Annotated in this window: 50 protein-coding genes and 2 pseudogenes (2 of these 52 running past the window's edge); 35 read left to right on the forward strand and 17 right to left on the reverse strand. The window is 66.7% G+C overall.

Translation table 11 applies throughout. From position 1 onward, the window contains the following. The 3 genes from QX121_RS24600 to QX121_RS24610 form a co-directional block, all read left to right on the forward strand. Positions 1 to 2,268, forward strand: partial view of a xanthine dehydrogenase family protein molybdopterin-binding subunit gene (locus QX121_RS24600; RefSeq protein ID WP_315813257.1) — the 3' portion only. It extends 42 nt beyond the left edge of the window; only the last 2,268 of its 2,310 coding nucleotides appear in the window; the start codon falls outside the window, past its left edge; it ends in the stop codon at positions 2,266 to 2,268. A 130-nt stretch (positions 2,269 to 2,398) separates the two neighbouring features. Then, positions 2,399 to 2,848, forward strand: coding sequence for a cytochrome c (locus QX121_RS24605; RefSeq protein WP_315738876.1), 450 nt, complete (start codon positions 2,399 to 2,401; stop codon positions 2,846 to 2,848). Between the two features lie 167 nt (positions 2,849 to 3,015). Beyond that, positions 3,016 to 3,936 (forward strand): cytochrome c, encoded by a 921-nt coding sequence (locus QX121_RS24610; protein WP_315813258.1) that lies wholly within the window; start codon positions 3,016 to 3,018, stop codon positions 3,934 to 3,936. A gap of 26 nt (positions 3,937 to 3,962) precedes the next feature. On the opposite strand, the gene QX121_RS24615 is transcribed toward QX121_RS24610, so the two are convergent. After that, a complete protein-coding gene (locus QX121_RS24615; RefSeq protein ID WP_315738874.1) occupies positions 3,963 to 5,123 on the reverse strand; it encodes an ABC transporter substrate-binding protein in 1,161 nt (386 codons plus the stop codon). 237 nt (positions 5,124 to 5,360) lie between these two features. Between QX121_RS24615 and QX121_RS24620 the strand changes: the two genes are divergently transcribed. Continuing rightward, positions 5,361 to 7,883, forward strand: a complete 2,523-nt coding sequence (locus QX121_RS24620) for an EAL domain-containing protein (protein ID WP_315813259.1) — start codon at positions 5,361 to 5,363, stop codon at positions 7,881 to 7,883. On the opposite strand, the gene QX121_RS24625 is transcribed toward QX121_RS24620, so the two are convergent. Both QX121_RS24625 and QX121_RS24630 read right to left on the reverse strand, forming a co-directional pair. Continuing rightward, on the reverse strand, positions 7,837 to 8,901 hold the full coding sequence (locus QX121_RS24625; RefSeq protein WP_315813288.1) for a helix-turn-helix domain-containing protein: 1,065 nt from the start codon (positions 8,899 to 8,901) through the stop codon (positions 7,837 to 7,839). The genes QX121_RS24620 and QX121_RS24625 overlap by 47 nt on opposite strands. 372 nt (positions 8,902 to 9,273) lie before the next feature. After that, entirely contained in the window at positions 9,274 to 9,519 is a 246-nt protein-coding gene (locus tag QX121_RS24630; protein ID WP_172112765.1) for an Lrp/AsnC ligand binding domain-containing protein, read from the reverse strand. 121 nt (positions 9,520 to 9,640) lie between these two features. Here QX121_RS24630 and thiD point away from each other — a divergent pair, with 121 nt between their 5' ends. Beyond that, the gene (gene thiD, locus QX121_RS24635; protein WP_315777143.1) at positions 9,641 to 10,441 is read left to right on the forward strand and encodes a bifunctional hydroxymethylpyrimidine kinase/phosphomethylpyrimidine kinase; all 801 of its coding nucleotides are present in this window, start codon (positions 9,641 to 9,643) and stop codon (positions 10,439 to 10,441) included. A gap of 6 nt (positions 10,442 to 10,447) precedes the next feature. On the opposite strand, the gene QX121_RS24640 is transcribed toward thiD, so the two are convergent. After that, a complete protein-coding gene (locus QX121_RS24640; protein ID WP_315813260.1) occupies positions 10,448 to 11,521 on the reverse strand; it encodes an AraC family transcriptional regulator in 1,074 nt (357 codons plus the stop codon). 139 nt (positions 11,522 to 11,660) lie between these two features. Here QX121_RS24640 and QX121_RS24645 point away from each other — a divergent pair, with 139 nt between their 5' ends. The 8 genes and pseudogenes from QX121_RS24645 (at position 11,661) to QX121_RS24680 (ending at position 18,843) form a co-directional block, all read left to right on the forward strand. After that, positions 11,661 to 12,485, forward strand: a complete 825-nt coding sequence (locus QX121_RS24645) for an alpha/beta hydrolase (RefSeq protein ID WP_315813261.1) — start codon at positions 11,661 to 11,663, stop codon at positions 12,483 to 12,485. 47 nt (positions 12,486 to 12,532) lie between these two features. Then, positions 12,533 to 13,177 (forward strand): hydrolase, encoded by a 645-nt coding sequence (locus QX121_RS24650; protein WP_315712755.1) that lies wholly within the window; start codon positions 12,533 to 12,535, stop codon positions 13,175 to 13,177. 14 nt (positions 13,178 to 13,191) lie between these two features. Beyond that, entirely contained in the window at positions 13,192 to 13,479 is a 288-nt protein-coding gene (locus QX121_RS24655) for a XapX domain-containing protein (protein ID WP_315813262.1), read from the forward strand. Further along, positions 13,476 to 15,353, forward strand: a complete 1,878-nt coding sequence (locus tag QX121_RS24660; RefSeq protein WP_315813263.1) for an amidohydrolase — start codon at positions 13,476 to 13,478, stop codon at positions 15,351 to 15,353. Before QX121_RS24655 ends, QX121_RS24660 begins: the two co-directional genes overlap by 4 nt. A 1-nt stretch (position 15,354) precedes the next feature. Further along, positions 15,355 to 15,780, forward strand: coding sequence for a DoxX family protein (locus tag QX121_RS24665; RefSeq protein ID WP_315738866.1), 426 nt, complete (start codon positions 15,355 to 15,357; stop codon positions 15,778 to 15,780). Positions 15,781 to 15,806: 26 nt separating this feature from the next. Continuing rightward, a pseudogene (locus QX121_RS24670) lies at positions 15,807 to 16,697 on the forward strand (glyoxalase). Positions 16,698 to 16,727: 30 nt separating this feature from the next. After that, positions 16,728 to 18,131 (forward strand): alginate export family protein, encoded by a 1,404-nt coding sequence (locus tag QX121_RS24675; protein ID WP_315813264.1) that lies wholly within the window; start codon positions 16,728 to 16,730, stop codon positions 18,129 to 18,131. A gap of 19 nt (positions 18,132 to 18,150) precedes the next feature. Continuing rightward, positions 18,151 to 18,843 carry a YoaK family protein gene (locus tag QX121_RS24680; protein WP_315738863.1) on the forward strand — a complete coding sequence of 231 codons (693 nt, stop codon included), beginning with the start codon at positions 18,151 to 18,153 and terminating at the stop codon, positions 18,841 to 18,843. Between the two features lie 8 nt (positions 18,844 to 18,851). Here the strand turns inward: QX121_RS24680 and QX121_RS24685 are convergent, their stop codons facing one another. Then, positions 18,852 to 22,190, reverse strand: coding sequence for a CHAT domain-containing protein (locus tag QX121_RS24685; protein ID WP_315813265.1), 3,339 nt, complete (start codon positions 22,188 to 22,190; stop codon positions 18,852 to 18,854). A 314-nt stretch (positions 22,191 to 22,504) separates the two neighbouring features. Between QX121_RS24685 and QX121_RS24690 the strand changes: the two genes are divergently transcribed. Both QX121_RS24690 and QX121_RS24695 read left to right on the forward strand, forming a co-directional pair. Continuing rightward, positions 22,505 to 23,770, forward strand: a complete 1,266-nt coding sequence (locus QX121_RS24690) for an HlyD family secretion protein (protein ID WP_315813266.1) — start codon at positions 22,505 to 22,507, stop codon at positions 23,768 to 23,770. A 13-nt stretch (positions 23,771 to 23,783) separates the two neighbouring features. After that, positions 23,784 to 25,364, forward strand: a complete 1,581-nt coding sequence (locus tag QX121_RS24695; RefSeq protein ID WP_315813267.1) for a DHA2 family efflux MFS transporter permease subunit — start codon at positions 23,784 to 23,786, stop codon at positions 25,362 to 25,364. 123 nt (positions 25,365 to 25,487) lie between these two features. Here QX121_RS24695 and QX121_RS24700 read toward each other — a convergent pair whose 3' ends face one another. From QX121_RS24700 to QX121_RS24715, 4 genes are read right to left on the reverse strand one after another with little or no spacing between them, the layout of a single operon-like run. Then, the gene (locus QX121_RS24700; protein WP_315813268.1) at positions 25,488 to 26,339 is read right to left on the reverse strand and encodes a fumarylacetoacetate hydrolase family protein; all 852 of its coding nucleotides are present in this window, start codon (positions 26,337 to 26,339) and stop codon (positions 25,488 to 25,490) included. Between the two features lie 9 nt (positions 26,340 to 26,348). After that, the gene (locus QX121_RS24705) at positions 26,349 to 27,671 is read right to left on the reverse strand and encodes an MFS transporter (RefSeq protein ID WP_315813269.1); all 1,323 of its coding nucleotides are present in this window, start codon (positions 27,669 to 27,671) and stop codon (positions 26,349 to 26,351) included. 33 nt (positions 27,672 to 27,704) lie between these two features. Then, on the reverse strand, positions 27,705 to 29,255 hold the full coding sequence (locus QX121_RS24710) for a bifunctional 3-(3-hydroxy-phenyl)propionate/3-hydroxycinnamic acid hydroxylase (RefSeq protein WP_315813270.1): 1,551 nt from the start codon (positions 29,253 to 29,255) through the stop codon (positions 27,705 to 27,707). A gap of 24 nt (positions 29,256 to 29,279) precedes the next feature. Next, the gene (locus tag QX121_RS24715) at positions 29,280 to 30,173 is read right to left on the reverse strand and encodes a VOC family protein (RefSeq protein WP_315813271.1); all 894 of its coding nucleotides are present in this window, start codon (positions 30,171 to 30,173) and stop codon (positions 29,280 to 29,282) included. Positions 30,174 to 30,347: 174 nt separating this feature from the next. Here QX121_RS24715 and QX121_RS24720 point away from each other — a divergent pair, with 174 nt between their 5' ends. Then, positions 30,348 to 31,064: a GntR family transcriptional regulator gene (locus QX121_RS24720; RefSeq protein ID WP_315813272.1), complete on the forward strand. Its 717-nt coding sequence runs from the start codon at positions 30,348 to 30,350 to the stop codon at positions 31,062 to 31,064. 2 nt (positions 31,065 to 31,066) lie between these two features. Here the strand turns inward: QX121_RS24720 and QX121_RS24725 are convergent, their stop codons facing one another. After that, positions 31,067 to 31,723 (reverse strand): TetR/AcrR family transcriptional regulator, encoded by a 657-nt coding sequence (locus QX121_RS24725; protein ID WP_315777158.1) that lies wholly within the window; start codon positions 31,721 to 31,723, stop codon positions 31,067 to 31,069. 189 nt (positions 31,724 to 31,912) lie between these two features. Between QX121_RS24725 and QX121_RS24730 the strand changes: the two genes are divergently transcribed. Beyond that, positions 31,913 to 32,341 carry a CHRD domain-containing protein gene (locus QX121_RS24730; protein WP_315738854.1) on the forward strand — a complete coding sequence of 143 codons (429 nt, stop codon included), beginning with the start codon at positions 31,913 to 31,915 and terminating at the stop codon, positions 32,339 to 32,341. Between the two features lie 30 nt (positions 32,342 to 32,371). Here the strand turns inward: QX121_RS24730 and QX121_RS24735 are convergent, their stop codons facing one another. From QX121_RS24735 to QX121_RS24755, 5 genes and pseudogenes are all read right to left on the reverse strand, one after another. Continuing rightward, positions 32,372 to 33,946 carry an EAL domain-containing protein gene (locus tag QX121_RS24735; protein ID WP_315813273.1) on the reverse strand — a complete coding sequence of 525 codons (1,575 nt, stop codon included), beginning with the start codon at positions 33,944 to 33,946 and terminating at the stop codon, positions 32,372 to 32,374. 161 nt (positions 33,947 to 34,107) lie between these two features. Continuing rightward, entirely contained in the window at positions 34,108 to 35,295 is a 1,188-nt protein-coding gene (locus QX121_RS24740) for an MFS transporter (protein WP_315773336.1), read from the reverse strand. Positions 35,296 to 35,322: 27 nt separating this feature from the next. Next, positions 35,323 to 36,663, reverse strand: coding sequence for an NAD(P)-binding domain-containing protein (locus QX121_RS24745; protein WP_315813289.1), 1,341 nt, complete (start codon positions 36,661 to 36,663; stop codon positions 35,323 to 35,325). Positions 36,664 to 36,734: 71 nt separating this feature from the next. Next, a pseudogene (locus tag QX121_RS24750) lies at positions 36,735 to 37,042 on the reverse strand (ArsR/SmtB family transcription factor). Between the two features lie 102 nt (positions 37,043 to 37,144). Further along, the gene (locus tag QX121_RS24755) at positions 37,145 to 37,624 is read right to left on the reverse strand and encodes a hypothetical protein (RefSeq protein WP_315813274.1); all 480 of its coding nucleotides are present in this window, start codon (positions 37,622 to 37,624) and stop codon (positions 37,145 to 37,147) included. 76 nt (positions 37,625 to 37,700) lie between these two features. Between QX121_RS24755 and QX121_RS24760 the strand changes: the two genes are divergently transcribed. From QX121_RS24760 to arsB, 4 genes are all read left to right on the forward strand, one after another. Next, positions 37,701 to 38,351, forward strand: a complete 651-nt coding sequence (locus QX121_RS24760; RefSeq protein WP_315813275.1) for a Crp/Fnr family transcriptional regulator — start codon at positions 37,701 to 37,703, stop codon at positions 38,349 to 38,351. Positions 38,352 to 38,442: 91 nt separating this feature from the next. Further along, positions 38,443 to 38,805, forward strand: a complete 363-nt coding sequence (locus QX121_RS24765; protein WP_315813276.1) for a metalloregulator ArsR/SmtB family transcription factor — start codon at positions 38,443 to 38,445, stop codon at positions 38,803 to 38,805. Then, on the forward strand, positions 38,798 to 39,325 hold the full coding sequence (locus QX121_RS24770; protein ID WP_315813277.1) for an arsenate reductase ArsC: 528 nt from the start codon (positions 38,798 to 38,800) through the stop codon (positions 39,323 to 39,325). The genes QX121_RS24765 and QX121_RS24770 overlap by 8 nt, the downstream gene beginning before the upstream one ends. A 4-nt stretch (positions 39,326 to 39,329) precedes the next feature. Then, the gene (arsB, locus tag QX121_RS24775) at positions 39,330 to 40,358 is read left to right on the forward strand and encodes an ACR3 family arsenite efflux transporter (RefSeq protein ID WP_315813278.1); all 1,029 of its coding nucleotides are present in this window, start codon (positions 39,330 to 39,332) and stop codon (positions 40,356 to 40,358) included. Positions 40,359 to 40,392: 34 nt separating this feature from the next. Here the strand turns inward: arsB and QX121_RS24780 are convergent, their stop codons facing one another. Then, positions 40,393 to 40,674 carry a hypothetical protein gene (locus tag QX121_RS24780; protein ID WP_315777164.1) on the reverse strand — a complete coding sequence of 94 codons (282 nt, stop codon included), beginning with the start codon at positions 40,672 to 40,674 and terminating at the stop codon, positions 40,393 to 40,395. Between the two features lie 344 nt (positions 40,675 to 41,018). Here QX121_RS24780 and QX121_RS24785 point away from each other — a divergent pair, with 344 nt between their 5' ends. The 9 genes from QX121_RS24785 (at position 41,019) to glgX (ending at position 50,466) form a co-directional block, all read left to right on the forward strand. Next, entirely contained in the window at positions 41,019 to 41,324 is a 306-nt protein-coding gene (locus QX121_RS24785) for a PepSY domain-containing protein (protein ID WP_315738841.1), read from the forward strand. Next, positions 41,325 to 41,990, forward strand: coding sequence for a response regulator transcription factor (locus QX121_RS24790; protein WP_315773329.1), 666 nt, complete (start codon positions 41,325 to 41,327; stop codon positions 41,988 to 41,990). Next, entirely contained in the window at positions 41,987 to 43,405 is a 1,419-nt protein-coding gene (locus QX121_RS24795; RefSeq protein WP_315798864.1) for an ATP-binding protein, read from the forward strand. The genes QX121_RS24790 and QX121_RS24795 overlap by 4 nt, the downstream gene beginning before the upstream one ends. Positions 43,406 to 43,513: 108 nt before the next feature. Then, positions 43,514 to 44,062 (forward strand): cytochrome b, encoded by a 549-nt coding sequence (locus tag QX121_RS24800; RefSeq protein WP_315798865.1) that lies wholly within the window; start codon positions 43,514 to 43,516, stop codon positions 44,060 to 44,062. A gap of 60 nt (positions 44,063 to 44,122) precedes the next feature. Then, positions 44,123 to 44,818: a VIT1/CCC1 transporter family protein gene (locus QX121_RS24805; protein WP_315758349.1), complete on the forward strand. Its 696-nt coding sequence runs from the start codon at positions 44,123 to 44,125 to the stop codon at positions 44,816 to 44,818. Positions 44,819 to 45,118: 300 nt separating this feature from the next. Next, positions 45,119 to 45,367: a DUF3551 domain-containing protein gene (locus tag QX121_RS24810; RefSeq protein WP_409999371.1), complete on the forward strand. Its 249-nt coding sequence runs from the start codon at positions 45,119 to 45,121 to the stop codon at positions 45,365 to 45,367. Positions 45,368 to 46,253: 886 nt separating this feature from the next. Further along, positions 46,254 to 47,630 carry a group II intron reverse transcriptase/maturase gene (ltrA, locus tag QX121_RS24815; RefSeq protein ID WP_409997696.1) on the forward strand — a complete coding sequence of 459 codons (1,377 nt, stop codon included), beginning with the start codon at positions 46,254 to 46,256 and terminating at the stop codon, positions 47,628 to 47,630. Between the two features lie 263 nt (positions 47,631 to 47,893). Further along, positions 47,894 to 48,166 carry a DUF3606 domain-containing protein gene (locus QX121_RS24820; RefSeq protein WP_315738834.1) on the forward strand — a complete coding sequence of 91 codons (273 nt, stop codon included), beginning with the start codon at positions 47,894 to 47,896 and terminating at the stop codon, positions 48,164 to 48,166. Between the two features lie 65 nt (positions 48,167 to 48,231). Beyond that, positions 48,232 to 50,466 (forward strand): glycogen debranching protein GlgX, encoded by a 2,235-nt coding sequence (glgX, locus tag QX121_RS24825; protein ID WP_315813279.1) that lies wholly within the window; start codon positions 48,232 to 48,234, stop codon positions 50,464 to 50,466. Positions 50,467 to 50,487: 21 nt separating this feature from the next. Here the strand turns inward: glgX and QX121_RS24830 are convergent, their stop codons facing one another. After that, positions 50,488 to 51,405, reverse strand: a complete 918-nt coding sequence (locus QX121_RS24830) for a LysR family transcriptional regulator (protein WP_315813280.1) — start codon at positions 51,403 to 51,405, stop codon at positions 50,488 to 50,490. A 129-nt stretch (positions 51,406 to 51,534) separates the two neighbouring features. Between QX121_RS24830 and QX121_RS24835 the strand changes: the two genes are divergently transcribed. The 5 genes from QX121_RS24835 to QX121_RS24855 form a co-directional block, all read left to right on the forward strand. Continuing rightward, positions 51,535 to 53,004, forward strand: a complete 1,470-nt coding sequence (locus tag QX121_RS24835; protein WP_315813281.1) for an MFS transporter — start codon at positions 51,535 to 51,537, stop codon at positions 53,002 to 53,004. Beyond that, positions 52,893 to 53,912 carry a tartrate dehydrogenase gene (locus tag QX121_RS24840; protein ID WP_315813291.1) on the forward strand — a complete coding sequence of 340 codons (1,020 nt, stop codon included), beginning with the start codon at positions 52,893 to 52,895 and terminating at the stop codon, positions 53,910 to 53,912. The genes QX121_RS24835 and QX121_RS24840 overlap by 112 nt, the downstream gene beginning before the upstream one ends. A gap of 155 nt (positions 53,913 to 54,067) precedes the next feature. After that, positions 54,068 to 55,486, forward strand: a complete 1,419-nt coding sequence (gene pyk, locus QX121_RS24845) for a pyruvate kinase (RefSeq protein ID WP_315738829.1) — start codon at positions 54,068 to 54,070, stop codon at positions 55,484 to 55,486. A 192-nt stretch (positions 55,487 to 55,678) separates the two neighbouring features. Further along, positions 55,679 to 56,491, forward strand: coding sequence for a UDP-2,3-diacylglucosamine diphosphatase (locus tag QX121_RS24850; protein WP_315738828.1), 813 nt, complete (start codon positions 55,679 to 55,681; stop codon positions 56,489 to 56,491). Positions 56,492 to 56,538: 47 nt separating this feature from the next. After that, positions 56,539 to 56,685, forward strand: the 5' portion of a protein-coding gene (locus QX121_RS24855) for a threonine/serine dehydratase (RefSeq protein WP_315813282.1). Its footprint extends 843 nt past the window's final position; only the first 147 of its 990 coding nucleotides appear in the window; it begins with the start codon at positions 56,539 to 56,541; its stop codon lies beyond the right edge, outside the window.

Raw genomic sequence — 56,685 nt, forward strand, 5'->3', positions numbered from 1 at the left:
CGCAAAGAGGATGACGCGCTGATTCGCGGCAAGGGCCGCTACACCGACGATCTCGCGCCATCGTCCGCCCTGCATGCCCTGGTGCTGCGCTCGCCGCATGCCCATGCCGGGTTCACCATCGACGTCACCCAGGCGCGGCTCTTGCCGGGCGTGGCGCTGATTCTGACCGCCGCCGACACCGCGGAGCTCGGTGGGCTGCCCTGCCTGTTCAATCTCGAGACCGATCCGTTCACCGCGCCGCCTTATCCGATCCTCGCCAAGGACGAGGTGCGCCACGTCGGCGATGCCATCGCCTTCGTCGTTGCCGACACGCTCGATCACGCGCGCGACGCGCTGGAGGCGATCAAGGTCGAATGGACGACCTTGCCGGCAGTCACCGGCGTCGTGAATGCGATCAAGCCGGATGCGCCGCAGGTGTGGGCCGAGCACAAGGGCAACGTCCTGTTCGACGTTGCGATCGGCGACAAGGCCGCGGTCGAGGCCGCCTTTGCGAAAGCGCATGCGGTCGCCGAGATCCGCATCGTCAATCCGCGCGTGGTGGCGAGCTTCATGGAGACGCGCGCCGCGGTCTGCGAATACGACACCAAGCGCGACCATCTGACGCTGACGGCGGGCAGCCAGGGCAGCCACCGCCTGCGCGACATCCTCTGCCAGAACGTGCTGAAGATCCCGACCGAGAAGATGCGGGTGATCTGCCCCGATGTCGGCGGCGGCTTCGGCACCAAGCTGTTTCCCTACCGGGAATATGCGCTGCTCGCGGTCGCCGCGCAGCGGCTGCGCAAGTCGGTGCGCTGGGCCGCCGATCGCTCGGAGCATTTCATGGGCGACGCGCAGGGCCGCGACAATGTCACCACCGCGAAGATGGCGCTGGCCGAGGACGGCAAGTTCCTCGCGATGGACGTCGACCTGATGGGCGACATGGGCGCCTATCTCTCGACCTTCGCGCCCTATATCCCGCATGGCGGCGCCGGCATGCTGCCGGGGCTCTACGACATCCAGGCCTTCCACTGCCGGGTGCGCACGATCTTCACCCATACCGTGCCGGTCGACGCCTATCGCGGCGCGGGCCGCCCCGAGGCGGCTTATGTCATCGAGCGCCTGGTCGATGCCTGCGCACGCAAGCTCGACATGAGCGTCGATGCGATCAGGCGCAAGAACTTCATTCCGCCGCGCGCGCTGCCCTACAAGACCGCGACCGGCAAGGTCTACGATTCCGGCGACTTCAACGCGCATCTGAAGCGCGCGATGGAGATCGCGCAGTGGAAGGAGTTTCCGAAGCGCGCCAAGGCCGCCAAGAAGCACGGGCTGATCCGCGGCATCGGGCTCGCGAGCTATGTCGAGGTCTGCGGCACCATGGGCGAGGAGACCGCCAATGTGCGGCTCGATCCCAATGGTGACGTCACCATCCTGATCGGCACGCAGTCGAGCGGGCAGGGCCACCAGACCGCCTATGCCCAGATCGTCGCCGAGCAGTTCGGCCTGCCGCCGGAGCGCGTCCACATCCACCAGGGCGACACGGCCGAAATCGCGACCGGCCTCGGCACCGGCGGCTCGGCCTCGATCCCGTCGGGCGGCGTCAGCGTGCAGCGCGCCACCCATGAGCTCGGCGACAAGCTCAAGCAGATCGCCGCCGAAGCGCTCGAGGCTGGCCTCGGCGATCTCGAGATTGCCGACGGCGTGATCCGCGTCGCCGGCACCGACCGTGCGATCTCCTTCGCCGATCTCGCCAAGCGTCCGGGCACAGATCCCGCCAAGCTCAACGGCAGTGCCACCTTCGCCAGCGCCGACGGCACCTATCCGAACGGCACGCATGTGGCCGAGGTCGAGATCGATCCGGCGACCGGGATCATCAAAATCGTCAACTACGTCATCGTCGACGATTTCGGCGTGACGCTGAATCCGCTGCTGCTGGCCGGCCAGGTGCATGGCGGTGCGGTGCAGGGCATCGGTCAGGCGCTGATGGAGCAGGTGGTCTACAGCAACTCCGACGCTCAGCTCGTCACCGGCAGCTTCATGGACTACGCGCTGCCGCGTGCCGCCGACGCGCCGTCCTTTACCTTCGAGACCCACAACGTGCCCTGCAAGACCAATCCGATGGGTGTCAAGGGCGCGGGCGAGGCGGGCGCGATCGGCTCCTGCCCGGCTGTGGTCAATGCGATCGTCGAAGCGCTCTGGCGCGAGTACAAGATCGATCACATCGACATGCCGGCGACCCCGGAGCGCGTCTGGATTGCGATCCGGGAGCAGCATCGCCGTCATAGTCTCTGAGTACTCTCCCTCCGTAGCCTCTCCGATATCCGCCTCAATTCCGGAATAATCCGCGGGCTGAGGGGTTGATCTAACCGAGCGACCCGTTCAGGTGGGCTGGACGGGATTGTGACAACAAAGGAGCGAATTGATGAAGCGGACTGTCGTGGCTGTCGCAGCTTTGCTGCTAGGGGCGGGCGCCGTGATGGCACAGCAGGATCTGGTCAAGCATAGCCAGGACACGATGAAGGCCAACGCCAAGAACCTCGGCGGTGTTCTCATCGCCATGGTGAAGGGCGAGAAGCCGTACGACCAGGCCGCGGTCAATGCCGCTCTGGCGCAGCTCGACGAGACGGCCAAGAAGCTGCCGACGATGTATCCCGCCAGCGTCAAGGGCGCGAAGTTCGAGGGCGACTACAGCCCGTCGCCGAAGATCTGGGAAGACCATGCCGGCTTCAAGACCAAGATCGACAGCTTCGCCAAGGTGGTCACCGAGGCCAAGGCCAAGATCAAGGATCTCGACAGCCTGAAGGCGACCGCGCCGGCGATCGGCAAGGAGTGCGGCGGTTGCCACGAAACCTTCCGGCTCAAGGCCAGCTGACCTGATGTGATCTCATGCGAGGGGCGAACGCGTGCTGCGCGTTCGCCCCGTTTGTTTGTGCGCCTGTTCTGTTTGTACGCCCGTGCGTCCTGTCGTATCGATCGCCGACGACGCCTTGGAGCTTGCGACGAAAACCACGCCATCCTCCCCGCCGTGACGGAGCGACCATGTTGCGACGCCTTCTGCTTGCTGTCTGTGTGCTCGGTGCCGCGGGCCTTGCGGTATTCTGGTGGCTGACGAGCCCGTCGACCGTGGTGCTCGCGGCGGCGACACGGGCGCCTGATCTCGCCAATGGCCAGGAGATGTTCAACATTGGCGGCTGCGCGTCATGCCATGCCGTCCCGAACCAGCCGGATCGACTGAAGCTCGGCGGCGGGCTGCCGCTGACCTCGCCGTTCGGCACGTTCTACGCGCCCAACATCTCGCCCGATCCCACTGACGGCATTGGGCGCTGGAGCGAGGCCGAGTTCGTCAATGCGGTGGTGAGGGGTGTGTCGCCGGGCGGCAGCCACTACTACCCGGCGTTTCCCTATGCTTCCTACGCGGCCGCGAAGATCGACGACGTCCGCGATCTCTTCGCCTACATGAAGACGCTGCCGCCGGTCGCCGGGGCCTCGCGCGCGCACGACATGCCATTCCCGTTCAACATCCGCCGCACCGTCGGGGTCTGGAAGCTCTTGTTCTTCGACGACAAGCCCTTTGCCGCCAACGCTTCGCGCCCGGCGGAGTGGAATCGCGGCGCCTATCTGGTCAATACGCTCGGCCATTGCGCCGAATGCCACAGCCCGCGCAATGCGCTCGGCGGCATCGTCTCGGCGCAGCGTCTGGCGGGTGGGCCCGATCCGGAAGGTCAGGGCTTCGTGCCGAACATCACCCAGAAGGGCCTGTCGGACTGGAGCGAGAGCGACATCAGCTATTTCCTCGAGACCGGACAGCTGCCGGACGGCGACAGCGCCGGCGGCTCGATGGCGCGGGTGATCCGCAACACCTCGCAGCTCACGCCCGAGGATCGCAAGGCGATGGCGGTCTATCTGAAATCGCTGCCGCCGGTCGAAGGCCCGCCGAAGCCGAAGAAGCCCGCGGGCTGATCAGTTCGGCCGGCGCGCAACGCGGATCAGATCGGCTTGAAGCTGCCGTCGCTCTGGATCACCGTCAGCGACACCGGCGGTGGATTCTCCTTGCGCGCGTTGCCGAAGCTGACCACCAGCCCGCCGATGTCGAACTGGCCGACCTCGTTGATGATGCGCAGCAGCTCGGCGCGGGTCGGGTTAGGCCCGGTCATCGCCAGGGCGCGGGCCACCAGGCGGCCGGTGATGTAGCCCTCGAGCCCGATGAAGTCCGGCGTCTGGCTCGGATCGAGCGTCTTCATCGCGGCCTGATAGTCGGCGACGATGCGGAGGTCGGTGTCCCACGGAAACGGCACCACCTCGGAGACGATGACGCCGCGGCCTTCCGGGCCGAGCTCCTTGGCGAGCGCGTTGCCGCCGACGAAGGAGACCGCCGTGAAGGTCGGGTTGAAGCCGCTGCGATGCGCCATCTTGATGAACTCGGCGCACGGGCCGTAGGTGCCGACCAGGATCACCGCTTCCGGCTCCGCGCGCCGGATGACCTTGAGCGCCGCGCCGACCGCGCGCGTGTTGCGCTCGAACGTGCCTTCGGCCGCGAGCTCGAGGCCGCGGCGATCGAGATGTGTCTTCACGCCGGCCAGCACGTCGCGGCCGAACGCGTCATCCTGATAGAAGATCGCGATCCGGGTCAGGTGAAGCTCTTCGGTGAGGTACTTGATCGAGGCTTCCGCCTCGGCCGCGTAGCTCGCGCGGATGTTCACGATGTTCTGGAATTCGGGCGCCCGCAGGAATTCGGCGCCCGAGATCGGCCCGATGAAGGGGACGTCGTTCGACGCCGCGATCGGAGCGGTGGCCATCGCGGTCGGCGTGCCGACGGCGCCGATCAGCGCGAACACCTTATCCTCGTAGATCAGCTTGATGGTCTCGACCACCGAACGATCGGGATCGTAGCCGTCGTTGCGGCTCGCCAGCTTGAGCCTGCGTCCGTAGACGCCGCCCTTGGCGTTGAGCTCGTTGAAGGCTGCCAGCAGTCCCTGGCGCGCCGCCTGGCCCAGCGCGGCCGACGGGCCTTCCAGCGCCGCCACCTGGCCGAACATGATGGAGTCGTTGGTGACGCCGAGCTCGTCGGCGCGCGCAGGCCCGGGCGGGAGCACGCCGGCGATCAGGATGAGAACGATGGAGATCCGAAGGCTTGAAAACCAGTTCATTGCGATCTTCGATGCACGGGTACGCTGGATGACAACTCAGTCTAGGCGTGTTGAATGAAGACCTCGCTAAGGACGTAGCCCGCGCTTGATCGCGTTTTGGGCGGCCCTCAACAGTCAGCCGTTAACCAAGCCCCGGTTTCTGGTACTCCACAACGGATCATCTTTGACCGTCCTTAACTTACCGCGGCCAGCATCGGCCCCATCGTGGTGAGGGGCAGCCGTTTGGCGGGGGCCATATTGCAGGTTGAAGAGTACAGCGCACCGACGCTGCCGGAAAAGGATGATGCTCGCAGCGGTAGCGGGCGGGAGAGGCTGCGCGCGTCGTTATCGCGATACCGCCTTTATCGCCCTGCGATCATCGCGGCATGCGTCGGCGTCGTGCTGTCGGTCGTCGGGACGGTTGCCGTGGGACGCTGGGAAAACCGGCTGGCGCGCACCGATTTCGAAGGCGTGGCCGAAGCCCAGGCGATCCTGGTCCAGAACGGCGTCAACGAATATGTCAGCCGGCTGACCGCGCTGCGCACCCGCTTCGAATCCGCCAACGACGACATCACCCGCAGCGAGTACCAGACCTTCAGCGCGCGCCTGTTCGAGGCGCATCGCGGCATGCTCCGCCTGGCGTGGCTGCCGCGGATCAAGCGCAAGGAGCGCGGCGAATACGAGGCGGCGGCGATCACCGATGGCGTTCCCGCCTTTCGCATCAAGTCGTATCCCGACGGCACGGTGGCGCCGGAGAGCGACGAATATTATCCGGTCTACTTCTCCACCGAGGCGAAGACGTCGCCGGTCTACGGCCTCGATTACTGGAGCATTCCCGACCATCGCGCCGTGCTGGAGCAGTCGCGCGACTACGACGTGATCGGCGCGTTGCGCACGCGTCAGAACCTGATCAATCAGAACGAGCGCAACAACGCCGTGATGATCGGCATCCCCGTCTACGCCAAGGGGACGTCGCGCACGACGGTCGCCGACCGCCGGCGCAATCTCAGCGGCTTCATCATCGGCGTGTTCGACCTGCCGACGCTGCTGCAGTCGGTGCGCGCGAACAATCCCAACAGTCCGGCGCTTGCGATCAACCTTCTGCCGCCCGAACGCGTGATCAACGCCTCCGGCGTGGACCCGCAGCGCTGGCCCGCGGACCCCAGCATCTGGTCGACGACCTTGCGCATCGGCGATGCCGACTGGGTGTTCCAGGCGGCGCCCGCCGGCGGCAGCCTGATGGCGAGCCACAATCGCGCGCTGGCGCTGTATGCGGCCGGCATGGCGACGACGATCTTCCTCGCCGTGTATCTCGCGCTGTCGAGCCGCAACGCCCTGCAGCTCGCGCTCGCCAATCGCCGCGTGCTCGAGCTGGCGCAGACCGACGCGCTGACGGGCCTCGCGAACCGCGCCTTCTTCCTCGAGGAGATGGAGCGCATCAACGACGAGAAGAGCGGCCGCTTCACCGTTTTCCTGCTCGACCTCGACCGCTTCAAGAACGTCAACGATTCACTCGGTCATGGCGCCGGCGACGAGCTGCTGGTGCAGGTCGCGCAGCGGCTGAGATCGCAACTGCGCGACGAGGACGTGCTGGCCCGGCTCGGCGGCGACGAGTTCGCCCTGATCCAGGCCGGATCCGCCGACCAGCGCGCCGCCGCGATCGAGCTTGCTCAGCGCATCACCAAGCTGATCGCCGAGCCGTTCCAGCTCGCCGGGCAACGGGTCGAGATCGGCACCAGCATCGGCATCTCGCTCGCGCCCCAGCACGGCCGCGACCAGGAGCACCTGCTCAAGAAGGCCGATCTCGCGCTCTACCGCTCGAAATCCGCCGGCCGCAGCTGCTACACGCTCTACGACGATGCGATGTCGGCCGAGCTCGAGGCGCGCAACACGCTCGAGGGCGATCTGCGCGACGCCATCGCGCAGTGCCAGTTCGAGGTGCACTATCAGCCGTTCTACGACGCCGAGACGCGCGAGCGCCGCGGTGTCGAGGCGCTGGTGCGCTGGCGTCATCCGGTCAAGGGCCTGGTGCCGCCCGACAAGTTCATCCCGCTTGCGGAATCGACCGGCCTGATCGTGCCGCTCGGCGAATGGATCATCGGGCGCGCCTGCGACGACGCCACCGCATGGCCCGACGACGTCAAGATCGCCGTCAATCTGTCGCCCGTCCAGTTCAAGCAGGCGGAACTGTTCGACGTCATCCAGTCGGCGCTCGCGAGGTCCGGCCTCGATCCGAAGCGTCTCGAGATCGAGATCACGGAGTCGGTGCTGCTGGAGCGCGCGGCCGAGAACGAGAGCTTCATCGACAGGCTGAAGGGCCTCGGCATCTCGCTGGCACTCGACGATTTCGGCACCGGCTATTCGTCGCTGCGCTCGCTGACGGCGTTCCCCTTCAACAAGATCAAGATCGACAAGTCCTTCGTCGCCAATCTGAGCGTGCGCGACGAAAGTGCCGCCGTCATCTCGTCGGTCGTGACGCTGGCGCGGGGGCTTGGCATCCAGATCACCGCCGAAGGCGTCGAGACCGAAGAGCAGCTGGTGCAACTGCGCTCGCTCGGCGTCAACTTCGCGCAAGGTTATCTGCTGGGCCGGCCGATGCCGGTCGAGCAGCTCGAGCAGCATCTGGAGATCGCGCGCGCTGCGTCCGAGGCCGACGAGCCGCAGCCGGCCGAAGACGCATCTGAGGACGGCGCATTCGAGGACGACGATCCGCATTCGGCGGCCGTCGTCGCGCTCATTCCCCGGTCCGGGGCGCTGCTATCCCTCGCATCCAACGGCTGAGCGGCGAGGCGGTTTCGGTGTCCGCGTCGACCGGCAGGCGTGGCGAGCCCAGCATGGCGGCCTCGCGCGCGGCGCTCGGCGTGATGCCGTAGGCGGACTTGAACAGCCGCGTGAAATGCGCATCGGTACCGAGCTGCCAGCGCCGCGCGACCTCGCTGATGCGCAACGCCCGCGATCCGGTTCCCGCGAGATCGAAGAACGCACGGTGCAGTCGGCGGCGGCGGATGTAGTCGGCGATGCCGCCGATCGGCGCGAACAGGCGGTAGAGCGAAGCGCGCGACAGACCGAAATGCAGCGCCACCGCGTCTGCGCTGAGTTCGGGGCTCGACAGCCGCGCTTCGATATATTGGCGGACGCGGAGCAGCGAGGCGTCCGGCGTCACGCTGCGGTCGGCATCGCGGCGTTCGAGCTCGCCGCGCAGGCAGGCCGAGATCAGCGCGATCGTGCCCTCGACCACGGCCTGGCACTCGTCGAAACTCATGCGCGGCGCATAGTCGAGCAGTGCGCCGAAATGCCGCGCCAACAGCGGCGCCAGCGCGCCGCTGCGCGGCAGCACCAGGCCGTGCAGGTCGTCGACCTGCAGCAGGCGCGCATCGAACATCGGACGCGGCACCACCAACGTGACGTTCTCGAACGGCGTCGCGCGCGTTTCGAGTGTCTGGGCGAGATCGAGCACGCAGAGGTCGCCGGCCTCGACCCGGATCGGCGAGGCGCCAGCGACGCCCTCATAGCTGCCGTCCACGTAGAGCTGCAGGATGATGTGATCCACGCCGCTGCGGGCGACGGTCTCGGCCGATCGCCGGAACCGCTGGCCGCTCGCACGGGCCGATCCGAGCAGGACGGAGCCAAGCGCGTAGGACAGGACGTCCGCCCGGAACGGAGCGGCCTCGCCGGCCGCGAGCTCGTCGACCTCGAAGAACGTCGACGTGGCCTCACGCCACGCGGCAATGTTGGTCTCGGTGTCCATCTGCTCGGCGGAAAAGCCATAGCTCGGCAGCAGGGACGAAACGGCTTTGATCTCACTCTTCACACGGCGCCGCAGTCATTCTTGAGTTTTCGTCTCAACTTCTTGATCGACCGTATCGGATCGGTCGCCCGCCTTGACCCGATGCTCCGCGCACCGGTTATAGACGCCTATCGCCAAGTTGCCCGAAAGGAAAGCCGGGCCGTTCGACGGTCCCCCCATGACCCCTCGCGATCGAAAGGTCCGGCTTTTCAGCCTGCTGACACGCACTGGCGGACACGGGCCTCCGGCCGCCCCCCGTCTTTCATGACGAAACCATGCTTGACCCATTTTCAGGACCTCGGCGCCCGTCGGTCACGACGGGCGCCTTTGTCGTGAGGCAGGCGGCCGACGGGCAGGTCGTCCCGGGCTTGGACGAGCTCGTCGCTAGGTGGCGCCGAAGGCCTTGAACGTGATGATGGTGTGGGTGTCCTGAATGCCCGGCAGCACCTGGACCTTCTCGTTCACGAAGTGGCCGATGTCGGTGGCATTGTCGACGTAGAACTTCACCAGCAGGTCATAATTTCCCGCCGTCGAGTAGATCTCGGAGGCGATCTCGGCTTCCGCCAGCGCATTGGCGACCGTGTAGGACTGGCCAAGCTTGCACTTGATCTGGACGAAGAAGGGAACCATTGCGGGCTGTCTCCGGAAGGCATCTTTCGCCTCAATATAGCGTTTTCCGGCGAAGTCGATACGCTTTCTCCGGTGGCCGGGCCTGCTTGCCGGGCGCGGCCGGCCCGCGCTAGGAAGGGGCATGAGCACCCCCGTCGCACTCACCATCGCCGGTTCGGATTCCTCCGGGGGAGCCGGTATCCAGGCCGACCTCAAGACCTTCGCGGCGCTCGGCGTCTATGGCGCCTCGGTGCTGACGGCGCTGACCGCCCAGAACACCAAGGGCGTGACCGGGGTGCACCTGGTGCCCCCCGATTTCGTCACCGCGCAGATCGATGCGGTGTTCGACGACCTCGCCGTCGGCGCGGTCAAGATCGGCATGGTGGCGCAGGCGCCGATTGCCGACGCCATTGCCGCAAGCCTTGCGCGCTGGACGCCGTCACACGTGGTGCTCGATCCGGTGATGGTGGCGACGTCGGGTGCCCGGCTGTTGCCGGAGGATGCGATCGACGCGCTGCGCCGCGGGCTGATCCCGCGGGCGTCGCTGATCACGCCGAACCTGCCCGAGGCGGCCGCGCTGCTGGACGAGCCGGTCGCGACCTCGGACGAGGCGATCGCGGCGCAAGGCCGCCGGCTGCTCGCGCTCGGCTGTCCGGCCGTGCTGATCAAGGGCGGCCACGGGCAGGGCACGGACAGCACCGACTATCTGATCACCGCGGATGGCTGCATCGCATTGGCGTCACCGCGCGTTGCGACGAAGAATACCCACGGCACGGGGTGTTCGCTGTCGTCGGCCGTGGCCGCAGGGCTGGCGAAGGGCGAGAGCCTCGAGGCGGCCGTGCGCAATGCCAAGGCCTTCATCTCCGGTGCCATCGCGGCGGCCGATCGCTTCACCGTCGGGCATGGCCACGGCCCGGTGCATCATCTGTACCGGTTCTACTGATTGAGATCACCCGATGCTGGTTCGAGCCGTGCGCATCAGCCGCGCGGCGGCGATCTCCTGCTGATGTCCCCCCATCACGCGGGAGCGATATTCGCCTGGTGATTCGCCGAACCAGCGATTGGATGCGCGGAAGAAGGTGCTCTGGTCGGCATAGCCGAGCAGATAGCCGATGTCGGTGAGCGTCATGCGGAAATCGGCGAGATGGCGCTGGGCGAGCTCGCGCCTGACATCGTCGACGAGATCACTGAAGGAGAGGCCTTCATCGGCGAGCCGGCGCTGGAAGGTGCGATCGCTCAAGCCGAGCTCGGCGGCAATGGCCGAGCGCAACGGGCTGCCGTCGGGCAGCAGCTTGGCAATCGCGGTGCGGGCGCGATGCGCGGTGTCGGTCTTGACCAGGCGCTCCAGCGCCTCGTCGGCGATCCGATCGTGGATTGCCGAAAGCTCGGGCGCCGAGGTCGTCAGCTTGCAGGCGAGATCCTGATCCGACACCAGAAAGCCGTTGAAGGGCGCATCGAATTCGAGCGGGGACTGGAACGCCCTGTTGTAGGACGCAATCGACAACGGCACAGCGTGCGAGAAGCGGGTGGCGAGCGGCGTCAAGCGACGATCTAGCATCCACCGGCATAGATTGAGCAGATTGACGACGCCGTAGTCGTAGCGCTGCCGCGGAATCGGGCATTCACCACCGAACACGTCGGTCCGCACCCAGCGGCCGCCATTGCCCTGCTCGAGCGTGATGGTCACCGCGTCACTTACCAGGCACATGTAGCGGATCAGGCGCGTCAGCCCGGCGAGAAGCGTGGGGCTCGACATCATGGCGTAGCCGGCGACGCCATAGTTGTCAGGCCGCGGCGCATCGAGCTTTGCCAGCCCGATGTCCGGATTGCCCGAACGCTCCGCCGCCAGCACCCACAACCGGCTCAGTGCCTCGGTCGGCCAGCGGCGATCGCAATCGTCGAGATCGTCGATCGAGAGGCCGACGTCGGCGAACAGCGCGGCCGCATCCAGACCTTGCTCGTTCAGTGTCGTCGCGACGCCGCGCATCCAGGACGACGATGTGGTTCGAATCTGCTGAGCCATCCCTTGGCCTTCTGGAGCCAGTGCTTTGGCCTCCTCGGGTCATTGTGCAGATGCACATGAGATTGCATAGCACCGGGCATTGGCGATCGCGACACGAAATTCGTTGTGCGACCGCATGGCTGGCGCGCAGGAGAAAATCATGCCCGTTCTGAAAACCAATGACGGCACAGAGATTTACTACAAGGATTGGGGCTCCGGCCAGCCGATCGTGTTCAGCCATGGTTGGCCGCTGTCAGCGGATGATTGGGATGCGCAGATGCTGTTTTTCCTCAATCACGGCTTTCGCGTCGTCGCCCATGACCGCCGCGGCCATGGCCGCTCGGCCCAGGTCGCCGACGGCCACGACATGGACCATTATGCCGACGATCTCGCGGCATTGACCGCGCATCTCGATCTCAAGAGCGCGATCCATGTCGGCCATTCCACGGGCGGTGGTGAGGTGGTGCATTACCTCGCGCGCCATGGCGAGAGCCGCGCGGCCAAGGCTGCCATCATCGCCGCGGTGCCGCCGCTGATGGTGCAGACCGCGGCCAATCCGGGCGGGCTGCCGAAGTCGGTGTTCGACGACTTCCAGACCCAGGTCGCCACGCGCCGCGCGGAGTTCTATCGCGACGTCGCCGCTGGGCCGTTCTACGGCTACAACAAGCCCGGCGCCAAGCCGTCCGAGGCCGTGATCCAGAACTGGTGGCGCCAGGGCATGATGGGCAGCGCCAAGGCGCATTACGACGGCGTCGTCGCGTTCTCGCAGACCGACTTCACCGAGGATCTCAAGAAGATCACGCTGCCCGTGCTGGTCATGCACAGCGAGGACGACCAAATCGTGCCTTACGCGGATTCCGCGCCGCTGTCGGCCAAGCTCCTGAAGAACGGCACTCTGAAGACCTACAAGGGCTTTCCGCACGGCATGCCGACCACGGAGGCCGCGACCATCAATGCTGACCTCTTGGCCTTCATCAAGGGCTGACGCCCTCGCGCGTCCTTCCGCATCACAAATCTGTCACGGAGATTCTCATGTCGAAGCTCGAAATGCTGACCCCGCAGAACTGCGCGGTGGCGCTGATCGACTATCAGCCCGCGATGTATCAAGGTGTGCAGTCGCACGATCGCCTCGGCGTCTTCAACAACATCCAGATCGTCGCCAAGGCGGCCAAGCTGTTCAAGATCCCGACCGTGCTCACCACGGTCGCCAAGGACTCGTTCTCCGGTCCCTTCATGCCGGAGGTGACCGAGCTGTTTCCAGAGCACGACATCGTCGACCGCACGGCGATGAACTCCTGGCTCGATGCCGGCTTCCGCAAGCAGGTCGCCGCCACCGGTCGCAAGAAGTTCATCATCGCGGGACTCTGGACCGAGGCCTGTGTGCTGTTCCCGACGCTCGACATGCTGCGCGAAGGCTACGAGATCTACATCCCGGCCGATGCCTGCGGCGACCTGTCGCTCGAAGCGCACAACCGGGCGATGGACCGTGCGGTGCAGGCCGGCGCGGTGCCGATCACCTCGTGCCAGTTCGCCTTCGAGCTGCAGCAGGACTGGGCGCGTGCCGAGACCTATGACGGCATGATGGAGATCCTGAAGGCGCATTCGCCCTACGGCATCCAGATCCGCTTCTCCAAATGGGCGCTTGGAGAGCACGCCTCGGAGGGCGGGGCCAAGTAGTCCCGGGACGAACGATGAAGATCTATCTGTTTTCGCTCGGGGCAGGGCTGCTGGTCGGCGTGATCTACAGCCTGCTTCAGGTCCGCTCGCCGGCGCCGCCATTGGTGGCGCTGGTCGGCCTGCTCGGCATCCTCGTCGGAGAGCAGGTGATCCCCGTGGGCAAGCAGCTCCTGAACGGCACCACGCTTGCTGCCGCGTGGCAGAAGGCGGCCTGCGCCACGCACATCTTCGGCATGCTGCCCGGCCATCACGGCCGGGCAGACACAACCATCACTTCGGCGCGAGACGAGAAGACCTCATGACCGATCATCCCGACCTCATCCTGCATCGCGGCCTGTTCACGACGCTGGATCGCTCCAACCCGCAGGCGAGTGCTGTCGCGATCAAGGACGGCGTGTTCACCGCGGTCGGCCGTGAGCAGGACGTCATGAAGCTCGCTGGCTCGGCGACGAAGATCATCGACCTGAAGGGCCGGCGCGCGCTGCCGGGCCTGATCGACAATCACCTGCACATCATCCGCGGCGGTCTCAACTTCAACATGGAGCTGCGCTGGGACGGCGTGCGGTCGCTCGCTGACGCAATGGCGATGCTGAAGGCGCAGGTCGCGATCACGCCGCCGCCGCAATGGGTGCGCGTGGTCGGTGGCTTCACCGAGCACCAGTTCGCCGAGAAGCGGCTGCCGACCATCGATGAGCTCAACGCGGTCGCGCCGGACACGCCGGTGTTCCTGCTGCATCTGTATGATCGCGCCATTCTCAACGGCGCCGCGCTACGCGCCGTCGGCTACGACAAGGACACGCCAGAGCCGCCCGGCGGCGAGATCGCGCGCGATGTCGAGGGCAAGCCGACCGGATTGCTGCTCGCGAAGCCGAACGCCGCTATCCTCTATGCGACGCTCGCAAAGGGCCCGAAGCTGCCGTTCGACTATCAGCTCAACTCGACGCGGCACTTCATGCGCGAGCTGAACCGGCTCGGCGTCACCGGCGCCATCGACGCCGGCGGCGGCTTTCAGAACTATCCGGACGACTATGCCGTGATCCAGAAGCTCGCCGATGACGGCCAGCTCACGATCCGGCTTGCCTACAATCTGTTCACGCAGAAGCCGAAAGGCGAGAAGGACGACTTCCTGCGTTGGACGCAAAGCTCGTCCTACAAGCAGGGCAGCGACTACTTCCGCCACAACGGCGCCGGCGAGATGCTGGTGTTCTCGGCCGCCGATTTCGAGGACTTTCGCGTACCGCGACCGGACATGCCGGCCGAGATGGAAGGCGAGCTCGAGGAGGTCGTGCGCATCCTGGTCCAGAACAGGTGGCCGTGGCGGCTGCACGCGACCTATGACGAGACCATCTCGCGCGCGCTCGACGTGTTCGAGAAGGTGAATCAGGATACCCCGCTCGACGGGCTGCACTGGTTCTTCGATCATGCCGAGACCATCTCGGACCAGTCGATCGACCGTATCGCCGCGCTCGGCGGTGGCATCGCCGTGCAGCACCGCATGGCCTATCAGGGCGAGTATTTCGTCGAGCGCTACGGCTTTGGCGCGGCGGAGGCGACGCCACCGGTGAAGACGATGCTCGACAAGGGCGTCAAGGTCTCCGCCGGCACCGATGCGACGCGCGTCGCCTCCTACAATCCGTGGGTCTCGCTGTCCTGGCTGGTGACCGGCCGCACCGTCGGCGGCCTGCGACTGTATCCGCAGCGCAACTGCCTCGATCGCGAGACGGCGCTTCGGATGTGGACCGAGAACGTCACCTGGTTCTCCAACGAAGAAGGCAGGAAGGGCCGCATTGCGGTCGGGCAGTTCGCCGATTTGATCGTGCCGGATCGCGACTTCTTCTCCTGTGCGGAGGCCGAGATCGCCGACATCACCAGCGACCTCACCATGGTCGGTGGCCGCATCGTCTACGCAGCCGCCGCGTTCAAGCCGCTGGATGACGCCGCTCCGCCGCCGGCGATGCCCGAATGGTCGCCGGTGCGCCGCTTCGGCGGCTATGGCGCCTGGCTGGAAAAGGGCGACGATGGCACCGTCCGAGCCCAGGCGATGCAGATGTGCGGCTGCACCAGCGCGTGCGGCATGCATGGCCACGACCACGCGCGGGCATGGTCCTCCAGCCTGCCGGTCTCCGATCTCAAGAGCTTCTGGGGCGCGCTCGGCTGCGCCTGCTGGGCGGTCTGAGATGGCGGGGATGTCCGACACGCCGCGGCCGATCGCCGCGGTGCTCGACTGGCGCTGGCTGTGGCCCGCGGCGCGGGTCGCGCTGGTTTCAGCCTATCTGATCGGCGGCGTCCAGAAGTTCATGGACTTCCCAAGCGCCATCGCTGAGCAGGCGCATTTCGGCCTGCAGCCGGCGGCGCTGTGGGCGTCGGCCGCGATCGCCGTCGAGCTGATCGGCTCGGTGCTCGTCATCGCGAACAGGTTCGTCTGGCTCGGCTCCGGCGCGCTCGGTGTGCTCACGCTCGTTGCGATGCTCACCGCCAATGATTTCTGGCACATGGCCGGCCATGAGCGCTTCATGGCGCTGAACGCCTTCTTCGAGCATCTCGGCCTGATCGCCGGCCTCGTGCTCGTCTCGATCATCTCCTGGCGCGCGCGCCGCGCTTGATCCACATCTGCTCATTCGAGGTCGTCATGGTCCGTTCCCGTCATCTGCTCGGTGCCGTCATTGCCACCACGCTGCTCGCCGCGCCCGCTCTCGCCAAGGACGCGGCGCCGCTGATCGGCGTGGGCGCGCAATACGACACCACGCATGTCTATGTCGCGCCCGACGACGTCGAGAAGTTCGCTACCTCTTTCCTCGCCACCTTCGGCGGCCTGAGCACCAAGCAGGTGGTTGCGACGGTGACGCCTGCTCCGAGCAGCACGACCTCGCAGCTGCTGCAGACGCCGGTCGGGACCGTCTCGCTGTTCGGCTTCAAGACACCAATCCCGTACCCATTCGGCGCCGAGCGCACCGGTTATCTCGTCACCGATCTGGACGCGGCGATCAAGGCGGCCAGGACCGCCGGCGCCGACGTGGTGGTTGCGCCGTTTCCCGATCCGATCGGCCGTGATGCGGTGATCTAGTGGCCGGGCGGCGTCAACATGCAATTGTATTGGCACACGACGAAGCCGTCCTACGCGGCGTTCCAGACCGTTCCCGACAACCGCGTCTATGTTTCGCCCGATCGCGTCGAGGCCTTCACGCGCGCCTTCCTGCGCTTCTCCAAGGGCAAGGTCGTCTCTGAGGACCCCAAGGCGCCTGGGGTCGAGATCGGTCGTCCCAACGATCACTATCGGCGCCTCCGCATCGAGTCGGTGTTCGGGCGGATGACCGTGCTCGTGACCGACGGCCATCTGCCATATCCGTTCGGGCGCGAGATGACCGGCTACGAGGTCGCCGATCTCAAGGCGACCCTCGACAAGGCGAAAGCAACAGGCGCGACCGTGCTAGTCGAGCCCTTCACCTCGGATAGGCGCGAACAGGCGGTGGTGCAGTTTCCCGGCGGCTATGTCGCGGAGATTCATGCGCCGTCGAAGTAGGGTATTGCTGCGATTCCCGAGAGGTGACGGATGGCGCGGGTCCTGAGAAAGACGGTGGTCGCGAGCGCGCTGCTCGGCGCGCTATGTGCGGCTACGTCAGCTCTCGCCGAGGACGACGCCTCACGTCCGGCGATCCGTACCAACCGCTGGCAGGAGGACTGGTCGGTGCTCGCCGATCCGGCGCGGCGCACGGCGCCATCAGATTCGATCAAGTACATCCCGCTGCAGCAGGATCATCCGCAGAGCTACGTCTCGTTCGGCATGAACCTGCGCGAGCGGTTCGAGAGCCTGGAAGCCGCGAGCTTCGGCATCGGTGGAACGAAACCCGATCAGCATGTCCTGCAACGGCTGCAGATCCATGCCGACGCACATCTCAACGAGCACTGGCAGCTGTTCGTCCAGCTGGAGGACGACCGTGCCTTCGGCAAGGCCAAGATCACGTCCGTCGACCAGGATCCGCTCGACCTCCGGCTCGCCTTCCTCGCCTATGTCGATGCGACGGAGAAGGGCACCTTCAAGGCCCGGGTCGGGCGCCAGGATTTCGACTTCGACCTGCAGCGCTTCGTCTCGTCGCGCGACGGGCCGAACGTGCGCCAGTCCTTCGACGCGCTGTGGGCCGACTGGGAAAGCGGCCCATGGCGCTTCATCGGGTTCGTCAGCCAGCCGGTGCAATACAATCTGGTGCGCCCGTTCGACGATACGTCGAACGGATCGTTCCTGTTCCACACCTTCCGAATCGAGCGCCAGGTGCTCGGCACCAACGAGCTGTCGTCGTATTATTCCTACTATCAGCGTGACAATGCGCGCTTCCTCGACGCAGCGGGTGCCGAGCAGCGCCACGTGCTCGACATCCGCTTCGCCGGCAAGCTGGCGGGCTTCGACTGGGATCTCGAGGCGATGGGGCAGGCGGGCTCGGTCGGGACGAAGCAGATCCGCGCCTGGGGCGCCGGGGCGCGCGCCGGCTACACCTTCGCCGATTTGGCTTGGCAGCCGCGCATCGGCCTTCAGCTCGACGGCGCCTCCGGCGACCGCCATCCCGGCGACAGCAGGATCGAGACCTTCAATCCGCTGTTCCCGAACGGCTATTACTTCACGCTCGCCGGCTTCACCGGCTACACCAACCTGGTCCACCTCAAGCCGTCGCTGACGGTGAAACCCGCGACCGATCTGTCGTTCATGGCGGCCGTCGGCCTGCAATGGCGCGCGACGACGGCGGACGCGATCTACGTCCAGCCCAATGTCGGGGTCGCCGGCACCGCGGGGCGGGGCAGCGCATGGTCCGGCGTCTACGCGCAGCTGCGCGCCGACTATCGCTTCAGCGCCAATCTCACCGGTGCGCTGGAAGCCGTGCACTACAAGATCGGTGATGCGCTGCGCCGCGCCGGCGGCCACGATAGCGATTACATCGGCATCGAGCTGAAATACGCGCTCTGAACAACGAAGGTAGGACCACATGTCGCAATTCGTGTCACGCAACGTTGTGCCGCTGCTGCTCAGCGTCAATGCCGGCTATGTCGACACGGCCGGCTTCCTGGCGCTGCAGGGCCTGTTCACGGCGCACGTCACCGGCAACTTCGTGACGCTCGGCGCGGCGCTGGCGCTCGGGACCTCGGGCGCGGTCGCCAAGCTGCTGGCGCTTCCGGTGTTCTGCGTGGTCGTGATCGCGACACGCCTGACCGGCACCTTGCTGTCGCGGCGGGGGGCGCGCGCCTTCGAGATCCTTATCGCGGTCAAGCTCGTGCTGCTGATCCTCGGCGCCGCGCTCGCGGTGCATTTCGGCGCGTTCCATGATGGCGACAGCCGCGAGGCGATCATCACCGGCATGGTGCTGGTCGCGGCGATGGCGATCCAGAACGCCGTGCACCGGATCCATCTGCCGACCGCGCCGCCCTCGACCCTGATGACCGGCACCACGACGCAGGTGATGATCGATCTCGCCGACAGGATCTATGTCGGTGACAAGGGCCAGGCGCCGCCGCCCGCGCGGCTCATGCAGATGGCCATCAACGTGCTCGCCTTTGCGCTCGGCTGCGGCGGCGCCGCGCTGCTGTTCGTGCGCCTGGGCAGCTGGTGCTTCGTCGTGCCACCGGTCGTTGCCGCGCTGGCTCTCGTCGTGCGTCTCGCCGGGCCGGAGCCGGCGCGCTGAGGACGCTGTCAGGTGCCGGTGCCGAGCGCCGGCTGTACGTTCGGCGCGGGGGCCGTTGGCGGCAACCGCGGCAGTGATGGCGCGACCTGGGTGTCGCCGTCGCAATGGACCGCGTAGAGCAGTCCGAGCGGGTTGCCGTGCTCGCGGAGAAATTCCCGGCGCAGGTTGAGGAACGTCTCCCCCAGCGGCATGCCGTCGAGAAAGCTCTCGAAGAAGCGCTTCGCCCAGGCCGTGGCGAAGATCGCCGGCGTCTTGCATTCCGTCCCAACCACGCCGCGCGCGCCCTTGGCCATGAAATACGGCACGAAGCCGTCGTAGAACGCCGGCGACAATTCGGCCGACTCGCAGGCGTTGATGAAGACGAGGGGGTTGCCGGGAAGCAGCTTGCTGGTCGGGGCGTCCAGGCTGAGCTCGCCCAGCGTGATGCCGGCATCGGTCAGCACCAGGCTGGAGCCGTCGGGACCGCCGGGATCGTCGAGGCCGGTCGCCCGGGCGTGACAATAGAGGTAGAGGATCTGGTCGTTGGTGGTCTCGTCGGCCAGCGCCTTGACCAGCTCCTTGCTGGTTGTGCGCGAGACCACGTGGACGTTGCGGCGTGCCGCCTTCTCCGCGACCCAGAAGCGCTGCTGCTGGGCGACGAGGTCGGCGCCCATCTGCCGGTCGATGTTGTCGTTGACGTTGACGCTGATGCTGAGTTCGGGCTTGTCGCTGGGGATCAGGCAGTCGGAGACGCGCGGCGTGTTCTGCATCGGGATCTGCTCGATCACGTGGCGCATGCCGATGAAATTGTCCCAGTCGAGCTTGGCGCCGGCCGAGGCATCGCCGACATAGAGCAGGCCCCACGGCACCGTGGTCGCCTCCGCCACGATCTGCAGCTTCAGCCGCCTGGAGCGGTCGCTGGTCAGTTTGCGCAGGAATTCGCCGATATCCTTGGAATCCTGCGCGGCGGCGGGGCCGAAGAACAGCTTCGTGAACAACGCCGCTCCCGCGCGCGCCATGATCTTGAGCGCGGCGTCGCGGTCGGCATCGGCGATGTCGATCCCGCTCTGGAAGACGAAGCTGCCGGCCGCGTTCTGATAGGTCACGACCTTCATGAGCTCCTGACGCGCGATCTCGATCGACTTGGCGAGGTAGTCCGGCAGCAACGGCAGCCGGGCGCGCACCGTGACGGGCTTCCAGACGAGACAGTCGTAACCGCCCGCGATCGGCATGATCGACAGGCCGACGTCGCGCGGATTGAGCACGCTGGCGGAGGAATAGGGCCGGCCATGCGCGCCCTCGACGCGGGGCGAGGGCGCCGCGCCGACATCGATGACGAGGTCCATCTGCTGGACGAAATTGCCGTCCTTGTGGACCGTCGCCCGCAGCGCCGACGGGCCGAATTTCTTCGGCGACAGGTCGAACCGCGCCTTGTTGCGCGACTTGCCTGTGCGCGGCAGCCGCAGCGGGCGGCTCTTGTCCGACAGCTCGAAATCGTCGCTGTCGAGCTGGATGGTCAAGGTGACATCGGACGTCCCTTCCGGGAACAGTTGCTCGTCGGCGAGCGGCACCGACGAGACGCCGCTCTGCTGGACGTCGACGTCGAAAGCGAAGGTGTACCACTGGCCCAGCTTCAACGGCGCATCGAGATCCTCGAAGCCGGCGTTGATCCAGCGCTGCTCGCCGGGCGGATAGGCTTTGCGGTTCTCGAACGGGGGTGGCTGCGCGACCGGCGGTGCCGGCACCCATTGCGGATATTGCAGCTGAACCTGCTGCTGCTGGTCTTCCTGCTGCCGTTGCTGCTGCTGATGCTGACCCTGCTCCCGCTGCTGCTGCTCGCGTTGCTGCCGCTGGGCCGGCTCGACCTGCTGCTGATCCTGCTTCTGCACCTGCTCCGGGAACGGAGCACGCTCGAACGTCCGCTGCCGCCAAAGCTGCTGATCGTCGCCCTGCTGATGGAGTTGCCTGAAGTCGCTGCCGAGCAGCCCGCCGCCCAGGCCGGGTTGCGGCTTGACGGCTGCGGGTGCAGCCAGGATCGCAGCCCAGAAAGCGTGCGCCACTTCGGGGTGGGCGATGTCGCTGTGGGCGCCGGCTGCGCCGCCGCCGTTCCTGATGATGCGGCTCGCCTCGATGTTGTAGACCCGGCCGCCGCCGAAATTGTAGCTGAAGCCGACATCCTGGATCGGCATGTCGACGATCGCCAGGGGCTGGGTGCCGCGGACGCCGAAGCTGCCGATGGCGCCGTACAGCGGATAGTCGGTATCGAGCAGATATTGCTGCTTGAGCCGCGCTCCGAGCGGGTAGAACCATCCGTTGGCCCGGTCGTAGCTCGAGCGGGTGGTCACGAAGGCGCCGCGCACGAGCCCCTTGAGCAGCGTGCGCCGGAAATAGCCCTGCGTCGGCGCGGCCTGCGGAATGCTCTCGGCATAGCACCACAGCGACAGCGCACCCTGAACCAGGAACATCGTCTCGACCGGGCGCGGCAGCGCGCGGCCGTCGGGCGTGCCGGCGACGGCCGCCGACACGACGATGCAGCCGAAGCTGTGGCCCATCAGGTGAACCCGGGCCGTGGGCGCCGCCTGCTGCAGTCTGACGAGGACATCATGAGCGCCGGCCTCGCCGAACTGGCGCGCGCGATCCTTCATCTTCCAGAACGACAGGATGCGGAGCGGCGCCAGCAGCGCGTCGCGCAGATCATCGCCGAGGCCCAGCGTCCCGGCGGTTGCGTCGGCCGGCGCGCTCCGCGCCTCGCTCACGATCACGGATGGATCGAACCGGTCCTGCTCGGCGCCGGGGCGTCCGCTCGCATCGCCCATCGCAAGGCCGGCCGCGGCGAACAGCCTGAGATAGGCATCGCGCATCGAGTCCGGCAACGTGGCCGCCGCCGGCGCAATGCGCGCCTGCTCGAGGATCGAGCGAATGTCGGCGCGTGCCGCCGGGGTGTCGGCGATGCGGGCCGCATAGCGTTCCACCTCCGCCTCGAGCGATGCCGCCGACGTGTCGGCGGACAGCAACCCGCCGCCGCCCGATGGCAGCGTCTCGTCTCCGAACGGCAGGCTCGGCCAGTGCAGTCCGATGATGACGGGGGCAAAGCCGGGACGCTGCCGCGCCGCGGCGAGCCGATCCGCTTCGAGCGCCGCCATGGCGGCAAGCCAGCGATCATACTGCTCGATCGCCGCAGGGACGTCGCCCATCCAGCCATGGCTCAGCAGAAGAATATCGGTGACCGCCCCGCCCAGCGTCTGGAGGCGGTTCACCACCATCTCGCTCGCGAGCGAACCGTCGGCCTCTCGCCGCTCCTGCCCCGTCGCGTCGAAGGCGATGAGCACGTATTGCAGGTCTGAGCCTGGTACCTGACGGACGGGCATGCGTGCCTCGCAATATGACCATGTCGGCACCCGCCGTGGTGGTTGGTTGCCGGCCCTAACAATTTCTTATTATGCGTGTGTTGTATTTAGCTGAGTTGATCGAGTCAACGCGATGACGTGAGGCTGCAACCCCGGCTGCGTCACGCAGTTGATCCTGCTGACGGCGGATCGCGGTGAAGGCGCAGGTGATCGCGCGCCGGCGGCCTCCAATGACGAAAAGTTTAGCTGTCCGCATCGCGGTCCGCCATTGCATCCCATCTGCATAACCCCCAATTCTAGAAACGAAACGGTTCCGTTCTATTCAAGGAGACGTGATGACACAGCAAGCTCTGTCATCGGCTGAGGTCCCATCGGCGGCCAACGACGGTCCGGCGCTCTCGGCCCGCGATCGTGCCGTGCGGCAATGGCGCGGGGATGCCTCCGGCGAGACTCCGCAGCAGATCGAGGCCAAGGCGCCGGCTGCGGAGCCCGGCCCGTCGCCGACGGAGCACGGGCAGCGCCAGGAGGGGTCCCGGAGGAGCCTGATCCGGCGGCATCCGCTTGGGGCAGCGCTGGGTCTCGTGCTGCTGCTCGCCGTCGGCGCCGGCGGCTACGTCTACTACGATGCGGCTGGTCACTATGAGACCACCGACGACGCCTTCATCGCGGCCCGCCAGTTCTCCATTGCGCCGAAAGTCTCCGGCTACATCTCCGCCGTCCCGGTCACCGACAACCAGCACGTCAAGGCCGGCGACGTGATCGCGCGCATCGACGATCGCGACTACAAGACCGCGCTGGCGCAGGCCGATGCGCAGGTGAAGTCGGCGCAGGCGGCGATCCGCAACATCGATGCGCAGATCGAGGTGCAGCAGGCGCAGATCACCGCGGGCCAGGCCCAGGTCGAGCAGGCCCAGGCCGGGCTGACCTTCGCCGAGCAGCAGGCCAAGCGCTATCAGGACCTCGCCCGCACCGGCTCCGGCACGGTGCAGAGCGAGCAGCAATACACATCGCAGCTCCAGCAGCAGAAGGCGGCGCTGACCTCGGCGCAGGCCAACCTCTCGGTCGCGCAACGCCAGTTGGAGTCGCTGAAGGCGCAGCGCGAGAGCGCCGAGGCCAACCTCACGCAAGCCCAGGCACAGAGCAACCAGGCGCAGCTCAATCTGTCCTACACCACCGTGACCGCGGCGCAGTCCGGCCGCGTCGTCAATCTCAGCGCCGCCGACGGCCAGTTCGCGGCACAAGGCACGGCGCTTTCGATGTTCGTGCCAGACGACGTGTGGGTCAGCGCCAATTTCAAGGAAACGCAGCTCGACCAGATGCGCCCCGGCGAGCCCGTGACCTTGGAAATCGATGCCTATCCCGAGCGCGAGATCCGTGGCCACGTCGCCAGCGTGCAATCCGGCTCGGGCCCGGCCTTCTCGTTGCTGCCGCCGCAGAATGCGACCGGCAACTATGTCAAGATCGTGCAGCGCGTGCCCGTGAAGATCGAGATGGACGATCCGCCGACCGACGTCGCACTCGGGCCGGGCATGTCGGTGGTGCCGACCGTGCGCGTCGATCCCAAGCCGTCGCTCTATGAGCGGCTTAAGGCTGCGCTGTGAGAAGGCTGATGCCATGAGCGAGGCCGCTGCTCTCTCCGCGCCGCGCGCCGGCAGTCCCTGGATCATCGCCGTGCTGGTTGCGCTCGCGACCTTCATGGAGGTGCTGGACACCACCATCGCCAACGTCGCGCTGCCCTATATCGCCGGCGGCATGGGTGTCAGCCAGGACGAATCCTCCTGGGTGGTGACGACCTATCTCGTCTCCAACGCGATCATCCTGACGGCGTCGAGCTATCTCGCCAAGCGTTTCGGCCGCAAGACCTTCTTCCTGCTCTGCCTCGGCCTGTTCACCGTGAGCTCGGTGCTGTGCGGCTTCGCCTGGAATCTGCAGGTGCTGCTGCTGTTCCGGATCATGCAGGGCCTCGGCGGCGGCGGCATGGTGCCGGTGGCGCAATCGATCCTGGCCGACTCCTTTCCCCCGGAAAAGCGCGGCCAGGCCTTCGCGTTGTTCGGCGTCGCCGTGGTCGTGGCGCCGGTGGTCGGCCCGACGCTCGGCGGCTATCTCTCCGACAACGCGTCGTGGCACTGGTGCTTCCTGATCAACGGCCCTGTCGGTGTTGCGGCAATGATCCTGATCGGACTGATCCTGAAGGAGCCGGCCTCAGTCACGGCGGAGCGTCGCAAGCAGGCGCACGGCTTCGATGTCGTCGGATTCCTTCTCGTCGCGACCTTCCTCGGCGCGCTCGAACTGATGCTCGATCGCGGCCTGGAGGACGACTGGTTCGACTCGCGCTTCATCATGGTCACCGCCGCGGTCTGCGTCGCGGCCTTCATCGCCATGATCCCGTGGGAGATGAACCGGAAGAATCCGACCGTGGACGTCCGCATGCTGGCGTCGCGCCAGTTCGGCGCCAGCTTCCTGGTGATGCTGGCGACCGGCGCGATCCTGCTCGGCACCACGCAGATGCTGCCGCAGATGGTGCAGCAGGATTTCGGCTACACCGCCACCTGGGCCGGCCTCGTGCTGTCGCCGGGCGGCCTCGTGACGATGGCGATGATGTTCGTGGTCGGGCGCCTCTCAGGCAAGGTGCAGCCGAAATACATGATCATGACGGGCGCGGCCGTCGTGGCGTTCGCGATGTACGACCTCACCCGGGTCTACGCCAATGTGGATTTCTGGTTCTTCGCCGAATCCCGCATGCTGATCGGAATTGGCCTGCCGCTGATCTTCCTGTCGATCACGACCGCGTCCTACAACGGCATCCCGCCTGAGAAGACCGATCAGGCCTCGGCGCTGATCAACGCCGCGCGCAACACGGGCGGCTCGATCGGCGTGTCCCTGGCGGCCAACATCCTGGCGCACCGTGCGCAGTTCCACCAGAGCCGGCTGGTCGAGAATGCGATTCCGTCCAATCCGGCCTATCAGGACACGCTGCACCAGATGACCAACTACTTCACCGCGCATGGCAGCTCGCTGGTCCAGGCGCAGCAGCAGGCGCTCGCCTGGATCGGCCAGACCGTGCAGATGCAGTCGTCGCTGCTCGCTTATGTCGACGTCTACTGGGCGCTGATGCTGATCTCGCTGTCGGCGATTCCGCTGGCGCTGACGCTCCGCAAGGTCAGGCTCGGCGGCGGGCCGGCGATGGCGCATTGAGTAGGCACTGTTGTTCGGCTGTCATTCCGGGGCGATGCGCAAGCATCGAACCAGGAATCTCGAGATTCCGGGTTCAGCCCTGGCGGGCTGCCCCGGAATGACGGTCAAGAACATCAGGGGCGCTCACACCGTCTCGTCCGCGATCCCGTTCCGCAGCAGACCGATCCGGTCGATCTCGACCTCGACGACGTCGCCGGGCTTCATCCACAGCGGGGGCGTGCGGCGGGAGCCGACGCCGCCGGGCGTTCCCGTGGCGATCACGTCGCCGGGCTCGAGCCGGGTGAACGACGAGCAGTATTCGATCTGGCGCGGGATATCGAAGATCATCTGGCTGATCGTGGCGTCCTGCACGACCTCGCCGTTCAGTCGCGTTTGCAGCCGCAACGGGCCGAGATCGTCGATTTCGTCCGGCGTGACCAGCCACGGGCCGAACGCGCCGGTCGCGGGAAAATTCTTTCCCGGCGTGAACTGGTGGGTGTGGCGCTGGAAGTCGCGGACGCTGCCCTCATTGTAGCAGGCATAGCCGGCGATGTGCTGCCAAGCCTCGCTGCGCGGGATGTAGCGGCCGGGCTTGCCGATGACGATGGCGAGCTCGCCCTCGAAATCGAGATCGGTCGAGACGCGCGGGCGGATGATGTCGGTGAGATGCCCGGTCTGGCTGTTGGCGAAGCGGCCGAACACCGTGGGGTTCTCGACCTCGGAGCGGCCGGTCTCCTTGCGGTGCGTCTCGTAGTTCAGGCCGATGCAGAGGATCTTGTCCGGGTTCGGGATCACCGGCAGGAAGCTGATGGCGGAGAGCGGATACCGCCTCGCGCCCCAGGCCGCTGCGGCCGCCTCCTTCAGCGCGTCCGCTGCGATCGCCGATTTCAGGTCGGGGAAGCGGTCGCGCAGGATAGCACCGAGATCGGCGATCTCAGTGCCCTCGACCAGTCCCCAGGTCGGCGCATTGTCGATGGTGAAGCTTGCAAATCTCATCCGATGTCCTCAGGTCGAAACCGCCGCTACGGCGGAGGGAGAAGCCGGTTCTTGCGCCGATTTCGCGAAGCGCGCGATGGTGCGCTCCGGGAAGATCAGCGCGAAGGCCGAGATGGCGCCGACGATCAGCACGCCGGCGGTGAATGTCATGGCGTGGGCGTAACCGAGCGGCGCGTTGTTTCCGGCCTCGCCGACGATCCAGCCGGTGAGCGCATTCGATACCAGTGCGGATGCCGCGTTGCCGGAGTAGATCACGACGATGAGTCGGCCGCGCTGGATCGCCGGCGCCACGGCGCCAAGCGCGACGGGGCCGAAGATCGTGGTGAGGCTCGGTGCGGCGAAGGCGATCGCGATACAGGCGAGCTGCAGCGGACCCGTCGTGACGATGCTGAGCAGCAGCGCACAGCCGGCGGCGAGCAGCGCGAGGCCGGAGGCGTGGCCGAGGCAGGCGCGCAGGCTGAAGCCACGACGCTGCAGAACTTGCGTCAGCCAGGAGCCGCCGAGCAGCAGCGGCGATTGGAACAGATAGATCCCTGAGATGATCCAGCCGACATCGACCTGCTTGTAGCCGAGCCCGAGCTGCAGAAAAGGCGGCAGCCAGGTCGCGGACATGCCGACGATCCAGTACGACGCGGTCGACATGATGATGACGCCGATCACGGTCGGATCGGCCCACAGCACGCGCGCCGGCAACGCCTTGTCCTTCGCCGCCGAAGCCTCCGGCGCAAGGGCGGAGTAGGGGCCTTCGCCGCCGACCAAGAACCAGCCGAGCATCCAGGCCAGCCCGAGCAGGCCGCAGAACAGGAAGCCGGTGCGCCAGCCATAGCTCACGATGACATAGGTCAGGATCGGACCGCCGGCCAAGAGACCGACGCTGATGCCCTGCAGCACCACGGCGCTCGGCACGCTGCGCCGGTCGGCGGGAAACCAGTTGTAGCAGGCGTGCAGCGCGGTCGGCAGTCCCGGCCCTTCGCCGGCGCCGAGGATGATGCGGCAGATCACCAGCACCGCGATCGAGCCGGAGAAGAAGATCGGGATCTGCGTCGCCGACCAGACGCCGGCCATGATCAGGAGCAGCCATTTCACCGGGAAGCGGCCGACGACGAACATGCCGACCGCCATGCCCGACAGCGAGAACAGCAGGAAGAAGCTGCTGCCGATCAGGCCGAACTCCTTCGGGCTCAGACCCAGCTCCTTCATCATCGGCACGGCCGAGAGGCCGAACACCAGCTTGTCGAAGAAGTTCAGCGTCTGGAACAGGAACAGCATGACGAGGACGGCGATCGCGCGTCCTCCCACACTGGGTCTGGCGGTGTCGGATGATGTCGTCATGGCGTTTCCCCGTTTGATAGTCTCTTGTTTTGATTAGTGCAGTCGTTCGTTCAACTCGCTCAGCAGCGCGGCGAGCTCCGGCGCGTCCGTCGCGACGCCGTAGACATAATGGTCGGGTCGCACCAGCGCGGCGCTGCAGCCGTGGCGTTCGAACCAGCGTGCGACGACGGCGCTCTCCTCGTGCAAGCCGTGACCGCCGATGACGATCACACTGATCCCGGCGTCGCGGGTGGCAGCGTCGATCGAGCTCGAGTTCAGCGCACCCCGCCCGTCGAGGACGAGCCGCCATCCGGTGCCGGCGACGGTATCGAGCAGGGCACGCCCGCCATCACCGACGATCCAGGGTTGCGGAAACAGCGTGCCATTGGCCGCGTTTGCCTTGGTCGCGAGCAATCCCTGCGTCAGCGGCGGCACGATCTCCTGCCGGGTGATGGTGCGCGGCACGCCGCCGCCTTCGGCAAGGATACGCGCATCGCGTGCCGCTGCGGCCTCCGGATCCTGCTCGCAGATGACGCGGCCGATCGCCTTGATGCGCGTGGTCAGCTCGCGCACATGCGTGCTGCGCTCGATCTCGTAGCTGTCGAGCAGGGCCGCGGTCGATTGTCCGCGCAACACGCGCGCGAGCTTCCAGCACAGATTGGCGGCATCGCGCAGGCCCTGGCACATGCCCTGGCCGATGAAGGGCGGCTGCTGATGCGCGGCGTCGCCGGCGAGCAGGACACGACCCTGGCGCCAGCGGCGCGCGACCAGCGCATGGAAGCGGTAGCTCGCCGCGCGCCACAGCTCGCCATCGTCCGGAGAGAGCCAGGGGGACAGCAGCTGCCAGACCTGCTCCGGCTGCTCCATCGCCTGGCGGTCTTCCCCCGCTCGCAGCATGATCTCGAAGCGACGATGGTCGCCGGGACCGATGATGTAGGTGGTCGGACGCGCGGGATTGCAGAATTGGGCTGCGGTGGCCGGGAGCTTGCTGACGCCGCTGTCATTCACGAGAAGATCGACCACCAGCCACGGCTCGTCGAAGTCGAGATCGTCGAAGCTGATGCCGAGCTGCTGGCGCACGGTGCTCGAGGCACCGTCGCAGGCGATGACATAGTCCGCGGTGACCTCGCGCATCGTGCCGTCCGCCCGCTGCAGCGTGATGGTCGCCGCCGTTGCATCCTGCCGGATTGCGACGAAGGTCGTGCCAAGCTCGACCGTGACGGAAGGACAGCGGTGAACACGATCGCGCATCACCTGTTCGACCGGCGGCTGCGTGAACACCATGCTCGGCGTGTAGCCGAGGGGATAGGGCTCGCCAACCATGTCGATGCGGCGGATCAACTGCCCTTGCGCGCCGAAATGCTCGGACGCGGGGAACGGCGCGACGTAGCGGCTGACTTGTTCGGCGATGCCGAGATTGTCGAACAGCCGCATGATCTCGTGATCGAGCGCGATCGCGCGCGGCTTGTCGTAGATGTCGATAGCGCGGTCGATCGCGAGCGTTTTGATGCCCTGCGTGCCGAGCAGGCTCGCGGCGATGGCGCCGGTCGGACCGAAGCCGATGATGACGGCCTCGAAATGCTTGTGATCTGACGTGGCGGACATGGAAACTCGGAGTTGGAGAATGAGTCAGGCGGCGTAGCCGACCGCGAGCTGCGCGGACTTGACGTGCTCGGCCTTGGGCGGCGCGATGCCCCATTGATCGGTGCGGCCGGGCGGCCAGACCCAATGCTCCGGCCCGCGCACGACGTAGTCGTCGTCGACCTGCAGCACCTCGGCGGTGTATTCGATGACCGTGCCGACGGGATCAATGAAGTAGGCAAAGACATTGTCGCCGGGGCCGTGGCGTCCGACACCCCAGGCGATCGGATGACCGGCATCGATCATGCGGCCCGCGCCACGCATCACGCCCTCCCAGGTCGGCATCAGGAAGGCGACGTGGTTGAGCCCGTTGACCTTCGCCGCAGCGATCACGACGGCATGGTGGTCCGAATTGCAGCGAACGAAGGCCATCGCCGCGGAGCGGTCGGTCAGGCGGAAGCCGAGCGCCTTCTGGTAGAATGCCGCCGAACGATCGACATCGGTGCTGTTGAGGTTGACGTGGGCGAGCCGCTCCGGGAGCTCGGGCCGCGGCGGCTTGGCGTCGTGCCTGATGTCGCCATGCACGAAGCGCAGCACGCCGCCTTCGGGGCCGCGCAGGCTCATGATCACGCCGCCGTCGGGGCCGGGGTTGGGCGCCGGCGCTGCGATCAGCGTCGCGCCTTCATGGATGGCGTTGCGGCTGATGGCATCGAATTCACTGGAATCGGCGAGGCGGAATGTCACCGCCTGCAGCTCGGTGCGCTCGCTCCGGTGCAGCGCCACGACGTGATGGTCGCTGCCGGTCGCACGGAGATAGGCGACGCCGTGGGCCTCTGCGACGCGCTCCAGCCCCCAGGTCTGCCGATAGAACGCTTCCGAACGCGCGAGATCGGGCGTGCCCAGATCGACGCTGCGCAGAGCCGCGACCGGAAACCGGGTCATAAGCGTGTCCTCCTGCGCGATGCCCGGGTGAGGACGCGCGACGTTTCTGTCCATGGCCGGCGAAACCGGCTCGTCCCTTTTATTACAGAAAAAATCGAAATCAATAAGAATTTATAAATTTTATGTTGTGTGGCCCGGCTCTATATATGTCGTCTGATTCAGAGGAGACCGGACGTGGATGCGGTTTTGGAGGCCGAGGGGCAGGGCCCGTCGACGCAGGCGAGTCATGTGTATGACCGGCTGCGCGAGGACCTGCTGTCCGGCCGGCTGGCGCCGTCGCGCAAGCTGCAGATGCGGTTTTTGACCGAGACCTATCAGACCGGGCAGACGCCGCTGCGCGAGGCGCTCAACCGCCTGACTGCCGACGGACTGGTCGAGGTGCGCGAGCAGCGCGGCTTCTACGTCAAAGACATCAGCCGCGCCGAGCTCGCCGAGCTGACCAAGACGCGCTGCTGGGTCGAGGCGCTGGCGCTGCGCGAGTCGATGGCGGCGGCGACGCCTGATTGGGAGGAGCAACTGGTGCTGGCGCAGCATCGGCTCAGCCGCGCGCCGCGCTCGCTCAGCGCGACGACGTTCGAGGACAATCCGGAGTGGGAGAGGCTGCACTGGATCTATCATCGGGTCCTGATCTCGAACTGCGGCTCGCAGTCGCTGATCGCGTTCTGCGGCCAGCTTGCCGACCAGCTCTATCGCTACCGCCGGCTGTCGATCCGCAAGGCGTTTCCGTCACGCCCCGTCGGCGACGAGCACGCCGACATCGTGAACGCCGTGCTCGACGCCGACACCGAACGCGCGGTTGCGCTGCTCACGGCGCACTATCAGCGCACCGCGGACGTGATCCTGCAGGACGAGACGATCTTTCCGGAGCTGCGCAAGGACAAAAAGATTTAGGATCACGTCGTCGCGGCGAGGAAGAAGTCGACGCGCTTCTCGACATGCGCCTGGGCTTCCTTCTTCAGGGCGCGCATGTCCTCGCCGAGCAGACTGCGGATCAGCACGGCGAACACGACGAGATCGAGGAAGATCCGTGCGCTGTCCTCGATGCGGTCGGCCGAGAAGGCGCCCTTGCCGGCGAGACCTTCGGCGCGCGCCAGCTCGCCGATCGCGTGGCTCACATTGCAGGTGGCGCGCTTGCGCGCCGTGTCCTGGATCTCGAGCGTCAGCTCGGGAAAGCGCGGACTTTCCGCAATCGCAGTGCGCATCAGGCCGATCGTGTCCTCGACGAAGGCGCGCTCGATCAAGGTGAGCCCGAGGCTGATCAGCCGGGCGCGGAAGGTGCGGCCCTGCGGCGCCAGGTTCTCATACTGCGTGTTGCGCGCGGCCTGGCGGCCGATGACGGCCGCGAACAGCGCGGCCTTGCTGGGAAATCGCGCGTAGATGGTCGGCTTGCCGGCGCGCGCGGTCTGCGCGATCTCGTCGACGCTCGCGCCTTCGAAGCCGTTTGCGAGGAACACGGTCTTTGCCGCGTCGAGAATGCGCTCCTCGACCTCGCCGGCACGTTCGAGCGGAGGCCGCCCCACCTTGCCGCGCGCCGTCTTGGAAGCAACCATTCGATCCGCCATGGCTTTCTTTCGAGGCCTTTGTGTTCCCGTCCTGTTTGGCACAGGGGTCGGGATTGTTCAATCAACGCGGCCTGGGCCGCTGCCCATGCCTGGGCTGTTAACGCGTGCCACGGAATATCGGCTTGCCCGTGGGGTCTCGAACACCGAGACTGCACAAAACGATTTAGGAGGAAAACCATGGGACGGACATTCGTTCATTTGGCGTTGCTCGCCGTCGCCTGCGTCGCGGCCGCGCCACTCGCTCATGCTGAAACCGTCGTTCTGAAGTCTGAACTCAAGGCAGCCAACGAGGTGCCGCCGAACGCGTCCGCCGCGTCGGGCGCGGCCGAAGCGAGCTTCGACACCGCAACCAAGACGCTGAGCTGGAAGGTTACCTTCTCCGGCCTCAGCGGCCCGCCGATCGGCGCGCATTTCCACGGGCCCAGCGAGCCCGGCAAGAACGCCGGCATCGTGCTGCCGTTCAAGAGCCCGGAGCCGCCGATCACGGGCTCCGCCGTGATCACCGATGCGCAGGCGGCCGATCTGCTGGCCGGCAAATGGTACGCCAACGTCCACACCCAGGCGAACCCGGGCGGCGAGATCCGCGGACAGATGACCAGGCAGTGAGGCGTGTGCCCGACGCGCGCGGGCTCGCCGTCACGCGGCCAGTTCCGGCTCGCCGGCCTGGCCGGGAACGGCCGAGGCCCGGCGCACGTCGAGGAACTGCTTGAAACGGCCGAGCGACATCGGCTGTGCGACCAGATAGCCCTGGCCTTCCTCGACGCCGCAGGCGACCAGCGCATCGACCTGCTCCTGATGCTCGATGCCCTCGGCGACCACGGACATGTCGAGCTCGCGCGCCAGCGCCACCAGCATCTGCACCACCACCACGGCGGACTGGTCGCGGGTGATCGCGTCGACGAAGAACTTGTCGATCTTCAGGATGCGCGCGCCGAGCCGCTGGATGTAGGACAGGCCGCTATGGCCGATGCCGACGTCGTCGAGCGCGACGCGGAAGCCGAGCTCGCTGAGCTCCTTCACGACATCAGTCGCCTTGGTGAGATCGGCGAGCTCCTCGCGCTCGGTGACCTCTAGCACGACTTGGCGGGGGGAGACCGACGAGGATGCGACCGTCTTGCGTAGATCGTCGATGAAGCGGTCGCCGAGCAGATGGCGCGGGGTGATGTTGACGGACAGCTTGAACAGCTTGTCCTGCTTCATCTCCGGCTGCAGCTCGCGCAAGGCGGTCTTGAGAAGCTGCCAGGTCAGCTTCTCAATGCGGCCGGTGCTCTCGGCGAGCGGGATGAAGCTCATCGGCGGGATCAGCCGGCCGTCCGGCTTCTCCCAGCGCGCCAGGATCTCGCAGCCGACGATGTCGCCGGTCTTCAGTCGGAAGGTCGGCTGCACATAGGGCTTGAACTCGTTGGCCGCGAGCGCGCGATCGAGCTCGGCGACCGGGTCCACTGGCCGGCTGAGATAGCTCGCCAGCAGCAGGCCGAACATGCCGCCCAGCGTGCCGGCGGCGAGCATCGTCAGGAGATAAGCGAGGTCGCGGCGCGCGCTCAGGCTCTGCGGTCGCACATGGATCGTGGCCTGCAGCGGATAGCGGTCGGACACGGTGGTGAAGGCGACGGTCTGCGCCGGCGTCTTGGCTGATGTATCGGGTTGATAGCCGGCCACCTGCTCGCCATCGGGCAGGGTCAGGGTGACATTGCTCTCGGCGCGCAGGCCGACCGGCATCACGTCCAGCAGGTTGCCGTCGATGCGCAGGATCGCCGCCAGCGACCGTTGCGCGTCGATGTCGCGCATCACGCCGAACGCGGCGCCGGTGAACTGCTCGACGCGGAACAGCCGCAGCTCGCCGTCGGCGGACTTGAACATCTCGTCGCGCCGCGCCCAGCCATTGTCGAATTCGAGCGTTTCGGAATAGGCCGCGCACTCGACCGCACCGTCGCGATCGACGGTGCGGATGTCCTTGATGATGGTGCCTTGATAGACGTGAAGGCGCAGCGCCTGTAGCGCGACGGCGCTGCAATCCATCGGTCCTTTCGCGATGAGACGGTTCAGGATCGATCCGGCCGAGTCGATCGCGGCCTCGGAACGGCGCAGCGCCACCTTGCTGAGCTCGCTGAGCTGCCGCGCGGTCTGGTTGCCGATCAGCGCGGTCACGGCGAAATCGGCGCCGGCGAGGAAGATCCCGACGCAGGCGGCCACCGCCCCGACACGAAGCATGTGTTTGCGCTGCAATGCCATCGTGTGGTGAACACCCCCGTATGACCACGGGTATCATTCAATCCAACCTTCAACCTTCCGTATATGCGCCCCAGGATGCCCGTCCGCAGCGGCAAGGTGGGCTGTGCGCGCAGAAAGCTGGTTAAGGAAGTGCTACCGGCTCAGGCCGCCTTGTCGGTCGTGCTGCGCGGCACCGCCGCCTCGGCGCGCCCGGCCGGGAGCAGCATCAAGGCGGCGAGCGCCGACAGGCTGAGGCTCGCCGACACGATCAGCACGCCGCGGCCGAGCCCGTCGATCAGCAGGCCGAACAGCAGCGGCGCGAAGGCCTGGCAGATCCGTGACGGCGCCCCGATCAGGCCGAGCCGGTAGGCGTAGTTGACGGGGCCGAAGATCGCGAGCGGCAGGGTGCCGCGAGCGATCGTCAGGATGCCGTTGCCGGAGCCGTGCAGCAGCGCGAAGGCCGCCGCGGCGCCGCCGCCGAACAGACCGATCGTCACGGCGGCGATCGGATGGGTGATGCAGGCGAGCCGCGCCGAGGCGAGCGGATGGAAGCGGCTGAGGAAGCCGGCCTCGAACACCCGCGCGGCGACCTGCGCCGGCCCGATCATCATGCCTGCGAACAGCGCCTGCGCCGGCGTCGCGCCGAACGCCTGCATCAGCCGCGGCAGATGCACCGCCATCGCCGCGGTCACGGTCCAGGCCGCGGCCATCGCAAACGCGATCAGCACCATCGGGCGGTCGAGCGGGATGTTCGGCTTGCCGGTCGGCATCTCGCCGGGCGCCATCTGGGTCGCACGCGGCAGCGACAAATTGAGCGGCAGGCCGATCACGAGGTGCGCGATCGCCCAGGCGAAACAGGTCTCGCGCCAGCCGATCGTCGCGAGCCCCAGCGTGCTCAGCGGCCAGCCGACGGTGGAGGCGAAGCCCGCGATCAGGGTGATGCCGGTGATCGCGCCGCGTGCATCCTTGCCATAGATGCGCCCGAGCGCGCCGAACGCGGCGTCATAGAGGCCGAGCCCCATGCCGACGCCGAGCCACAGCCACGCCAGCGCCATCACCCACAGCGAATGCGACAGGCCGAGCAGCGCCAGCCCGATCGCCAGCACGATGTTGGAGGCGCACAGCACCTGACGGCCGCCGACGCGGTCGATCTGGCGGCCGATGCGCGGACCCAACAGGCCGGAGATGATCAGCGAGGCCGAGAACGCGCCGAAGAACCAGTTGTTGGACAGGCCGAGATCCCTGGCGATCGGGTCGGCGAGGATGGCGGGAAGATAGTAGCTCGATCCCCAGGCCAGCGTCTGGGCGGTGCCGAGAGCGATGACCACGCCCAGCCGTCGTGCCTGCATTCCGTTAAACCTCTGCTTGGCTCTACGTCACGAACAGCCGCAGCCGCTGCGGCCAGCCTCCTTGGCCTTGGCATCATCGGCACAGCAACTGTCTACGCCGGACGGCGCCGGTCCGCCACAGCAGCCGGACAGGGCTGCAATGCTCTCCAGTCCGCCGCGGGTGCAGACGCCGGTCTCCGGCAGTTTCAACTCGACGCGCTGCGCGGCGGCCTTGTCGCCGGCGATGTCGGCGGTGATCGAACGGACCTGCTCATAGCCTGTCATCATCAGGAAATTTGGCGCGCGGCCATAGCTCTTCATGCCCGCGAGATAGAGTCCGGGCTCGTCGGCCTGCGCCAGCTCGCGCGCGCCATGCGGCCGTACCGTGCCGCAGGAATGCTCGTTCGGATCGATCAGGGGCGCCAGCGCCTCCGGCGCTTCGATCGCCGGATCGAGCCGCAGGCGCAGCTCCGCCAGCAGCGACAGATCGGGACGGAAGCCGGTGGCGACGATCAGCTCGTCCGCGCCGACGCTGCGGTCACCGGCCGCGATGATCTGCAACTTTCCGTCCTCATCGGTGATCCCCGTGACGCCGAAACCGGTCTCGAGCCGGATGCGGCCCGAACGCACCAGCGCGGCAAAGGCCAGGCCGAGCTCGCCGCGCGCGGCGAGCTGGTCGGCGCTGCCGCCGCCGAACGCCTTCGCCGGATCGTCGCTGCGCAACAGCCAGATCGCCTGCGTGCCCGGCGCGTCCTCGGCCAACGCGGCCAGATCGATCAAGATGCCGATCGCCGAGTGGCCGGCGCCGAGCACCGCGACCGCCTTGCCCGCATAGCGGCTGCGCTGCGCGCCTCGGACGTCCGGCATCGCATAGGCGATGCGCGCCGCATGCGCGGCCTCGCCGAGCGCGGGCAGCCCGCCGTGGCCTGCAGGATTGGGCGAGAACCAGGCACCGGAGGCATCGATGACGGCGTCGGCCTGCAGCGCCGCCTCGCCCTTGCCGTTGTGGATGCGGATCTCGAACGGCGCATCGGCGCGTCCCTTCGACTTGGCCTTGTCGAAGCCGGCTCGGCTGATCGCGGTGACGCGATGCGAGGTCCTGACGACGTCGCGCAGCTCCGTGCGTGTCGCGAGCGGTGCCAGATATGTCTCGATCAGCTCGCGCCCGGTGGGATAGACCTCGGGCTCGGGCGAATTCCATCCCGTCGCAGCGAGCAGCCGCGCCGCCGCTGTATCGATGTTGTACTTCCACGGCGAGAACAACTGGACGTGCTGCCATTGCCGCACCGCATGCGCGGCTTCCGGACCTGCTTCCAGCACGACCGGCTTCAGGCCGCGCGCCAGCGCATGTGCCGCTGCCGCCAGCCCGACCGGGCCGGCGCCGATGATCGCGACCGTCTTGGCGTCCGTCGTGTACTCCTCCTATACTTCTAGAAGTATCGAATTAAAAGGCGAGATCATCAAGCGGCCGGCCTCGCGGTGCCGCAGTCGCGCTCCTCGACGCAGCATTCGGAAACCAGAAAGCCGAGCAGGGAGCGCATCACGTCGTATTCGGCATGGCAGACCAGCGTCGTGCCCTCGCGCATCTGCGAAATCAGCCCGACCGCGACCAGCGTCTTGACGTGGTGCGACAGCGTGGACGCCGGGACCTTCAGCCGCTCCTGCAGCCGGCCGACCGGCATCCCGGCATGCCCGGCGCGCGGTAGATCTTCAGGCGCGTGGTGTTGCCAAGGGCTTCCAGGCGGGCAGCGGCGTCATCGAGCTTCATGGTGTGGAGGATGCGGCATGGGCCCGCCGGAGTCAAACGATATTTCTAGAATATTAGAAATATCCATGAGCGCGCGCCGCGCGTGGTCGGTTGTCCGGCGCGCTATCTCAGCCGGTAGCCGGCATGGCAGCCGACGCAGGCGGCCATCGTCTCGCCGAGCGCCTTCAGCGCCGGCTTGAGCTCGCCGGTCACGCCCGCGTTCTGCGCTTCGATGGCGAAGCGGCTCGCCGCCTTGTGCATCGTCGTTCCGGCCTCCTGCATGCCCTGCGGCATGAACCCGGCGACCTCAGCGGCACCGTGCAGCCGCAGCGAGCTCATCCCCAGGCGTTGCTCAGCGATCTGGCCGGCCTTGTCCGGCTCGCCCGCCGCCAGCTCGTCGTTGATCTGCTGCAGCGCCAGCAAATGGTCGCGCATGTTGGCGAGGGTGTGCTCGGCGAGATTGGGCGGAAACGCCACCCGCTCGCGCGGGTCTGGCGGAAGCGCCCCGTGGCCGCCGTGGTCGTGATGGCCGTGGTGCTGCGCCGTGGCGATGCCGGCGGACGCAACGAAGGCCAGCACAATGGCGGCAAGACGCAGGCGCATGAGGACCTCCATTTGAGCGAACGCGGTGACGTCTTCCCTAGACCGCGCAGCCGGCGGCACATATGATCCTGATCATATGCCGAGGATCATCCATCTCCCGCCCGAGGGCACGCGCCCGCCGCTCGACTGGCGCGCCCTTGCACGGCTGTCGCCGTTGCTTGCCGCTCTGCCGGCGGCCGCGCGGTTGCAGACCCGGCGCATCCAGGTGCCGCACCAGGGCACGGTGTTCTGCCGGGGCGATCGGCCGCGTGCGATGTTTTTCGTGCTGACCGGCGAGGTGCGATTGCTGCGCCGCTCGCGCGCCGGCGACGACATCATCCTGCAGCGTGCGCGGCGGGGCTTTCTCGCCGAGGCCAGCCTCGATCAGGCGTCGTATCATTGCGACGCCGTCGCGGCGCAGGATTCAGCGCTGCTCGCGATCGACCGCAAGGCCTTCGCCGAAGCGTTGCGTCGTCCCGAGATCGGGGACCGATGGTGCGATCATCTCGCCCGCGAGTTGCGCAAGGTCCGGGCGCAGTCGGAGCGGCTCAGCCTGAAGACCGCCCGCGGGCGGATCGTGCATTTCATCGAGACCGAAGGGGAGGGCGGCGAGGTCGAGCTCGGCCGGTCGAAGAAGGACTGGGCCGCCGAGCTCGGCGTCACCCATGAGGCGCTCTATCGCGCCCTGGCACGCATGGAACGGGACGGCGAGCTCATCGTCGACGGCACCCGCCTGCGCTTGCGATGAGCCTTCGGGCGCGTCGTCTCCGTTCGTCGACAACGACCATTCGAGCTCGTCGGCCTTGACGCCGACTCTATATATCGATAATTCTGGATATATGGAAAACGAACAAGCCGTTCTGGCCTTGGCGGCGCTGGCGCAACCGACGCGCCTGCAGGCCTTTCGCACCCTGGTGCAGCACGAGCCCGACGGTCTGCCGGCCGGCGAGCTCGCACGTCTGCTGGAGGTGCCGCAGAACACGCTGTCGGCGCATCTGTCCGTGCTGGCGCGCGCCGGCCTCGTCAGCTCGATCAGGCACAGCCGATCGATCGTCTACCGCATCGACCTCGCGCAATTTCAGAGGGTCGCGCTGTTTCTGCTGCAGGACTGTTGCGGCGGCCGACCGGAGGTCTGCGCGCCCGTCGTCGCAAGCCTCACCCCCTGCTGTCCGCCCAAGCGCAAGGAGAAGAATCGTGTCTGACCGCGTCTACAATGTGCTGTTCCTCTGCACCGGAAATTCGGCGCGCTCGGTGCTGGCGGAGTCGATCCTGCGTAAGGACGGCGCCGGCCGCTTCCGCGCCTTCTCGGCCGGCAGCACGCCCAAGGGCGCGGTGCATCCGTTGGCGCTCGAGCTGCTCAGGCGCATGGACTATCCGACCGACGATCTGCGCTCGAAGAGCTGGAGCGAGTTCGCCATCGCCGGCGCGCCGGCGATGGATTTCGTCTTCACCGTCTGCGACAACGCCGCCGGCGAGGCGTGTCCGATCTGGCCGGGGCAACCGATGACCGCGCATTGGGGCATCGAGGATCCGGCGGCGGCCGCAGGCACGGAGCTGGAGAAGCTCGCGGCGTTCACGACCGCCTTCCGCTATCTGAAGAACCGGATCGACGCCTTCGTCAATCTGCCGCTCGGTCGCATCGATTCGATGTCGCTGGGCACGCGGCTGCGCGAGATCGGGACGGGCGAGGGCGCAACGTCGTTCCGCTCCGACGTGGCCTGATCCGATGACGATCTTCGAGCGCTATCTGACGGTCTGGGTCCTGCTCTGCATCGTCGCAGGCATCGGTCTCGGCCATCTCATGCCGGGGCTGTTCGCGGCTGTCGCGTCGGCGGAGGTGGCACGGGTCAATCTGCCGGTCGCGGCCCTGATCTGGCTAATGATCATTCCGATGCTGCTGAAGATCGATTTCGCCGCACTCGGCAACGTGAAGGAGCATTGGCGCGGCATCGGTGTCACCCTGGTCGTGAACTGGGCCATCAAGCCGTTTTCGATGGCTCTGCTCGGCAGCGTCTTCATCGGCCATGTGTTCGCGCCGATGCTCCCCGCAAGCCAGTTGTCGTCCTACGTGGCGGGTCTGATCCTGCTGGCCGCGGCGCCGTGCACGGCGATGGTGTTCGTCTGGTCGAATCTGTGCGAGGGCGAGCCGCACTACACGCTGAGCCAGGTCGCGCTCAACGACGTCATCATGGTGTTCCTGTTCGCGCCGCTGGTGGGCCTGCTGCTCGGCGTCGCCTCGATCTCGGTGCCATGGACCACCCTGCTGCTGTCGGTGCTGCTCTACATCGTTGTGCCCGTCATCATCTCGCAACTCTGGCGTCGCTCTTTGTTGCGGACGAAGGGCGGGGCATTGGAGCGCACCTTGCGGGTGCTGCAACCGGTCTCCCTCGCGGCGCTGCTCGGTACGCTCGTGCTGCTGTTCGGCTTCCAGGGCGAGCAGATCCTGAAGCAGCCGGTCGTCATCGCGATCCTTGCCGTGCCGATCCTGATCCAGGTCTATCTGAACGCGGGCATCGCCTATTGGCTGAGCCGCCGGCTCGGCGTGGCCTGGTGCGTCGCGGCTCCGGCCGCCTTGATCGGCGCCAGCAATTTCTTCGAGCTGGCGGTTGCCGCCGCGATCAGCCTGTTCGGGCTCGACTCGGGGGCCGCGCTCGCGACGGTCGTCGGGGTTCTCGTCGAAGTCCCCGTGATGCTCTCGGCCGTGCGCATCGTCAGGGCGACGCGTCGCTGGTACGAAGCGGGACTGCCGGCCTAGCTCCGGTCGGTGCTTCGCCAGGGGCCGGTTCGCCTCACCGCCGCGGCTCGTCCTGATCGTCGTCGTCGCCTTCGCGCTCGCGGCGGGCCGGCTCGTAGCTCAGCGGCGGGCTTTCGGCCCGCGCATGCAGCGCCGCAAGATGCGGGTAGGCCCCAAGACCAGCTCCAAGACCGGCCCCAAGATCAGCTTCAAGACCGCCGTCCACGGCACGGGCCACCGGCACCAGCGTGGGCGCCGTCTCCCGGCTGGCTTGTGACATGGCCAAGATGCCGCCCAGCCCCGCCAGCACGGCTGCCAATGTCATCGTCTTACGCATGCTCGTCTCCGAACTCACCGCCCCCGGCTCGCTCCGTCCTGAAGCGATCATGTTGCAACGAGACTGACGGCATCCCGTCGGGTCGTGTCAGCGGGGAGTCAGCTTGCCTCGGGCAGGATGCCGATCCTGTGCGAGTTTCCACCCCCGCATCTGTCTGATGCGCAATTCCGACATCGGAAGTTCAAACTATCATCCGCACCACCTCGGTAGCATTTGCGAATGCTCCGCAATTCGTGCCCCGCAATTCGAACCAGTGGCGAGAGCGCAACGAATGACGACGATCTCTGAAGATGACGGCGTCAGGCCCCGGAAGGATCATGCATTTGCCTCAAATTGGACGGTTCATGCGCATCACGGCATCTGCGATGCTGATCTCGACGGCTGCGTCCGCGGCGACGGTGGCGCGCGAGGATGATCGTGAGCGCCGTGATGCCATGCGTCATGCCGTGGAGGCGGGCGACGTCTTGCCGCTGTCGCAGATCCTGCCGAGATTGCGTGGCCGGGTCGCCGGCGACGTGATGGGGATCGATGTCGAGCGCCTGCGTGGCCGCTGGCGCTATGAGTTTCGGGTGATCGGCCGCGATGGCCGCGTGCGTGAGGTCTATGTCGATGCGCGCAGCGGCGAGATCGAACGGATCGAGGAAAAGTAGATGCGTGTGCTGCTGGTCGAGGATGATCCGCGGCTGGCGTCCGACCTGGTGCGGACGCTGCAGGCGGCGGGCTATCTGGTCGAAACGTCCGACAACGGCGAGCAGGCCTGGTTTCTCGGCGACACCGAGGATTATGGCGCCGTGATCCTCGATCTTGGCCTCCCCGGCATGGACGGCCTGTCGGTGCTGAAGCGCTGGCGCGGCGCGGGGCGACACATGCCGGTGCTGATCCTGACGGCGCGCGCGAGCTGGGCGGAGCGGGTCGACGGCATCGATGCCGGCGCCGACGACTATCTGCCGAAGCCGTTTCGCAACGAGGAGCTGCTGGCGCGATTGCGCGCGATCGTGCGGCGGTCCGCCGGCCGTGCGGCGCCGGTGCTCTCGTCCGGCGACCTGACGCTCGACGAGCGCCAGATGAAGGTCAGCCTGTCCGGCGTGCCGGTGACGCTGTCGCAGCTCGAATACCGGCTGATCGCCTATCTGCTGCGGCAGAGCGGCCGCGTCGTGCCGCAGCATGAGCTGGAGGAGAACGTCTACGGCCTCGGCCACGAGCACGACTCCAACGCGCTCGAGGTGCTGATCCGGCGCGTCCGCAAGAAGCTCGGCGCCGACATCATCGAGACCCGCCGCGGCTTTGGCTACATGATCCCGGAGACGGCGGAATGAGGCTCGGCTCGCTGCGGCTGCGGCTGGTGGCGGCGGGCACCATCGCGCTGCTGGTCGCGCTCGGCGTCGCCGGCTTCGGCATGGTCGTGCTGTTCAAGCGCCACGTCGCGCGGACGCTCGCCTCCGATCTCGACATTCACCTGCGCCAATTGCTGAACGGCCTCGAGGTCGATGCGGAAGGGCGCATCGTGGTCGCGCGGCCGCCGGCCGATCCGCGCTTCGTGGTGCCGCTGTCGGGGCTGTACTGGCAGATCTCGGACGATCATGGCCAGTTGCTGCGCTCGCGCTCGCTGTGGGACACCATCCTGCCGCTGCCGATCGACGAGCCTGGACCGAGCGACGTGCATCAGCATGAGCTCGCCGGGCCGGATGGCGAACACGTGCTGGTGGCCGAGCGCGGCATCCTGATGAATCCGGAAAGCCAGATCCGCGTGCGCGCGGCCGTGGCCTACGGCCTCGACGGTGCCACCAGCGCGGTGCTGACCTTCGCCAAGGATCTGTCGATCGCGCTCGCCGTGCTGGCCGTCATCCTCGCCGTCGGCACGTCGGTTCAGGTCACTCTCGGCCTGCGTCCGCTCGGCGTGCTGCGCCGTGGCGTCGCCGAGATCCGCAGCGGTCGGCGCCAGCATCTCCCCGTGGACGTGCCGACCGAGGTGGCGCCGCTGGTCGAGGAGGTCAACGCGTTGCTCGATGCGCAGCAGCGCGAGATCATGCGCTCGCGCAGCCGTGCGGCCGATCTCGCTCACGGCTTCAAGACGCCGCTCGCCGCTCTCACGGCCGACGCCGCGCGCTTGAGGGAGCTCGGCCAGCTCGAGCTGGCGCGCAACATCGAGGATGTCGCCGAGGCGATGAGCCGGCAGGTTGATCGCGAGCTGGCGCTGGCGCGGCTGCGCGGCAAGGCCCGCGGCGGGCCGGAGGCCGCGACCGAGCTCGCGCCTTTGGTGAATGCGCTGCTTGGGACGCTCGGCCGCACGCCGGCGGCCGCCCATGTCAGCTTCGATGGCGAGGTGCCCCCGGGCCTGAGCGTCGCCATGGATCGGACGGATCTCGCCGAGGTGCTCGGCAATCTGCTGGAGAACGCCGCGCGTCATGCGGCGAGCACGGTTCGCATCGTCGCCAGTGCGACCCCTCTGATCGTCATCGTCGAGGATGACGGTCCGGGCATTCCGGACGCGAAGATCGGCCGCGTGCTTGAGCGCGGCGGCCGCCTCGACGAGCAGGGGCCGGGCAGCGGGCTGGGGCTCGCGATCGTGCAGGACGTGCTCGAAGCCTATGGCTGGCGGCTGCAGATCGGCCGTTCCGAGCTGGGCGGCGCCAGGATCACGATCGCGCCGGCCATCGTCTCGGCGCTCCGCTGGCCGCAGCCCGCGATGTCCCAGGCGACCCCGGCGCCGTCCATTCTGACAGTAGGCTGACATCCCGCGTCAGCGGCGCGACGCCCCCGGTCAGCTATTACCTCAGGTCATGACGCCCCGCGCGGCTTGCCACCGCGGGGGGTGCCCAATGGTCGAAGGAAGCTGATCATGCGTATTCGAAATTCCGCCAAGGCGTATGGGTCCGTCGCGATCGGGCTGCACTGGATCGTCGCCGTGCTGGTGCCGGCGGCCTGGATCTCGGGTCATCTCGGCGACATCCTGCCACGCGGCTCTCATGACACGGGCCTGTTCATGCACGTCTCGCTCGGGCTGGCGATGCTGGGCTTTGCGCTCGCGCGCCTGGCCTGGCGCCTGGCCGATCCGCCGCCGGCGCCTGAAGCGACCAAATTCGGCGCGTGGACCGTTCACATCGGCGAGATCACGCATCTGCTGATCTACGGCATCATGTTCGCCATTCCGGTCCTCGGCATCGTCACCCAGTTTGCCCGCGGCTACGGCTTGCCGGTGTTCGGCCTGTTCGAGATCGCCTCACCCTGGGTCGGCGACCGCGGCTTCGCCCACGACTTGAAGGAGATGCACGAGGCGCTGGCCAATGGCCTGATGATCCTGATCGGCCTGCACGCCGGTGCGGCGCTGCTGCATCATTACTGGCTGCACGATCGCACCCTGCGGCGGATGGTGCCGGGACTGCGGTGATCGGTCCTGTCATCCGGGCCTGCTAAGAGGCCTCCGTCGATCACGCCATCGGAGGCCGTCATGCCGGCAACGCCGCACATCGAAAAGCACTTCACCGCGTCGGAAGTCGTCCGCGACGTCGTGATCGGCATGGCCGACGGGCTCACCGTGCCGTTCGCGCTCGCCGCCGGTCTCTCGGCTGCGGTCGCCAAGACCGACGTGATCGTCACCGCCGGCCTTGCCGAGGTCGTCGCCGGCGCGATCGCGATGGGGCTCGGCGGCTATCTCGCCGCCCGCTCCGACGCCGAGCATTATGCCGCCGAGGAGAAGCGGGAGCACGACGAGATCGAGCACCTTCGCGGCCGCGAGGTCGAGGAGGTTGCGGCGATCTTCCGCGGCTATGGTCTCGAAGGCCAGGCCTTGACCACCGTGGTCGACGCCATCGCGTCCGATCGCAAGCGCTGGGTCGACTTCATGATGCGCTTCGAGCTCGGTCTCGAACGCCCGGATCCGAAGCGCGCGCCGGTCAGCGCCGTGACCATCGGCGGCTCCTACGTGATCGGCGGCCTGATCCCGCTGATCCCCTACATGCTGGCGCCTGACATCTCGTCCGCACTCCGGATCTCCGTGGTCGCAACCGGCATCGCGCTCTTGATCTTCGGCGCCATCAAGGGCCACTTCACCGGCGTCAACAAGATCAAGTCGGCGCTGCAGACTGCGCTGGTCGGCGGCCTCGCCGCCGGCGCGGCATTCTGGCTGGCGCATCTGTTCGGGTAGGGCGGGACAGGATTGCGGTCGAGGCCATTCGGAAGAAGGTCACCGGGCCGGTCATGATTGACGAGGGACCGTAGGGTGGGCAAAGGCGCGCCGGGGTGAGGCCTTGTCGGGCGAGCTTTCGCGCGCGCCGTGCCCACCGCCCGCACCCAGCGCCGCCGATGGTGGGCACGCGCCGCCTTTGGCGTCGCTTTGCCCAGCCTACGGCAGCGTCGTCTGCGGCAAAGGGCTTTGCCCGAGTTCGAGATCGCCGCGCCGGCAGACCCTTTCGGATTGATCAGCCTCGTGCCATGATGTGTGATGATGCGCGCGCTTCTCCTCATGACTTCGATCACAGTGCTTGCAACCGCTCCGGCCGCAGCTCAACGGTTCGATGGCATTGACCCGGTGTGCCTCCAGACATGGGAGTGGGGCGGTTCCAGCACAATCTCGTGCCAGTACAGGTCGTGGGAGGCGTGTAGAGCGGGGGCTGCGGGCATGTCGGCCATGTGCTTGCCGAACCCCTATGCACAACGCCCGTCTGAGCCAAGCCGCCGTCGGCCGCCCCGGTAGGCGCCGATTGCGAACTGACAAGACCCCAATCGTCAACGGAGCGGGCACGCGCCGCCGATGCTTGCTCGGGCTGATCGGAACCAGTCTGTATTTCTGAGAAAAATAAATCTGTTGCCATTTTTCGGAAATCGTGCTTGATTGTCTCCATCCCGTGCTCCTCGAGAGGGGCGCTTCGCGATCGTCACGGAACGTTGGGCGCGGGATGCGGTGGCTGTAGGATGCCGCAGCGTGGGGCGACTCGCGCGGACGAACGGCAGCTTGCGGACGCGAAGTCGCGTGGTCCTGGCGCCCCGATGCTGGCGCCAAGTCTTCGGGCGATGATCCCGAGGGCGACGGTGACTAACAAGCCGGTACACCGAGGAGATCGCGAAGTAAGCGTGAAAACCATCGCGCGGGGAATGCCGGGATGTCTCGGCTGAACCTGTGGTGACTGCCGCCTGCTTTTTTTCTGCAGGCGGGCCATGGGTGGTGTGCCGAGTATGAACGACAGCTTGGAGGTGGAAGTCCTCTATCCAGCCTGATGGCGGCGAAGGATTAGCGAAGCGCAAGGGCGTCATCGCGAGGTGGGGTCTGAAGACAGCGTGGAGCAAAGCCGCGGCCCGATGAACAAACATCGGATGTGAGGCCTACCCGGCCGGACGAGCGAGCCACCAATCGCGAAGTCCACGGTCATCAAGGGGCGGGGTGGTAGATCCGACGGGCATGCGGTGAAGGCGGTCGGTCTTACCTCGGGAGATCTGCGTCGTGTCCCGGCAACGGGACTGAGGTCGTTGCAAGGCGATCTGAACGCGACGCAGAAGTCAGCAGAGGGCATAGTAGGCGGCAGCGTACCGCCGAAGGCCCGAACGATGGAAGTTCTGGTGGAGCGGTGATCTCGCACGACCCAATGCGGCAGGAAGCTCAGAGCAATCTGAACCCTCGCCCCGGACCGAGGGGTGAAGCCCCGCGGGCCGGCGCCGGGGCGGCCGAAGCTCGCGCGGCGAAAGCCTGTCTCGATCAGACGGCGGTCGCGGGACCGTCGATGGAAAGGATCGTCGCACGTGAGAACCTGAAGAAGGCATTGGACCGAGTGAAGCGCAACAAGGGCGCGGCGGGGGTCGACGGGATGACCGTGGATGATCTGCCGGCCTACCTGAAGGTGAACTGGCTCGCGATCCGCGCCCAACTGCTCGACGGCACCTACAAGCCGCAGCCGGTGCGGCGTGTCGAGATTCCGAAGGCATCGGGCGGCGTCAGGCTGCTCGGCATCCCGACGGTGCTCGACCGCTTCATCCAGCAGGCGGTTCTGCAGGTGCTGCAAAGCGAATGGGATCGGACGTTCTCCGAGACGAGCTTCGGCTTCCGGCCGGGCCGCTCGGCGCATCAGGCGGTGGCGAAGGCGCAGACCTACATTGCGTCCCGGCACGCGGTCGTGGTGGATATCGATCTGGAGAAGTTCTTCGACCGGGTCAATCACGACATCCTGATGGGGCTGGTCGCCAAGCGGGTTGCCGACAAGCGACTCCTGAAGCTGATCCGCGGCTTCCTGACTGCGGGCGTGCTGGAGGGAGGGCTGGTCAGCCCGACGGAGGAAGGAACGCCGCAAGGCGGGCCGCTCTCGCCGCTGCTGTCGAACCTGATGCTGGACGTGCTGGACAAGGAGCTGGAGAGGCGAGGTCATCGCTTCGTGCGCTATGCCGACGACTGCAACATCTATGTGCGCAGTCGGAAGGCGGGCGAGCGGGTGATGGCGAGCATCGAGAGATTCCTGGAACGGCGCCTCGAGCTCAAGGTGAACAGGGCCAAGAGCGCGGTCGCCAGACCGAGCCACCGCAAGTTCCTGGGCTTCAGCTTTACGCAGGGGAAGAAGCCGCGCCGGCGCATCGCGCCTGAGGCCATTGCCCGTTGCAAGGCGAGAGTTCGGGAGCTGACGGGGCGACAGTCTGGCCGAAGCCTGGAGCAGATCATCGAGAAGCTGGCGCTGTATCTGAAGGGATGGCGCGGCTACTTCGGGTTCTGCGAGACGCCGTCGGTGTTGCGCAAGCTCGATGAGTGGATCAGGCGGCGGTTGCGCGCCGTCGTCTGGACCCAATGGAAGTGCGGTCCTACTCGCTTCGACGAGCTGCGACGCCGCGGCGTCGACCGGGAGACGGCGCTTAAAACCGCCGGCAACCCACGTGGTCCCTGGCGGCTCGCCAACAGCGCCGCACTGGCCAACGCTCTGCCAAGGTCCTTGTTCGCCTCACTCGGCCTGCCTTTCCTCGCAGCCCGCAAAGCCGCTTAATCCGCCGAACCGCCGTATACGTGATCCGTATGTACGGTGGTGTGGGAGGGGTGGAGTCGCGAGACTCCCCCCTATCCCGATCGGCCAGCTCCCGGCATTCCCTGCGCCCTCTGCCTGATCGGGGGGGGCAACACCGATGACATCACTCGGGCGCATGGCGCCGCGAGAGCAGTGACGCACGTCTTCACGGCGATGCCCAGGGGGAGGGAGCGCGGGAACCAAATTCCGCACTCAAGGTTAGCTGGCATGCAGGAGGACTCCCGATGCGCCGTCCGAAGATTCAGCCGTCCCGCAACAAGCTCGACATGACCGATCAGGCCCAGGTCCGCGTGGTGACCAAGCGGCTGAAGATGTCGCCCGGGGAATTGTCCGAGATGGTCGAACGCATCGGCAACTCCATCGCTGCCATCACCAAGGAAGTCGCGCAGCAGCGAGCCGCGAAGGCAGCGCCGGAAGGAGCTGTGATCGCGTCGGTGACGGTGACCGAGACCAAGGCGGAAGTGATCGTGCCGGACGAGACGCCAGCGGCAACCTAGCAATCGACGCTGATCATCGAGACCCCCGGCAATCGATCTGGGGAATCGGACGAAGGGGGCAAAGGATGGACCAACGCACCGACCTCGGTGACGCTTTGACGCAGGCGGCGTTCAATCTGCGCAAGACCAGGATCAGCGAAGGCCGTCCGTTTCCGCTCGGCGCGACCTGGGACGGGCTCGGCGTCAACTTTGCGATCTTTTCCGCCCATGCGACCAAGGTCGAGCTGTGCCTGTTCGACGACACCGGCGAGACCGAGCTCGAGCGCATCGAGCTGCCCGAATACACCGACGAGGTTTGGCACGGCTACCTGCCGGCCGCGCGGCCCGGCACGGTTTATGGCTATCGCGTGCATGGACCCTACGAGCCGGACGCCGGTCACAGGTTCAATCCGAACAAGCTCGTGATCGACCCCTATGCCAAGCAGCTCGTCGGCAACCTGCGCTGGGGGCCTGAGCTGTTCGGCTATCGGCTCGATCATGCCGACAAGGACCTGTCGTTCGACGACCGCGACAGTGCGCCCTTGATGCTGAAGTGCCGGGTCATCGATCCCGCCTTCACTTGGGGCACCTCGCGCAAGCCGGAAATTCCGTGGGAGCGGACGATCTTCTACGAGGTGCATGTCAAGGGCTTCACCAGGCTGCATCCGCTGGTGCCCGAGGCCGACCGCGGCACCTTCGCCGGTCTCGCGCATCAGGACATTCCGGCCTATCTGCGCTCCCTGGGCATCACCTCGGCCGAGCTGTTGCCGATCCACGCCTTCATCGACGACAGCTATCTGGTCGAGAAGGGGCTGCGCAACTACTGGGGCTACAATTCGATCGGCTTCTTCGCACCGGAGCCGCGCTATCTGAAGACGCCGTTCGCAACCGAATTCAAGACCATGGTCAACCAGTTCCACGCCAACGGCATCGAGGTCATCCTCGACGTGGTCTACAACCACACCGCCGAAGGCAACGAGCTCGGGCCGACCTTGTCGTTCAAGGGCATCGACAATGCCAGCTACTACCGGCTGATGCCGGACCAGAAACGCTACTACATCAACGACACCGGCACCGGCAATACGGTGAACCTGTCGCACCAGCGCGTGCTGCAGCTCGTCGCGGACTCCTTGCGCTATTGGGCGACCGAGATGCGGGTCGACGGCTTCCGCTTCGATCTCGCCACCATCCTGGCGCGCGAGCCCTATGGCTTCGACGAGGGCGGCAGCTTCCTGGATGCCTGTCGTCAGGACCCTGTGCTGTCGAGCGTCAAGCTGATCGCCGAGCCCTGGGACATCGGTCCGGGCGGCTATCAGGTCGGCCAGTTTCCACCGGGCTGGGCGGAATGGAACGACAAGTTCCGCGACACCGCGCGTGCGTTCTGGAAGGGCGATGGCGGCACGCTCGCCGATTTCGCCAAGCGCATCTCCGGCTCGGGCGATCTGTTCAACAAGCGCGGCCGCCGCCCCTGGGCGAGCGTGAACTTCATCACCGCGCATGACGGCTTCAACCTCAACGACCTCGTCTCCTACAACGACAAGCACAACGAGGCCAATGGCGAGGATAATCGCGACGGCCACAGCAACAACCACTCCTGGAATTGCGGCGTCGAGGGACCGACCGACGACCCCGAGATCACGGCGTTGCGCGAGCGCCAGAAGCGCAATCTGCTGGCCACGATGCTGCTGTCGCATGGCACGCCGATGCTGCTCGCCGGCGACGAGTTCGGCCATACCCAGAACGGCACCAACAACGCCTATGCGCAGGACAATGAGACGACCTGGCTCGACTGGATGGGCATCACGCCGCAGGGGCGGGCGTTGCGCGAATTCACGCGCAAGCTGATCGCCATGCGCAAGGCGTTTCCGATCCTCTATCGCAGCCGCTTCCTGATCGGCTCGCACAATGAGGACCTCGGCGTCAACGACGTGACCTGGCTCGACCCGTCGGGCGAGGAGATGACGACGGAGCAGTGGACTGACGATCACGCGCGTTGTTTCGGCATGCTGCTCGACGGCCGCGCCCAGGAGACCGGCGTCAAGCGGCGTGGCTCGGATGCGACGCTCCTGCTGGTCTACAACGCGCATTTCGACGTCGTGAACTTCACGCTTCCGTCCGTGCCCGAAGGCCATAATTGGCTGGCGCTGCTCGACACCAACCAGCCGGATGCACAGCCGCAGTCGCTGCCCTTCGGCCATGTCTACGCGGTGACCGGCCGCTCGCTGCTGGCACTCGGCCTGTCCTCGGAGCAGCAGCCGATGCGCGGCCTGCGCCATGGCCTCGGTGCCCTGCTCGACATCGCGGAGGCGCCGCTGGGGTAGGATGTTCGGCGGATTTTGCGGTCAGGCACCGCGGGCGTATTTCGCAAGCCGCGCGTCGAGCACACCGAGCATGGCCTCGCGCGCCGGATCGCGCGAGCCGCGCAGCCAGGCTGCCGCGAGCGGAAGCCGTCCGGCGGTGCTGCCGCGTGTCATCCGCAGCGGCACGAAGCGGACGCCGGAGACCGCGAGCCGCGAGGTCCAGCGCGGCACGATGGCAATGCCGAGTCGCGCGGCGACGAGATGCACGATGGTCTGCTTCTCATCGGCAAACTGCGCCACGTCGGGCGATAGCCCGGCCTGTGCGAACAGCTTCATGGTGAGGTCGTGGCTGTGCGGCCGCGATCGCCGATCCGGGACGATCAGCGGCTGGTCGGCGATGTCGGCCAGCGAGACCGCGGCGCGCGACGCCAGACGGTGCCGCTGCGGCAGCGCAACGACGGCGCTCTCGCTGAGCAGCGCGCGGAATTCGAGCCTGACATCGGTGCGCGCTGGCGGCCTGACGAAGGCGAGGTCGAGCGCGCCGGAGAGAATCTTCGGCAGCAGCCGGATTGTCTTCTCCTCCGTGAGCTGCACCGCGATGCCGGGATGCTGCTCGCGAAAATCGTGCAGCAATTGCGGCAGCAGCCCGGCGGCCGCGCTGTCGATGGCGCCGACGCGCAGCCGCTGCGCCTTCGTGCCGCGCGCGCGGCGGCGGAAGCCGGTTTCGACCGCCTCGACGCGGGCCAGGATCGCCCGGGCGTCGCGCAGCAAGGTCGTGCCGTGCTCGGTCAGCGACACCGCGCGCGTGGTGCGAGCGAACAGCGGCGTCGCGAGATCCTCCTCCAGCAGCTTGATCTGGCGTCCGAGCGCCGAGGGCAGCATCTGCAGCCGCTGCGCCGCCTTGCCGAAATGCAGTTCCTCGGCGGCGGCCACGAAGCAGCGGAGCTGGTGCAATTCCATGGCGGAGTCCTGATGAGGCGATGGGTCGAATTATATCATTTTTTTGTATAATGATGCGAGTATTGAAGCCGGCCTGGTTCGCCGCCTACGCTTGTCAGATCAACGACAAGACGGGACAGGGAGGTGACGATGGCCGGAGAGCTGGAAACGCGCGTGCTGCGCAAGATCACGTTGCGCATCGTGCCCTTCATCATGCTGCTCTACTTCGTGGCGTTCATCGACCGCGTCAACGTCGGCTTCGCGGCGCTGACCATGAACAAGGATATCGGGCTGTCAGCCTCGGCCTATGGGTTCGGCGCCGGCATCTTCTTCTGGGGCTATTTCCTGTTCGAGGTCCCCTCCAACCTCGCGCTCGACAAGTTCGGGGCACGGATCTGGATCGCGCGGGTCATGATCACCTGGGGCATCGTGTCGGGCGCGATGGCCTTCGTGCAGGGGCCGATGAGCTTCTACGTGCTGCGCTTCCTGCTCGGCGCGGCCGAGGCAGGCTTCTTCCCCGGCATCATCCTCTATCTGTCCTACTGGTTCCCGGCACGGCAGCGCGCCGCAGTCACCGCGCTGTTCATGGCGGCAGCGCCCCTGTCGACCGTGCTCGGATCGCCGGTTTCCGGCGCGCTGCTGGAGATGGACGGCATTCTCGGCTTCAAGGGCTGGCAGTGGCTGTTCCTGATCGAGGCGCTGCCGGCGGTGCTGCTCGGCTTCGTCGTGCTCGCCTACATGACCGATCGTCCGGAGCAGGCGCGCTGGCTCGCCGACGACGAGCGCGACTGGCTGGTGCGCACGATGAATGCCGAGCTGGCGAGCAAGGCCGCCACCGCCAGCCACAGCATCTGGCGCGGGTTGGCCGACATCCGCGTGCTCGCGCTCGCGCTGGTCTATTTCGGCACCTCGGCCGGCCTCTACACGCTCGGCGTCTGGGCGCCGCAGATCATCAAGCAGTTCGGCCTGTCGTCGTTCGCCGTCGGCTTCCTCAACGCGGTGCCACCGACCGTGGCCGTGGTCGTCATGATCCTGTGGGCGCGCCATTCCGACCGCACCGCCGAGCGCACCTGGCACGTCGTGCTGGCCTGCGTCGTCGCCGCCGTCGGCCTCTGGCTGGCCGGGCTGTCGACCAGCGTCGCCGCCGTGCTCGCGGCACTCACGCTGGTCAATGTCGGCATCTCCTCCTCGAAGCCGCCGCTGTGGAGCATGCCCACCATGTTCCTGTCCGGCTCGGCCGCCGCGGCGGGCATCGCGACCATCAACTCGATCGGAAATCTCGGCGGCTTCGTCGGTCCAGCGATGATCGGCTGGATCAAGGACCAGACCGGCAGCTTCAACGGCGGGCTCTATTTCGTCGCCGGGCTGCTGGTGGTATCGGCGGTGCTGACCCTGTTGCTGTCACGTTCTCAACGTGCGCCACGCAATCCTGACCCATCACACGGAGCCCTTTCATGCGCACCCATTCCATCGCCGCGATTCCCGCCGACGGCATCGGCCCCGAGGTCATCTCCGAAGGTGTCCGTGTGCTCGAGGCGCTCGCGAAGCGCTCAGGCGACATCAGCTTCAACGTCAAGACCTTCGACTGGGGCTCGGACTACTACAAGAAGCACGGCGTGATGATGCCCGCCGACGGCCTCGCCGAGCTCAAGACGTTCGACGCGATCTATTTCGGCGCGGTCGGCGCGCCCGACGTGCCCGACCACATCACGCTGTGGGGCCTGCGGCTGCCGATTTGCCAGGGATTTGATCAGTACGCCAATGTGCGGCCGACCAAGATCCTGCCTGGTGTGGCCTCGCCCTTGCGCAATGTCGGCGTCGGCGATCTCGACTGGGTGATCGTGCGCGAGAATTCCGAAGGCGAATATGCCGGCATGGGCGGCCGCGCGCACCGCGGCCTGCCGGAGGAGGTGGGCACCGAGGTCGCCGTCTTCACCCGCGTCGGCGTCACCCGCATCATGCGCTACGCGTTCAAGCTGGCGCAGTCGCGGCCGCGCAAGTTCCTCACCGTCGTCACCAAGTCGAATGCGCAGCGGCACGGCATGGTGATGTGGGACGAGATCGCCGCCGAAGTGGCGCGCGAATTCCCCGACGTAACCTGGGACAAGATGCTGGTCGATGCGATGACCGTGCGCATGACCTTGCAGCCGAAGAGCCTCGACACCATCGTGGCGACCAATCTGCATGCCGACATTCTGTCCGATCTCGCCGGCGCGCTGGCCGGCAGCCTCGGCGTGGCGCCGACCGGCAACATCGATCCGGAGCGGCGCTTCCCGTCGATGTTCGAGCCGATCCATGGTTCGGCGTTCGATATCACCGGAAAGGGCATCGCCAACCCGGTCGCGACGTTCTGGACCGGCGCGCAAATGCTCGAGCATCTCGGCGAGACGGACGCGGCCGCGCGGCTGATGGCTGCGGTCGAGAAAGTCTGTGCAGCCGGCATCCTGACCCCCGATGTTGGCGGCACGGCGACGACCAAGCAGGTGACCGACGCCGTCATCGACGCGATCCACGGCTCCAACGCCTGAGGCGTGCCGTTCTCTTGCACAATTCTGGCGTGTTCCGTGTCGCGCTTGCAATGGACGCTGCGGGGCGTATATCAGCGCTTCCGCTGCGTCCGCGCATGCCAATCACATGCGTGTCATAGAGACGCGAGACACGGCTTAAGGAGAAAGGACACATCATGCGTCGTCACCGTCGAGCCAAGATCGTTGCGACTGTCGGTCCCGCGAGCAATTCTCCGGAGATGCTGAAAGCGCTGTTCCTCGCCGGTGTGGACACCTTTCGTCTCAACTTCAGCCACGGCACCCAGGCCGATCACGCCAAGGTCCATGCCGCGATCCGCGCGCTCGAGAAGGAAGTGCAGCGACCGATCGGCATCTTGATGGATCTGCAGGGTCCTAAGATTCGCGTCGGCACTCTGCGCGACAAGAAGATCCAGGTCGAAGTCGGCGAGACGATTCGATTTGTCCTCAACGGCACCGAGGGCGACAAGACATCGATTCCGTTGCCGCATCCGGAAATCTTTGCGGCGGTCTCGCCCGGTCACGATCTTCTGATCGATGACGGCCGCGTCCGCGTCCGCGTCACCGGCCTCGGCGACGACTGGATCGAGGCCAAGGTGATCGTCAGCGGCGCGATTTCCAATCACAAGGGCGTCAATCTGCCGGGCACCATTCTGGAGCTGTCGCCGCTGACGGCCAAGGACCGCTCCGATCTCGCCTTCGGGCTCGAGCTCGGCGTCGACTGGGTGGCGCTGTCGTTCGTGCAGAAGCCGTCGGACGTGCTTGAGGCGAGGGGCCTCATCAACGGCCGCGCCGGCATCATGTCCAAGATCGAGAAGCCGGCGGCGCTGGAGCGGATCGACGACATCATCCAGTTGTCGGATGCGATCATGGTCGCGCGCGGCGATCTCGGCGTCGAGATTCCCAACGAGGACGTGCCCGGCAAGCAGAAGGAGCTGGTGCGTGCCTGCCGGCTCGCCGTGAAGCCGGTGATCGTCGCGACGCAGATGCTGGATTCGATGGTGGCGACGCCGACGCCGACGCGCGCCGAGGTCTCGGACGTCGCCACCGCGATCTATGACGGCGCCGACGCGGTGATGCTATCGGCGGAGTCTGCCAGCGGCCAATACCCGCGCGAGGCGGTGGCGATGATGGACAGCATCATCAAGGCCACCGAAGGCCACAAGATGTATCGCTCGATCGTCGAGGCGACGCAGCCGGGCGAGGAGCAGACGCCGCCGCATGCGGTGGCAACCGCGGCGGCCGATCTCGCCTCAGCAATCCACGCCAGGGCGATCGTGGCCTATACGTCGAGCGGAACCTCGGCCTCGCGCGTTGCGCGCAAGCGGCCGAGCCTGCCGATTCTGGCGATCACGCCGAACGAGGACACCTCGCGGCGCATGTGCCTGCTGTGGGGCGCGCACAGCGTGCTGTCGCAGGACGTGCAGAGCTACGAGGAGATGGTCGAGCGCGCGACCTTCTTCGCCGTGCAGGAGGAGTTCGCTGAAGCCGGCGACCTGCTCGTCGTCGTCGCCGGCATCCCGTTCGCGCGGGCCGGCACCACCAACAATCTGCGCGTCGTCACCGTGCCGAGATAGGAGGCTGATTTTCCCTGTTCGCGCCGCCCGCCTGTCGCCTGATTGTCGCACCCCGCTGGTATCGCGGGGCAGTGACGAAGGACGTCGCGAGTCGTCGAACGAGCGGTGTCCGGTAGCGGTCCGGCAGGATGGGTTCTGCTGGTGCGGCGTTTCGTCATCGCGGTGTCATCAGGGACTGTTAGGTGGGCGCGCATGGGACTTGAGACTGCTGGTGAAGAAAGCCCGGCTCGGCGCTTTCGGACGTTGTTCATCTCGGACGTTCATCTCGGAGCCCGCGGCTCGCAGGCCAATCTCCTCGTCGATTTCCTGCGCCACCATGATGCAGATACGATCTATCTGGTCGGCGACATCATCGACGGCTGGGCGCTCAAATCGAGCTGGCATTGGCCGCAGTCGCATAACGACCTGGTGCAGAAGATGCTGCGCAAGGCGCGCAAGGGCGCCAAGATCGTCTATGTCCCCGGCAATCACGACGAGTTCCTGCGCGGTTATTACGGCACGCATTTCGGCGGCATCGACGTCGTCGAGAACATCGTCCACACCGGCGCTGACGGCAAACGCTATCTGGTGATCCACGGCGACATCTTTGATCTGGTCGTGCAGAACGCGCGCTGGCTCGCCCATCTCGGCGACAAGGCCTATGACTTCGCGATCCAGATGAACCGTCTGGTCAACTTCTTCCGTCGCATGTTCGGCGTTCCCTATTGGTCGCTGTCGCAATGGGCCAAGCAGAAGGTCAAGAACGCGGTGAACTACATCGGCGCGTTCGAGACGGCGCTGGCCTCCGAGGCGCGAAGGCATGGCGCTGACGGCGTGATCTGCGGCCACATCCATTGCGCTGTCATCCGCGATCAGGACGACATTCGCTACATGAATTGCGGCGACTGGGTCGAGAGCTGCACGGCGCTGGTCGAGCACGAGGACGGCCGCTTCGAGATCCTCACCTGGACCGATCCGCTGCGGCAGCGCGCGCCGGTTCCCCAACTGGCCGCTCGCGCCGCCTGACACCGGCTCCCTTGCCTCTCGGCAATCGGGCGCGGTAAAATAGGGGCATGACAGCTCATTCCCCGATCCTGCCCGTGACCGCCGCCGACATCGATGAGGCGGCACGCGTCCTCGCGCCCGTGGCCGTGCGGACTCCGCTGCTGCCGGCTCCCGTGCTGAGCGAGCAGTTCAAGGCGAACGTCTTCGTGAAGCCG

It is taken from the genome of Bradyrhizobium sp. SZCCHNR2028 (assembly GCF_032380995.1).
Classification (GTDB): Bacteria; Pseudomonadota; Alphaproteobacteria; order Rhizobiales; family Xanthobacteraceae; genus Bradyrhizobium.

Bases quoted from the DNA above. Each gene is read 5' to 3' on its own strand.
- QX121_RS24605 (WP_315738876.1), top strand. From the start codon at position 2,399: ATGAAGCGGACTGTCGTGGCTGTCGCAGCTTTGCTGCTAGGGGCGGGC.
- QX121_RS24610 (WP_315813258.1), top strand. From the start codon at position 3,016: ATGTTGCGACGCCTTCTGCTTGCTGTCTGTGTGCTCGGTGCCGCGGGC.
- QX121_RS24615 (WP_315738874.1), bottom strand. From the start codon at position 5,123: ATGAACTGGTTTTCAAGCCTTCGGATCTCCATCGTTCTCATCCTGATC.
- QX121_RS24630 (WP_172112765.1), bottom strand. From the start codon at position 9,519: ATGGTTCCCTTCTTCGTCCAGATCAAGTGCAAGCTTGGCCAGTCCTAC.
- thiD (WP_315777143.1), top strand. From the start codon at position 9,641: ATGAGCACCCCCGTCGCACTCACCATCGCCGGTTCGGATTCCTCCGGG.
- QX121_RS24640 (WP_315813260.1), bottom strand. From the start codon at position 11,521: ATGGCTCAGCAGATTCGAACCACATCGTCGTCCTGGATGCGCGGCGTC.
- QX121_RS24645 (WP_315813261.1), top strand. From the start codon at position 11,661: ATGCCCGTTCTGAAAACCAATGACGGCACAGAGATTTACTACAAGGAT.
- QX121_RS24650 (WP_315712755.1), top strand. From the start codon at position 12,533: ATGTCGAAGCTCGAAATGCTGACCCCGCAGAACTGCGCGGTGGCGCTG.
- QX121_RS24655 (WP_315813262.1), top strand. From the start codon at position 13,192: ATGAAGATCTATCTGTTTTCGCTCGGGGCAGGGCTGCTGGTCGGCGTG.
- QX121_RS24660 (WP_315813263.1), top strand. From the start codon at position 13,476: ATGACCGATCATCCCGACCTCATCCTGCATCGCGGCCTGTTCACGACG.
- QX121_RS24665 (WP_315738866.1), top strand. From the start codon at position 15,355: ATGGCGGGGATGTCCGACACGCCGCGGCCGATCGCCGCGGTGCTCGAC.
- QX121_RS24675 (WP_315813264.1), top strand. From the start codon at position 16,728: ATGGCGCGGGTCCTGAGAAAGACGGTGGTCGCGAGCGCGCTGCTCGGC.
- QX121_RS24680 (WP_315738863.1), top strand. From the start codon at position 18,151: ATGTCGCAATTCGTGTCACGCAACGTTGTGCCGCTGCTGCTCAGCGTC.
- QX121_RS24685 (WP_315813265.1), bottom strand. From the start codon at position 22,190: ATGCCCGTCCGTCAGGTACCAGGCTCAGACCTGCAATACGTGCTCATC.
- QX121_RS24690 (WP_315813266.1), top strand. From the start codon at position 22,505: ATGACACAGCAAGCTCTGTCATCGGCTGAGGTCCCATCGGCGGCCAAC.
- QX121_RS24695 (WP_315813267.1), top strand. From the start codon at position 23,784: ATGAGCGAGGCCGCTGCTCTCTCCGCGCCGCGCGCCGGCAGTCCCTGG.
- QX121_RS24700 (WP_315813268.1), bottom strand. From the start codon at position 26,339: ATGAGATTTGCAAGCTTCACCATCGACAATGCGCCGACCTGGGGACTG.
- QX121_RS24705 (WP_315813269.1), bottom strand. From the start codon at position 27,671: ATGACGACATCATCCGACACCGCCAGACCCAGTGTGGGAGGACGCGCG.
- QX121_RS24710 (WP_315813270.1), bottom strand. From the start codon at position 29,255: ATGTCCGCCACGTCAGATCACAAGCATTTCGAGGCCGTCATCATCGGC.
- QX121_RS24715 (WP_315813271.1), bottom strand. From the start codon at position 30,173: ATGACCCGGTTTCCGGTCGCGGCTCTGCGCAGCGTCGATCTGGGCACG.
- QX121_RS24725 (WP_315777158.1), bottom strand. From the start codon at position 31,723: ATGGTTGCTTCCAAGACGGCGCGCGGCAAGGTGGGGCGGCCTCCGCTC.
- QX121_RS24730 (WP_315738854.1), top strand. From the start codon at position 31,913: ATGGGACGGACATTCGTTCATTTGGCGTTGCTCGCCGTCGCCTGCGTC.
- QX121_RS24735 (WP_315813273.1), bottom strand. From the start codon at position 33,946: ATGCTTCGTGTCGGGGCGGTGGCCGCCTGCGTCGGGATCTTCCTCGCC.
- QX121_RS24740 (WP_315773336.1), bottom strand. From the start codon at position 35,295: ATGCAGGCACGACGGCTGGGCGTGGTCATCGCTCTCGGCACCGCCCAG.
- QX121_RS24755 (WP_315813274.1), bottom strand. From the start codon at position 37,624: ATGCGCCTGCGTCTTGCCGCCATTGTGCTGGCCTTCGTTGCGTCCGCC.
- QX121_RS24760 (WP_315813275.1), top strand. From the start codon at position 37,701: ATGCCGAGGATCATCCATCTCCCGCCCGAGGGCACGCGCCCGCCGCTC.
- QX121_RS24765 (WP_315813276.1), top strand. From the start codon at position 38,443: ATGGAAAACGAACAAGCCGTTCTGGCCTTGGCGGCGCTGGCGCAACCG.
- arsB (WP_315813278.1), top strand. From the start codon at position 39,330: ATGACGATCTTCGAGCGCTATCTGACGGTCTGGGTCCTGCTCTGCATC.
- QX121_RS24780 (WP_315777164.1), bottom strand. From the start codon at position 40,674: ATGCGTAAGACGATGACATTGGCAGCCGTGCTGGCGGGGCTGGGCGGC.
- QX121_RS24785 (WP_315738841.1), top strand. From the start codon at position 41,019: ATGCGCATCACGGCATCTGCGATGCTGATCTCGACGGCTGCGTCCGCG.
- QX121_RS24790 (WP_315773329.1), top strand. From the start codon at position 41,325: ATGCGTGTGCTGCTGGTCGAGGATGATCCGCGGCTGGCGTCCGACCTG.
- QX121_RS24795 (WP_315798864.1), top strand. From the start codon at position 41,987: ATGAGGCTCGGCTCGCTGCGGCTGCGGCTGGTGGCGGCGGGCACCATC.
- QX121_RS24800 (WP_315798865.1), top strand. From the start codon at position 43,514: ATGCGTATTCGAAATTCCGCCAAGGCGTATGGGTCCGTCGCGATCGGG.
- QX121_RS24805 (WP_315758349.1), top strand. From the start codon at position 44,123: ATGCCGGCAACGCCGCACATCGAAAAGCACTTCACCGCGTCGGAAGTC.
- QX121_RS24810 (WP_409999371.1), top strand. From the start codon at position 45,119: ATGCGCGCGCTTCTCCTCATGACTTCGATCACAGTGCTTGCAACCGCT.
- ltrA (WP_409997696.1), top strand. From the start codon at position 46,254: ATGCGGCAGGAAGCTCAGAGCAATCTGAACCCTCGCCCCGGACCGAGG.
- QX121_RS24820 (WP_315738834.1), top strand. From the start codon at position 47,894: ATGCGCCGTCCGAAGATTCAGCCGTCCCGCAACAAGCTCGACATGACC.
- glgX (WP_315813279.1), top strand. From the start codon at position 48,232: ATGGACCAACGCACCGACCTCGGTGACGCTTTGACGCAGGCGGCGTTC.
- QX121_RS24830 (WP_315813280.1), bottom strand. From the start codon at position 51,405: ATGGAATTGCACCAGCTCCGCTGCTTCGTGGCCGCCGCCGAGGAACTG.
- QX121_RS24835 (WP_315813281.1), top strand. From the start codon at position 51,535: ATGGCCGGAGAGCTGGAAACGCGCGTGCTGCGCAAGATCACGTTGCGC.
- pyk (WP_315738829.1), top strand. From the start codon at position 54,068: ATGCGTCGTCACCGTCGAGCCAAGATCGTTGCGACTGTCGGTCCCGCG.
- QX121_RS24850 (WP_315738828.1), top strand. From the start codon at position 55,679: ATGGGACTTGAGACTGCTGGTGAAGAAAGCCCGGCTCGGCGCTTTCGG.